The 57,368-nt window shown below is 60.0% G+C and carries 48 protein-coding genes and 9 tRNA genes (1 of these 57 running past the window's edge); 15 read left to right on the top strand and 42 right to left on the bottom strand.

Features of this window, described 5'->3' with window-relative positions:
• Positions 1–177: 177 nt before the first annotated feature.
• Positions 178–254 (bottom strand) — tRNA-Val (locus KGB24_RS27005).
• A 183-nt stretch (positions 255–437) separates the two neighbouring features.
• Between KGB24_RS27005 and KGB24_RS27000 the strand changes: the two genes are divergently transcribed.
• Positions 438–1,721: an NAD(P)/FAD-dependent oxidoreductase gene (locus tag KGB24_RS27000; RefSeq protein WP_223414596.1), complete on the top strand. Its 1,284-nt coding sequence runs from the start codon at positions 438–440 to the stop codon at positions 1,719–1,721.
• Positions 1,722–1,774: 53 nt separating this feature from the next.
• Here the strand turns inward: KGB24_RS27000 and KGB24_RS26995 are convergent, their stop codons facing one another.
• The 15 genes from KGB24_RS26995 to truA all read right to left on the bottom strand — a co-directional run bounded on the left by KGB24_RS26995 (position 1,775) and on the right by truA (position 15,481).
• Positions 1,775–4,177 carry a TonB-dependent receptor gene (locus KGB24_RS26995; RefSeq protein ID WP_223414597.1) on the bottom strand — a complete coding sequence of 801 codons (2,403 nt, stop codon included), beginning with the start codon at positions 4,175–4,177 and terminating at the stop codon, positions 1,775–1,777.
• A gap of 67 nt (positions 4,178–4,244) precedes the next feature.
• Complete coding sequence (locus tag KGB24_RS26990; protein ID WP_223414598.1) at positions 4,245–5,192, bottom strand: FecR domain-containing protein; 948 nt, start codon at positions 5,190–5,192, stop codon at positions 4,245–4,247.
• Positions 5,189–5,698 carry a sigma-70 family RNA polymerase sigma factor gene (locus KGB24_RS26985; protein WP_008037616.1) on the bottom strand — a complete coding sequence of 170 codons (510 nt, stop codon included), beginning with the start codon at positions 5,696–5,698 and terminating at the stop codon, positions 5,189–5,191. The genes KGB24_RS26990 and KGB24_RS26985 overlap by 4 nt, the downstream gene beginning before the upstream one ends.
• Before the next feature lie 247 nt (positions 5,699–5,945).
• Positions 5,946–6,022: transfer RNA gene (locus KGB24_RS26980), tRNA-Asp, on the bottom strand.
• A 102-nt stretch (positions 6,023–6,124) separates the two neighbouring features.
• A tRNA-Asp gene (locus KGB24_RS26975) sits at positions 6,125–6,201 on the bottom strand.
• Between the two features lie 54 nt (positions 6,202–6,255).
• A tRNA-Val gene (locus KGB24_RS26970) sits at positions 6,256–6,331 on the bottom strand.
• Positions 6,332–6,565: 234 nt separating this feature from the next.
• Complete coding sequence (locus KGB24_RS26965) at positions 6,566–7,339, bottom strand: SDR family oxidoreductase (RefSeq protein ID WP_008028269.1); 774 nt, start codon at positions 7,337–7,339, stop codon at positions 6,566–6,568.
• A complete protein-coding gene (locus KGB24_RS26960; protein ID WP_223414599.1) occupies positions 7,336–8,547 on the bottom strand; it encodes an O-succinylhomoserine sulfhydrylase in 1,212 nt (403 codons plus the stop codon). Before KGB24_RS26960 ends, KGB24_RS26965 begins: the two co-directional genes overlap by 4 nt.
• Before the next feature lie 132 nt (positions 8,548–8,679).
• On the bottom strand, positions 8,680–10,185 hold the full coding sequence (gene purF / locus KGB24_RS26955) for an amidophosphoribosyltransferase (protein WP_007935163.1): 1,506 nt from the start codon (positions 10,183–10,185) through the stop codon (positions 8,680–8,682).
• Between the two features lie 41 nt (positions 10,186–10,226).
• On the bottom strand, positions 10,227–10,787 hold the full coding sequence (locus KGB24_RS26950) for a CvpA family protein (RefSeq protein WP_150632465.1): 561 nt from the start codon (positions 10,785–10,787) through the stop codon (positions 10,227–10,229).
• A gap of 99 nt (positions 10,788–10,886) precedes the next feature.
• Positions 10,887–11,552: an SPOR domain-containing protein gene (locus KGB24_RS26945; protein WP_008037624.1), complete on the bottom strand. Its 666-nt coding sequence runs from the start codon at positions 11,550–11,552 to the stop codon at positions 10,887–10,889.
• The gene (gene folC, locus KGB24_RS26940; protein WP_223414600.1) at positions 11,536–12,843 is read right to left on the bottom strand and encodes a bifunctional tetrahydrofolate synthase/dihydrofolate synthase; all 1,308 of its coding nucleotides are present in this window, start codon (positions 12,841–12,843) and stop codon (positions 11,536–11,538) included. The genes KGB24_RS26945 and folC overlap by 17 nt, the downstream gene beginning before the upstream one ends.
• Positions 12,840–13,760, bottom strand: a complete 921-nt coding sequence (gene accD / locus KGB24_RS26935; RefSeq protein WP_008028281.1) for an acetyl-CoA carboxylase, carboxyltransferase subunit beta — start codon at positions 13,758–13,760, stop codon at positions 12,840–12,842. Before accD ends, folC begins: the two co-directional genes overlap by 4 nt.
• 209 nt (positions 13,761–13,969) lie before the next feature.
• A complete protein-coding gene (locus tag KGB24_RS26930; protein WP_223414601.1) occupies positions 13,970–14,593 on the bottom strand; it encodes a phosphoribosylanthranilate isomerase in 624 nt (207 codons plus the stop codon).
• A 63-nt stretch (positions 14,594–14,656) separates the two neighbouring features.
• A complete protein-coding gene (truA, locus tag KGB24_RS26925) occupies positions 14,657–15,481 on the bottom strand; it encodes a tRNA pseudouridine(38-40) synthase TruA (RefSeq protein ID WP_192417003.1) in 825 nt (274 codons plus the stop codon).
• A 191-nt stretch (positions 15,482–15,672) separates the two neighbouring features.
• Between truA and KGB24_RS26920 the strand changes: the two genes are divergently transcribed.
• Positions 15,673–16,332 (top strand): M24 family metallopeptidase, encoded by a 660-nt coding sequence (locus tag KGB24_RS26920; protein ID WP_223414626.1) that lies wholly within the window; start codon positions 15,673–15,675, stop codon positions 16,330–16,332.
• 188 nt (positions 16,333–16,520) lie between these two features.
• Here the strand turns inward: KGB24_RS26920 and KGB24_RS26915 are convergent, their stop codons facing one another.
• The 7 genes from KGB24_RS26915 to leuC form a co-directional block, all read right to left on the bottom strand.
• Positions 16,521–19,154, bottom strand: coding sequence for a FimV/HubP family polar landmark protein (locus tag KGB24_RS26915; RefSeq protein WP_223414602.1), 2,634 nt, complete (start codon positions 19,152–19,154; stop codon positions 16,521–16,523).
• Between the two features lie 208 nt (positions 19,155–19,362).
• Entirely contained in the window at positions 19,363–20,373 is a 1,011-nt protein-coding gene (locus tag KGB24_RS26910; RefSeq protein WP_192226356.1) for an aspartate-semialdehyde dehydrogenase, read from the bottom strand.
• A 244-nt stretch (positions 20,374–20,617) separates the two neighbouring features.
• On the bottom strand, positions 20,618–21,730 hold the full coding sequence (gene asd, locus KGB24_RS26905) for an aspartate-semialdehyde dehydrogenase (protein ID WP_008037636.1): 1,113 nt from the start codon (positions 21,728–21,730) through the stop codon (positions 20,618–20,620).
• A 68-nt stretch (positions 21,731–21,798) separates the two neighbouring features.
• Entirely contained in the window at positions 21,799–22,881 is a 1,083-nt protein-coding gene (gene leuB, locus KGB24_RS26900; RefSeq protein ID WP_223414603.1) for a 3-isopropylmalate dehydrogenase, read from the bottom strand.
• 79 nt (positions 22,882–22,960) lie between these two features.
• Entirely contained in the window at positions 22,961–23,728 is a 768-nt protein-coding gene (locus KGB24_RS26895) for a class I SAM-dependent methyltransferase (protein ID WP_223414605.1), read from the bottom strand.
• A 152-nt stretch (positions 23,729–23,880) separates the two neighbouring features.
• Positions 23,881–24,525, bottom strand: coding sequence for a 3-isopropylmalate dehydratase small subunit (gene leuD, locus KGB24_RS26890; RefSeq protein ID WP_008028298.1), 645 nt, complete (start codon positions 24,523–24,525; stop codon positions 23,881–23,883).
• Positions 24,526–24,535: 10 nt separating this feature from the next.
• Positions 24,536–25,954, bottom strand: coding sequence for a 3-isopropylmalate dehydratase large subunit (leuC, locus tag KGB24_RS26885; RefSeq protein ID WP_008028300.1), 1,419 nt, complete (start codon positions 25,952–25,954; stop codon positions 24,536–24,538).
• 146 nt (positions 25,955–26,100) lie between these two features.
• Here leuC and KGB24_RS26880 point away from each other — a divergent pair, with 146 nt between their 5' ends.
• A complete protein-coding gene (locus tag KGB24_RS26880) occupies positions 26,101–26,991 on the top strand; it encodes a LysR family transcriptional regulator (protein ID WP_008028303.1) in 891 nt (296 codons plus the stop codon).
• Between the two features lie 66 nt (positions 26,992–27,057).
• Positions 27,058–30,336, top strand: coding sequence for a PAS domain S-box protein (locus tag KGB24_RS26875; RefSeq protein ID WP_008028304.1), 3,279 nt, complete (start codon positions 27,058–27,060; stop codon positions 30,334–30,336).
• A gap of 163 nt (positions 30,337–30,499) precedes the next feature.
• Here the strand turns inward: KGB24_RS26875 and KGB24_RS26870 are convergent, their stop codons facing one another.
• The 10 genes from KGB24_RS26870 to gltX form a co-directional block, all read right to left on the bottom strand.
• Entirely contained in the window at positions 30,500–30,946 is a 447-nt protein-coding gene (locus KGB24_RS26870; RefSeq protein ID WP_008028306.1) for an Hsp20 family protein, read from the bottom strand.
• Positions 30,947–31,066: 120 nt separating this feature from the next.
• The gene (locus tag KGB24_RS26865; RefSeq protein WP_223414606.1) at positions 31,067–32,026 is read right to left on the bottom strand and encodes a tRNA dihydrouridine synthase; all 960 of its coding nucleotides are present in this window, start codon (positions 32,024–32,026) and stop codon (positions 31,067–31,069) included.
• A gap of 180 nt (positions 32,027–32,206) precedes the next feature.
• Positions 32,207–32,644 carry an acyl-CoA thioesterase gene (locus KGB24_RS26860; protein ID WP_008037643.1) on the bottom strand — a complete coding sequence of 146 codons (438 nt, stop codon included), beginning with the start codon at positions 32,642–32,644 and terminating at the stop codon, positions 32,207–32,209.
• Positions 32,645–32,692: 48 nt separating this feature from the next.
• Positions 32,693–33,526: an alpha/beta fold hydrolase gene (locus tag KGB24_RS26855; RefSeq protein WP_008028312.1), complete on the bottom strand. Its 834-nt coding sequence runs from the start codon at positions 33,524–33,526 to the stop codon at positions 32,693–32,695.
• A gap of 31 nt (positions 33,527–33,557) precedes the next feature.
• Positions 33,558–34,097: a TetR/AcrR family transcriptional regulator gene (locus KGB24_RS26850; RefSeq protein ID WP_008028313.1), complete on the bottom strand. Its 540-nt coding sequence runs from the start codon at positions 34,095–34,097 to the stop codon at positions 33,558–33,560.
• 183 nt (positions 34,098–34,280) lie between these two features.
• Positions 34,281–34,356: transfer RNA gene (locus KGB24_RS26845), tRNA-Glu, on the bottom strand.
• A gap of 80 nt (positions 34,357–34,436) precedes the next feature.
• Positions 34,437–34,512, bottom strand: a tRNA-Ala gene (locus KGB24_RS26840).
• Positions 34,513–34,565: 53 nt separating this feature from the next.
• Positions 34,566–34,641, bottom strand: a tRNA-Glu gene (locus tag KGB24_RS26835).
• A gap of 79 nt (positions 34,642–34,720) precedes the next feature.
• A tRNA-Ala gene (locus KGB24_RS26830) sits at positions 34,721–34,796 on the bottom strand.
• A 240-nt stretch (positions 34,797–35,036) separates the two neighbouring features.
• Positions 35,037–36,518 (bottom strand): glutamate--tRNA ligase, encoded by a 1,482-nt coding sequence (gene gltX / locus KGB24_RS26825; protein WP_008037650.1) that lies wholly within the window; start codon positions 36,516–36,518, stop codon positions 35,037–35,039.
• A 220-nt stretch (positions 36,519–36,738) separates the two neighbouring features.
• On the opposite strand from gltX, the gene KGB24_RS26820 reads away from it, so the two are divergent.
• Together KGB24_RS26820 and KGB24_RS26815 are read left to right on the top strand one after the other, a co-directional pair.
• Positions 36,739–37,788, top strand: a complete 1,050-nt coding sequence (locus KGB24_RS26820) for an HlyD family secretion protein (protein ID WP_192416862.1) — start codon at positions 36,739–36,741, stop codon at positions 37,786–37,788.
• A 49-nt stretch (positions 37,789–37,837) separates the two neighbouring features.
• The gene (locus KGB24_RS26815) at positions 37,838–39,328 is read left to right on the top strand and encodes an MDR family MFS transporter (protein ID WP_223414628.1); all 1,491 of its coding nucleotides are present in this window, start codon (positions 37,838–37,840) and stop codon (positions 39,326–39,328) included.
• 135 nt (positions 39,329–39,463) lie between these two features.
• Here the strand turns inward: KGB24_RS26815 and uvrB are convergent, their stop codons facing one another.
• Positions 39,464–41,479, bottom strand: coding sequence for an excinuclease ABC subunit UvrB (gene uvrB, locus KGB24_RS26810; RefSeq protein WP_223414607.1), 2,016 nt, complete (start codon positions 41,477–41,479; stop codon positions 39,464–39,466).
• Positions 41,480–41,817: 338 nt separating this feature from the next.
• Between uvrB and KGB24_RS26805 the strand changes: the two genes are divergently transcribed.
• A complete protein-coding gene (locus KGB24_RS26805; RefSeq protein ID WP_008028323.1) occupies positions 41,818–43,014 on the top strand; it encodes an amino acid aminotransferase in 1,197 nt (398 codons plus the stop codon).
• A gap of 236 nt (positions 43,015–43,250) precedes the next feature.
• A complete protein-coding gene (locus KGB24_RS26800; protein WP_008028325.1) occupies positions 43,251–43,460 on the top strand; it encodes a hypothetical protein in 210 nt (69 codons plus the stop codon).
• Here KGB24_RS26800 and KGB24_RS26795 read toward each other — a convergent pair.
• On the bottom strand, positions 43,457–43,687 hold the full coding sequence (locus KGB24_RS26795; protein WP_008007186.1) for a hypothetical protein: 231 nt from the start codon (positions 43,685–43,687) through the stop codon (positions 43,457–43,459). The two genes, KGB24_RS26800 and KGB24_RS26795, sit on opposite strands and share 4 nt — an antisense overlap.
• A gap of 227 nt (positions 43,688–43,914) precedes the next feature.
• On the opposite strand from KGB24_RS26795, the gene KGB24_RS26790 reads away from it, so the two are divergent.
• A tRNA-Asn gene (locus KGB24_RS26790) sits at positions 43,915–43,990 on the top strand.
• Between the two features lie 218 nt (positions 43,991–44,208).
• On the opposite strand, the gene KGB24_RS26785 is transcribed toward KGB24_RS26790, so the two are convergent.
• Entirely contained in the window at positions 44,209–45,726 is a 1,518-nt protein-coding gene (locus KGB24_RS26785) for a nucleobase:cation symporter-2 family protein (RefSeq protein ID WP_008028327.1), read from the bottom strand.
• A 256-nt stretch (positions 45,727–45,982) separates the two neighbouring features.
• Here KGB24_RS26785 and KGB24_RS26780 point away from each other — a divergent pair, with 256 nt between their 5' ends.
• Both KGB24_RS26780 and KGB24_RS26775 read left to right on the top strand, forming a co-directional pair.
• The gene (locus KGB24_RS26780; RefSeq protein ID WP_223414608.1) at positions 45,983–46,264 is read left to right on the top strand and encodes a BrnT family toxin; all 282 of its coding nucleotides are present in this window, start codon (positions 45,983–45,985) and stop codon (positions 46,262–46,264) included.
• 3 nt (positions 46,265–46,267) lie between these two features.
• Positions 46,268–46,600, top strand: a complete 333-nt coding sequence (locus KGB24_RS26775) for a BrnA antitoxin family protein (RefSeq protein WP_223414609.1) — start codon at positions 46,268–46,270, stop codon at positions 46,598–46,600.
• Between the two features lies 1 nt (position 46,601).
• On the opposite strand, the gene KGB24_RS26770 is transcribed toward KGB24_RS26775, so the two are convergent.
• On the bottom strand, positions 46,602–47,429 hold the full coding sequence (locus tag KGB24_RS26770; protein ID WP_008028335.1) for an arylamine N-acetyltransferase family protein: 828 nt from the start codon (positions 47,427–47,429) through the stop codon (positions 46,602–46,604).
• A gap of 192 nt (positions 47,430–47,621) precedes the next feature.
• Here KGB24_RS26770 and KGB24_RS26765 point away from each other — a divergent pair, with 192 nt between their 5' ends.
• A complete protein-coding gene (locus KGB24_RS26765) occupies positions 47,622–48,209 on the top strand; it encodes a GNAT family N-acetyltransferase (protein WP_008028336.1) in 588 nt (195 codons plus the stop codon).
• A gap of 30 nt (positions 48,210–48,239) precedes the next feature.
• On the opposite strand, the gene KGB24_RS26760 is transcribed toward KGB24_RS26765, so the two are convergent.
• The 3 genes from KGB24_RS26760 to KGB24_RS26750 all read right to left on the bottom strand — a co-directional run bounded on the left by KGB24_RS26760 (position 48,240) and on the right by KGB24_RS26750 (position 51,388).
• On the bottom strand, positions 48,240–49,811 hold the full coding sequence (locus KGB24_RS26760) for a GGDEF domain-containing protein (RefSeq protein ID WP_223414610.1): 1,572 nt from the start codon (positions 49,809–49,811) through the stop codon (positions 48,240–48,242).
• Between the two features lie 64 nt (positions 49,812–49,875).
• Positions 49,876–50,667: an aldolase gene (locus KGB24_RS26755; protein ID WP_223414611.1), complete on the bottom strand. Its 792-nt coding sequence runs from the start codon at positions 50,665–50,667 to the stop codon at positions 49,876–49,878.
• A 16-nt stretch (positions 50,668–50,683) separates the two neighbouring features.
• The gene (locus tag KGB24_RS26750; RefSeq protein ID WP_223414612.1) at positions 50,684–51,388 is read right to left on the bottom strand and encodes a haloacid dehalogenase type II; all 705 of its coding nucleotides are present in this window, start codon (positions 51,386–51,388) and stop codon (positions 50,684–50,686) included.
• 107 nt (positions 51,389–51,495) lie between these two features.
• Between KGB24_RS26750 and KGB24_RS26745 the strand changes: the two genes are divergently transcribed.
• Positions 51,496–52,338, top strand: coding sequence for a LysR substrate-binding domain-containing protein (locus KGB24_RS26745; protein WP_008028343.1), 843 nt, complete (start codon positions 51,496–51,498; stop codon positions 52,336–52,338).
• A 90-nt stretch (positions 52,339–52,428) separates the two neighbouring features.
• On the opposite strand, the gene KGB24_RS26740 is transcribed toward KGB24_RS26745, so the two are convergent.
• Positions 52,429–53,220 carry a lipopolysaccharide biosynthesis protein gene (locus KGB24_RS26740; RefSeq protein WP_223414630.1) on the bottom strand — a complete coding sequence of 264 codons (792 nt, stop codon included), beginning with the start codon at positions 53,218–53,220 and terminating at the stop codon, positions 52,429–52,431.
• 135 nt (positions 53,221–53,355) lie between these two features.
• Positions 53,356–55,101, bottom strand: a complete 1,746-nt coding sequence (locus KGB24_RS26735; RefSeq protein ID WP_223414613.1) for a murein L,D-transpeptidase — start codon at positions 55,099–55,101, stop codon at positions 53,356–53,358.
• Positions 55,102–55,182: 81 nt separating this feature from the next.
• On the opposite strand from KGB24_RS26735, the gene KGB24_RS26730 reads away from it, so the two are divergent.
• Both KGB24_RS26730 and KGB24_RS26725 read left to right on the top strand, forming a co-directional pair.
• The gene (locus KGB24_RS26730) at positions 55,183–55,887 is read left to right on the top strand and encodes a murein L,D-transpeptidase catalytic domain family protein (RefSeq protein WP_223414614.1); all 705 of its coding nucleotides are present in this window, start codon (positions 55,183–55,185) and stop codon (positions 55,885–55,887) included.
• Between the two features lie 115 nt (positions 55,888–56,002).
• Positions 56,003–57,368, top strand: the 5' portion of a protein-coding gene (locus KGB24_RS26725) for a copper resistance system multicopper oxidase (RefSeq protein WP_223414615.1). It continues 326 nt past the right edge of the window; only the first 1,366 of its 1,692 coding nucleotides appear in the window; the start codon lies at positions 56,003–56,005; its stop codon lies beyond the right edge, outside the window.

Below are 57,368 nucleotides of genomic sequence, written 5' to 3'. Positions count from 1 at the left end.
CCACCACCACCACCCCAAAGCAGAATCCCACCCGAAAACGAACTGATATCGGCGTTCACATTGCCCAGTGTGAACGAACCCGATATTTTGTGAACGTTCTGAAGAAATCCAAGACAACAAAAAAGGGCTCACCTTTCGGTGAGCCCTTCTAGACCGCCCAGCAGAGCGGATTTTGTTTGGTAGGCGCGATTGGACTCGAACCAACGACCCCCACCATGTCAAGGTGGTGCTCTAACCAACTGAGCTACGTGCCTGCTGTGAGGCGGCATTCTACGGAATTCCGGAGGGGTGTCAACACCTTTTTTCGAGCTAACCCTATGAATATGCAAAATATTTAATTTCTCGGCTGCAAAGAAGATTTTGCGGTGGCTGGCGGTCGATTTTTAACTCGGGTAGGATCGACGCACTCGTAAAATATATTAAACAGAGGCAGCAGGATGGCGAACACTCCCTACCCAGAGTCCTACTACGCCGCATCGGCCAATGCGGTTCCGCCGCGCCCGGCCTTGCAGGGTGACGTAGACACTGATGTCTGTGTGATCGGCGCCGGTTACACCGGCCTGTCCTCTGCCCTGTTTCTGCTGGAGAACGGTTTCAAGGTCACGGTGCTGGAAGCCGCCAAGGTGGGTTTTGGTGCATCGGGTCGTAACGGCGGCCAGATCGTTAACAGTTATAGCCGCGACATCGATGTGATCGAGCGCAGCGTTGGCCCCAAGCAGGCACAGTTGTTGGGGCAGATGGCGTTTGAAGGCGGGCGGATCATTCGTGAGCGGGTCGCCAAATATAATATTCAGTGCGACCTGAAGGACGGCGGCGTGTTCGCTGCAATCACCGCTAAGCAGATGGGCCATCTGGAATCGCAGAAGCGCCTGTGGGAGCGTTTTGGTCATACGCAGCTTGAGCTGCTGGATCAACGCCGCATTCGTGAAGTGGTGAACTGCGAGCAATACGTTGGCGGCATGCTCGACATGAGTGGTGGGCACATTCATCCGCTGAACCTGGTACTCGGCGAAGCCGCGGCGGTCGAGTCGTTGGGGGGTACGATTTATGAGCAATCACCGGCGGTGCGCATCGAACGCGGCGCAATCCCGGTAGTGCACACGCCTCAGGGCAGGGTCAGGGCCAGGTTCATCATCGTGGCGGGCAACGCGTACCTCGGCAATCTGGTGCCGGAATTGGCGGCCAAGTCGATGCCGTGCGGAACCCAGGTGATTACCACCGAGCCATTGGGCGAAGCGTTGGCCAAGAGCCTGCTGCCGCAGGATTACTGTGTCGAAGACTGCAATTACCTGCTCGACTATTACCGCCTGACCGGCGACAAGCGCCTGGTTTTCGGCGGTGGCGTGGTTTACGGCGCGCGAGACCCGGCGAACATTGAAGCGATCATCCGCCCGAAGATGCTCAAGGCCTTCCCGCAGCTCAAGAACGTGAAGATCGATTACGCCTGGACCGGCAATTTCCTGCTGACCCTGTCGCGTCTTCCGCAGGTCGGACGCCTGGGCGACAATATCTACTACTCCCAGGGTTGCAGTGGCCACGGCGTGACGTACACGCACCTGGCAGGCAAGGTGTTGGCCGAAGCGTTGCGCGGCCAGGCTGAGCGTTTTGACGCGTTTGCTGACTTGCCGCACTACCCCTTCCCCGGCGGGCAATTGCTGCGCACGCCGTTTGCGGCGTTGGGCGCCTGGTACTACGGATTGCGAGACAAGTTCGGTTACTAAGCAATACCGCAATATTTTGTGGGAGCGAGCCTGCTCGCTCCCACAGGTCCGACTCAGAAATCGACAGTCGCCGAAAGCAGGTACGTGCGCGGCGTCGACAGCGTCAATCCCGGCTCGCTGTCATCCGAAGCACCGGCCGAACTCCAGTAGCGCTTGCCTGTCACGTTCTCGATGTTGGCGCGCAAGGTGATGTTCTTTTCCTCGACCTTGAACGCGTAGCGGGCGCCTACATCAAAGCGCTCCCACGAATCGATTTCCTTGACGTTGGACTGGTCCAGATACTGCGAGCTGGAATAGATGCCGCGACTGGTCAGCGTCAGCCCCTGCAAGGTCGGCACATCCCACTCGGCGCCGAGGTTGACGTTATATTTCGGCGTCGCCGGCGCGCGGTTACCGTCGAAGGTGCCGTTGGTGGTATCAGTCAACTCGCTGTCGATGTACATGACGCCGCCGAGCAGGCGGAAACCCTTGAGCGGCTCACCGAACACGCTCAGCTCCACACCCTCGTTTTGGCGTTTGCCGTTCGGGCCGAAGACGCGGGTCGTGGCGTTGGCTTCATAGGCCGGCTGCTTGATCCGGAACACCGCGGCGGTCACGGCGAACGCACCTGCGTCATACTTGGCGCCAACCTCGACCTGCCGGCTGATGAACGGCGGGAAGATTTCGTCCTCGTTCACTGAAGTCGATGGCGCGATCTTGCCCTGACTCAAGCCTTCCATGTAGTTGGCGTACAGCGACAGCTTGTCGGTAGCCTTGAACAGGATGCCGCCCGACGGCGAAACCTTTTCCTCATCGTAGGCCGTGTCGCCTTTGACATCGTCCGCCCAGTCGTCAACCTTCACCCGCTGCCAGCGGGCGCCGAGGGTCAGCAACACACGATCATCGAAGAACCCCAGCGTGTCGGACAGCGCCAGACCGCTGAAGCGATTCTCGGTGTAGACCTTCGAATCGAGTCGAGTGGGCCTGACAGGTGTCGGTGTTACCACCGGGTTATAGAGGTTGCTGTTGGCCGTGGCATAACGGGCGCCGCCATTTTCGAAGTCCATGTAGAAATAACTGGCAGCCAGGTTGACCTCGTGGCTCACGGGCCCGGTGTGAAACCAGTTGCGCACCCCGGCAGTAGCTGTCCGGACACTTTCGTCACGGGTGAAGTCACGAGGTTGAACGCTAAAGTCGCCCCGGTTGTTGGTGACCGCAACAGCATGACGGAGGAAGTCATGATTGCTTTCGCGCGCGCCCACACCGCCGTATAGCATCACGTTATCGCTGACATCGAATTCGCCGTTCACTGTGCCGAACGTGTCGTTGGTACTCGCCTTGCTCCAGGGCTGCGCATAGTTGTGGCGGACATCGCTGGCATGCGGAACCTGTGCAGCGGCGCCAACTTGCACGCGCTCCTGCGGGGCGTCGGTATCGCGCTCGGTGCGCCCCAGGTCAGTCGAGAGTCGTAGGTGCTCACCACGAAAATCCAGGCCCAGCACGGCCATCTCGCGGTCGACATTCTGGTGATCCCATTCGGTGTCGCCGGACTGTTTTACGCCGTTGAAACGAATGCCGAACTTGTTGTCTTCACCGAAGCGCCTGCCGATATCCACGGCACCGCCGGTCTGGCTGTCGGACGCGTAGTTGCCGGTAAACGAAGTGATCGGCTTGTCGGTCGCGCGTTTAGGCACCACGTTGATCCCGCCACCCACGGCACCTCGCGGCGAGATGCCGTTGATGAGCTGGCTCGGGCCTTTGAGAATGTCGACGCGGTCGGCCATCTCCATGTCGATCGTATAGGTCGGCAAAACGCCGTAGAGGCCGTTGTAGGCGACATCACTGTTGAACAGGCTGAACCCGCGAATGGTGAATTGCTCATAGCGCCCACCGGCCGGGTTGGTGGCGCGAACGGAAGGATCGCTGGCGATCAGCTCGCCCAGGGTACGCGCCTGCAAGTTCTTGACCGCCTCGCTGGTGTAGGTGGTCATGCTGAACGGCGTTTCCATGAAGTCTTTCGAGCCCAGTAAACCTTGCGAACCGCGACGCGCAACCTGACCGCCGGCATACACCTCGCCGTCCGCCCCGCCAGTAGCACCAAGAATCGAGGTCGGGGCCAGTTGCAGGCTGCTGCCTTCTGGCGCCGGGGTCAGGATGTACGCCTGCTCGCCGACCGCTTGCAACTGCAGACCGGAACCCTGCAACAGTCGCGCAAAGCCCTCCTCGACCGCGTACTCGCCAGACAGGCCGCTGCTGTTGCGACCGCTGACCAGCGCCGGATCAACCGAGAGGTTGACCCCGGACAGCCCGGCAAAACGGGTCAGCGCATCACTCAGGCTGCCGGCAGGCACCTGATAATTGCGTCGGGCACTCTCTTCGGCCCAGCTTGCGGTTATGAACAATGGACTGGCACTCAGGCCAAGCAGCAGACTCAGGTGCAACAACGGACGCAGACGCGGATAACAAGGTGCAGGCATTGAATTTGCTCTCTTGATTCGTTCACATGCCTTAAATGACAAGCGAGTCGAAAAAAGGGGACAGGCTTTACACACTATTTTTGCGCGGCAGCAACGTGACCCAGTAGCGGGTTCGGGAATGCACCTCCAGCGGCAGACTGGCCGCAAGCAGCGCGAGGACGCGATCCGTGTCGTCTAGACGGAAACTGCCGGTGACACGCAGGCTTTCCAGTTCAGGCTCCCAGCGCAGAACGCCCGGTCGGTAAGTGCTGAGTTCGCGCAGGAAATCCCCCAACGGCTGGTTCTTCGCCATCAGCACGCCTTCACGCCAACCCGGTGCAAGTGCATCGAATGGCGTGATCGCCCCGACACCCGCCGCTTCAAGGCTGACCTGCTGCCCCTCGCGCAATGCCAGTGCCGGCCCATGCAGGGGCTGCAACTGCACGCTACCGTTGAACACCGACACCCGACAGCCCCATGCCTCCTGGCGCACGCAGACTTCGCTCTGGCTGAGGATAACGCTGCCGAACTTCGTCTGGATCGTCAGCGGCGCCGTGCCCGGCACCTTCAGCGACAGCTCGCCTTCTATCAGCTTCACGCGGCGGTTCTGCACATCCACATCGACGGCACTGGCGGTATTGAGCTGCAAGGAACTGCCATCGGCGAGTTGCACCTTTTTGCGCTCGCCAGTGGCGGTGTGCAGGTCGGCACGCCAGACGTCCAGAGGCAATTGTCGACTGATCAGCCAAGCCGTCGGCACCAACGCCACGGCGCCCAATGCGCGCTTCAGCACTGCGCGTCGGCCCGGATCAGGACGGTCCAGGCTGCTCAGCGCCAGCGCCGACGGCAGATCGGCGAAACGCTGACGCAAGGCCTGGGCCTTCTGCCAAGCCTGCTCGTGACTGGCGCAGGTGTCGCGCCAACGCTGCAAATTCGCACGATCCTGCTCATTGGCGCCGCCAGATTCGAGCAACGCAAGCCATTGCGCGGCAGCCCGAACAGCCTGACGGGGATCGGAGGAAGACTGACTGTTCACAGTTCCACCAACAGGCAATGCTCGTAGGCTTGCGCCATGTAACGTTTGATCGTGCGCTCCGACACCCGCAGGCGCTCGGCGATTTGCTGGTAGTTCAAGCCTTCGAGCTGACTCCAGAGAAACGCCCGGCGCACCGCCCTTGGCAGTCCGTCGAGCAGCTCATCCAGTGCTTGCAGGGTTTCCAGCAGCAACCAACGCTGTTCGGGTGATGGCGCACAGTCTTCAGGCATCGACGCCAACGCAGCCAGATAGGCTTGCTCAAGGCTGCGACGCTGGTAGAAGTTGCTCAGCAGGCGTTTGCCGACGGTCAGCAGATAGGCACGAGGCTCTTGCAAGTCAGCGATGCGCTGAGAGCTGGCGAGCACACGCAGGAACGTATCCTGGCTCAAATCCGCCGCATCACAGCCGTTGCCCATGCGCCTTCTCAACCAGCCTTCCAGCCAGCCACGGTGGTCGCGGTACAGGTCGTGGAGGGTTTGCTCCTTCGGCATCGCTGCATCACTCATCTCAAGAAGCCCTGTGCCAAGGAGTTATCGTAAATGAGAGTGATTCTAATTAATGTCAGAGCTACGAAGGAAGTCCTTTATGCAACGGACGCGCAGAAAGGTCATATGGGTAAGCGTGAAGTGGCATAAAAGCCAAATTTCAGACACAAAAAACCCCGGTCTTTCGACCAGGGTCTTTGCTATCGACTCGAAGTCACCAGAGGCTTCTTCGTAGCTCCAAGGCGTTCAGTGGGCCTTGAGGCAGATATGGCGCAGCGGACGGGACTCGAACCCGCGACCCCCGGCGTGACAGGCCGGTATTCTAACCGACTGAACTACCGCTGCGTATCGCTTTGGACTTGCGTCCTAACTCGTCTGATTGAAGCTGCGAGACTTTTCAATCTCTCTTTCAATCTCAAATCAGGGATAAACCTGACTCGGAAAATATGGCGCAGCGGACGGGACTCGAACCCGCGACCCCCGGCGTGACAGGCCGGTATTCTAACCGACTGAACTACCGCTGCGCGTCGGTGGAGGCTTTTCAGCTTCCCTCCTGCTTTCGCAAGAGTCTCAAGAAGTGGTGGGTGATGACGGGATCGAACCGCCGACATTCTGCTTGTAAGGCAGACGCTCTCCCAGCTGAGCTAATCACCCTTTGCTTCTCTGAGGCCGCGAAATTTACGCACCTAACGAAGCTAAGTCAATAGCAGGATTGAAGTTTTTCTGAAAAAGACAAAATCGTGTCATCCCTGGGGATGTCCGCAGCCGTCAGACCGCTTCGCGAGCAGGCTCGCTCCCACAGTGGGCCGCGTTTTTAATGTGGGAGCGAGCCTGCTCGCGAAGAGGCCGGCACATTCGGCATCAATGCAGAAGACCGCCTCCGCACTGCTATTCGCTGTAAATCATTTTCTTGGTCATGCCGCCATCGACCACAAACTCCTGGCCCGTGACGAAACCCGCATTCTTCGACAGCAACCAGGCAACCATCGCCGCCACGTCCTCGACCGTCCCTACCCGGCCCGCCGGATGCTGCGCATGGTCGGCTTCGGTGAGGGGTTCGGCACGCCGCACCCCAGGGTCTCGCGCATCGATCCAGCCAGGGCTGACGGCGTTGACGCGAATTTCCGGCCCGAGGCTGATTGCCAAAGCGTGAGTCAAGGCCAGCAGACCGCCCTTGCTCGCCGCATAGGCCTCCGTGTCGGGTTCCGACTGCCCGGCGCGGGTCGAGGCCAGGTTGACGATCGCACCGCTGTGAGCACGCAGGTACGGCGCACAGTGCTTGGCCAGCAGCATCGGCCCACTGAGGTTTACCGCCAGCACCCGATTCCAGTACGCCAGATCGAGGCTTTCCAGGGTGATGTTGTGCGGATCGGCCACTGCCGCGTTGCACACCAGCGCATCCAGACGCCCGAACTGCCCCAGCACTTCGGCGACACCCAACGCCACCTGCCCTTCGTTCGAGACGTCCATGGCGATGAACCAGGCGTTGTCGCCCAGCACCTTCGCCACTTTCGAACCGCGCACCCGATCCAGGTCCGTCAGCACCACCTGCCAGCCTTCGCTGATCAGCCAGGCCGCGATCCCCAGACCAATGCCTCGCGCAGCACCGGTGACCAGTGCAACGCGACCATTGGAAGCGGACGATGTGGACAACTCGATCACAAGGCAGCCAACCCGCGCGCCAGATCAGCCTGCAGGTCGGCCACGTCTTCCAGACCGACCGCAATGCGGATCAGGCTGTCACGAATGCCCGCCGCTTCACGCTCTTGCGGCGCCAGACGACCGTGGGAGGTGGTGCTCGGGTGGGTGATGGTGGTCTTGCTGTCGCCAAGGTTGGCGGTGATCGAAATCAATCGGGTTGCATCGATAAAGCGCCACGCGCCCTCTTTACCGCCCTTGACCTCGAAACTCACCACGGCGCCGAAACCTTTCTGCTGACGCTGCGCCAACGCATGCTGCGGATGGCTTTTCAGGCCGGCGTAATGGACTTTCTCGATACCGTCCTGCTGCTCCAGCCACTCGGCCAGTTGTTGGGCATTGGCGCAGTGCGCCTTCATGCGCAGGTTCAGGGTTTCGAGGCCTTTGAGGAAGATCCACGCGTTGAACGGGCTCAGGGTTGGCCCGGCGGTGCGCAGGAAACCGACCACTTCTTTCATCTGCTCGCTGCGACCAGCCACTACGCCGCCCATGCAACGGCCCTGGCCGTCGATGAACTTGGTCGCCGAGTGCACAACGATGTCCGCGCCCATCTTCAGCGGCTGCTGCAGCGCAGGCGTGCAGAAGCAGTTGTCGACCACCAGCATCGCGCCTTTGGCGTGAGCGATTTTCGACAGTTCGGCGATATCCACCAGCTCGGCCAGCGGATTGGACGGCGACTCGACGAACAGCAATTTGGTGTTGGACTTGATTGCCGCGTCCCAGCCGGACAGATCCGCTAGAGGCACGTAATCGACTTCGATGCCGAAGCGCTTGAAGTACTTCTCGAACAGGCTGATGGTCGAACCGAACACGCTGCGCGAGACCAGCACATGATCGCCGGCGCTGCACAGGCTCATCACCACCGCCATGATCGCGGCCATGCCGGTGGCGGTGGCCACGGCTTGCTCGGCGCTTTCCAGGGCGGCAATGCGCTCTTCGAACGCGCGCACGGTAGGGTTGGTGTAACGCGAGTAAACGTTGCCCGGCACTTCCCCGGCAAAACGTGCGGCCGCGTCGGCGGCGGTACGGAATACATAGCTGGAAGTGAAGAACATCGGATCACCGTGTTCGCCTTCCGGCGTGCGGTGCTGACCGGCGCGTACGGCCAGGGTATCGAACGCTACGCCTTCGAGGTCGCTGTCCAGCCGACCGGCATCCCAATCCTGACTCATGCTGTCACTCCTTGCCCTACTCGCTAATAGATACCAAAGCGGCCTGTAGGAGCATGGCTTGCCAGCGAAGGGGCCTTTGGGAACACCAAAAGCTTCGCGGGCAAGCCTCGCTCCTACAGGCCGCGCGTTTACTCAGTTGTTGTACAGATCAATGATCGCGCTGACCGCCTGCGTCTTGACCTTGGAGGCATCGTTGCGTGCCTGCTCGATCTTGTTCAGGTAAGCCTCGTCGACGTCGCCGGTCACATACTGGCCGTCGAAGACCGCGCAATCGAACTTGTCGATCTTGATCTTGCCGCCACCGACCGCTTCGATCAAGTCAGGCAAGTCCTGATAGATCAGCCAGTCTGCGCCGATCAGATCCGCGACGTCCTGGGTCGAACGGTTATGGGCGATCAGCTCGTGGGCGCTCGGCATGTCGATGCCGTAGACGTTCGGGTAGCGAACGGCCGGTGCCGCGGAGCAGAAGTAGACGTTTTTGGCGCCAGCTTCACGAGCCATCTGGATGATTTGCTTGCAAGTGGTGCCGCGAACGATCGAGTCATCCACCAGCATCACGTTCTTGCCGCGGAATTCCAGTTCGATGGCGTTGAGCTTCTGGCGTACGGATTTTTTCCGTGCAGCCTGGCCCGGCATGATGAAGGTCCGGCCGATATAGCGGTTCTTCACGAAGCCTTCGCGGAACTTGACGCCCAGGTGGTTCGCCAGCTCCAGCGCAGCGGTACGGCTGGTGTCCGGAATAGGGATAACCACGTCGATGTCGTGATCCGGACGCTCGCGCAGGATCTTCTCGGCGAGCTTCTCACCCATGCGCAGACGGGCTTTATAAACCGAGACACCGTCGATGATCGAGTCCGGACGCGCCAGGTAGACGTGTTCGAAGATGCACGGAGTCAGGGACGGGTTGGTCGCGCACTGACGGGTGTGCAGCTTGCCGTCTTCAGTGATGTAGACCGCTTCACCCGGTGCCAGGTCGCGAATCAGGGTGAAACCGAGCACGTCCAGGGACACGCTTTCGGAGGCGATCATGTACTCGACGCCTTCGTCGGTGTGACGCTGACCGAAAACGATCGGGCGGATGCCGTGCGGGTCGCGGAAACCGACGATGCCGTAACCGGTCACCATCGCCACGACGGCGTAACCACCGACGCAACGGTTGTGCACGTCAGTGACGGCAGCGAACACGTCTTCTTCGGTAGGCTGCAACTTGCCACGCTGGGCCAGTTCGTGTGCGAACACGTTGAGCAGCACTTCCGAATCGGAATTGGTGTTGACGTGGCGCAGGTCAGATTCGTAAATCTCCTTGGCCAGCTGTTCAACGTTGGTCAGGTTACCGTTGTGCGCCAGGGTGATGCCGTAAGGCGAGTTGACGTAGAACGGTTGAGCTTCGGCCGAAGTCGAGCTGCCCGCGGTCGGGTAACGCACATGGCCAATGCCCATGTGACCGACCAGACGCTGCATGTGACGCTGATGGAACACGTCACGCACCAGGCCATTGTCCTTGCGCAGGAATAACCGGCCGTCATGGCTGGTCACGATACCGGCAGCGTCCTGGCCGCGGTGCTGGAGGACGGTTAGCGCGTCATACAGCGCCTGATTGACGTTCGACTTACCGACGATACCGACGATGCCACACATGCGACGCAACCCCTACTTAATGGATCTGAACTGAACACAACTCACTGAGGCGTTTTGGCCGTCGGCAAGAGGTGCTCCTTGAACGGTATTTCAGCGGGTACGCTGATACCGCTGGCAAGCCACTGACTGCTCCACCCGAGAATCAGGTTTTTGGACCAGTCTGCAACCAATAGAAATTTTGGCACGAGTTGCGACTGTTGCCACCACCCGTCCTGCTGTACCGGCCCCAGGCTCAACAGCCCGACCGCCACGACCACCAACAACACGCCACGCGCGGCGCCGAAGGCCATGCCGAGGAATCGATCGGTCCCGGACAACCCGGTGACGCGAACCAATTCGCCGATAAGATAATTGATCATTGCGCCTACGATCAGCGTGGCGACAAACATTATTGCGCAGCCCGCGATCACGCGTGCCGATGGCGTTTCGATGTATCCGGCGAGGTATTCGGACAATGCACCACCGAACATCCAGGCGACGACTCCTGCGATGATCCAGGTCACCAGCGATAATGCTTCTTTGACGAAGCCGCGGCTCAGACTGATCAATGCGGAGATGGCGACGATTGCAACGATCGCCCAGTCAACCCAGGTAAATGGCACAGTGCAGCCTACAGACGGATAAGGCGGCGCATTTTAGCAGAGCCCATGCTTATCGGTAAGCTGCGATTGTCAGTGCATTTCAAATCGGGTCGATAGTTTTCAACCGCGCTCAGGCTGGAAGCGCACCACAAAACCCTTGAGGTTCTGTTGGCGGTTCAATAAGTCGCGCAGACGATCGGCTTCCGCACGCTCGATCAGCGGCCCTACGAACACCCGATTCTTGCCGTCAGCCGTGCGAATGTAGGCGTTGTAGCCTTGGCTGCGCAGGGTTTTTTGCAGGTTTTCTGCGCTGGCGCGGCTCGACAGGCTGGCCAGTTGCACCGACCAGCTGACCGACAGGCCATTGGCGTCGACGCGGCTTTGAGTAGTATCCGGTTTACCCGGTGCGGCGGTAATTGGCTGGCTCGGCGCAGTCGTCGGTTTGTTGACCGGAGCCGGTGCCGGAGGCGGCGTTACCGGTTTTGCGGCAGGCGCAGGCGCGACGGGTGCAGTCGGTGCGATCGGCATTACGGGTTCTTCCTGCTGCGCGATGTCGTCATCACTCGGCACAGGCTCCTGCGGCAAGACTTGTGGCTCAGGCACCGCCACCGGCTCAACCTGCACCTGCGGCACCGAAGGCGCTTGCGGGGCGGCTGGCGCTTCGACCGTTACCTGACGCTGCTCATCCTGACGGGAAAACAGCATCGGCAGGAAAATTACCGCCAGCGCCACCAGCACCAGGGCGCCGACCATGCGCTGTTTGTAAGCCTTATCCAGCAATGCCATTTGCCGCTTCCTCCGTGGAGCGCCGGGCCAGCCATTCAAGGGCCTCGGCAACACAATAAAATGATCCGAACAACAGAATTTCGTCGTCGCTCGTCGCCAGCGCGCACTGCCCTTCCAGGGCGGCGGCCACGCTGTCATAGGACGCGACTGAAGCACCGAGGTTGTGCAACACCCCGTGCAAATCGGCGACCGGTCGCGCCCGCGGCGAATCCAGCGGCGCAACAGCCCAGTGCTGGACACTAGCATTCAATTCGCCGACAACACCATCCAGATCCTTGTCTGCCAGCAATCCAAACACCGCCAGACGCTTGCCGGCCGGCGGTCGGCTCGCCAAACGACGGGCCAGGTATTCGGCGGCGTGAGGGTTATGCCCCACATCCAGCAACAGGTTCAGACGCTTGCCCTGCCAGTCGAACTGGCGACGGTCGAGACGACCGACCACCCGCGTGGCTTTCAGCGCATCAACAATCTGCGCATCGACCCAAGGCAAACCAAGCAACAGGTACGCTTGCAACGCCAGCGCAGCGTTTTCCATCGGCAGATCGAGCAACGGCAGATCATGCAACTCGACTACACGCCCTTGAGCGTCAAGACCGCGCCATTGCCAGTTGTGATCGGTGACACCGAGGTCAAAATCGCGTCCCCGCAGGAAAAACGGGCAAGCCAGCTCGCGCGCCTTGTCCAGCAGAGGTTGAGGAGGATTCAGGTCGCCACAGAGCGCAGGCGCACCCTGGCGGAAGATGCCGGCCTTTTCATAGGCCACTGACTCACGGGTGTCGCCCAGATAATCTGCGTGATCCACGCCGATGCTGGTCACCAGCGCCATGTCGGCATCCACCACGTTGACCGTGTCCAGCCGCCCGCCCAGACCGACTTCCAGCACCACGGCATCCAGTGCTGACCGTTGAAACAGCCAGAACGCCGCCAGGGTGCCCATTTCGAAGTAAGTCAGGGAAGTTTCGCCACGCCCCGCCTCCACCGCAGCAAAGGCTTCGCACAGCTCGGCATCCGTCGCTTCGACGCCGTTGACCTGCACCCGCTCGTTGTAACGCAGCAGGTGCGGAGAATTGTAGACACCAACCTTCAGACCCTGCGCTCGCAGCAATGAAGCCACGAATGCACAGGTGGAACCCTTGCCGTTGGTGCCGGTGACCGTGATCACCCGAGGCGCCGGCTTGCCCAGCCCCATGCGGGACGCTACCTGTTGCGAGCGCTCAAGGCCCATGTCGATGGCCGAAGGGTGCAACTGCTCAAGGTAGGCGAGCCACTCGCCAAGGGTGCGTTGGGTCATATGTTTGCAGGCACCGGCGGAACGACGATCGGCTCGATTGGCGCGGCGACGAATTTCGGCGTCGGCTTGCCGGTCAGTTGCGCCAGCAGGTTACCCAGGCGTGGACGCAGTTCCTGACGGTGAATGATCATGTCGATCGCACCGTGCTCCAGCAGGAATTCGCTGCGCTGGAAGCCTTCCGGCAGTTTTTCGCGAACGGTTTGCTCGATCACGCGTGGACCGGCGAAGCCGATCAGGGCTTTCGGCTCGCCAACGATCACGTCGCCAAGCATCGCCAGGCTGGCGGAGACGCCGCCGTAGACCGGATCGGTCAGCACGGAGATGAACGGAATGCCTTCTTCACGCAGACGCGCCAGTACCGCAGAGGTCTTGGCCATTTGCATCAGGGAAATCAGCGCTTCCTGCATCCGCGCACCACCGGAAGCGGCGAAGCAGATCATCGGGCATTTGTTTTCCAGGGCGTAGTTGGCGGCGCGTACGAAGCGCTCACCGACGATCGCACCCATGGAACCGCCCATGAAGGAGAATTCGAAGGCCGAAACCACCACCGGCATGCCCAGCAGGGTGCCGCTCATGGAGATCAGTGCGTCTTTCTCGCCGGTCTGCTTTTGCGCAGCGGTCAGGCGGTCCTTGTACTTCTTGCCGTCGCGGAATTTCAGACGGTCGACTGGCTCCAGGTCCGCACCCAGCTCGCTGCGGCCTTCGGCGTCGAGGAAAATGTCGATACGGGCGCGGGCGCCGATACGCATGTGGTGGTTGCACTTCGGGCAAACATCCAGGGTCTTTTCCAGCTCCGGACGATACAGCACAGCCTCGCAAGACGGGCATTTGTGCCACAGACCTTCAGGCACCGAGCTCTTCTTGACCTCGGAACGCATGATCGAAGGGATCAGTTTGTCTACTAACCAGTTGCTCATGCTTTCTTTCTCCAGTACCGGCGGCCCGAACGCTCTGGTTCGCAGCCCCGCGTATGCCCTTGAGCTAAATTCATGTGTGTGGCGATGATCGGTGGGTGGCCGGGTCAGTGAAGCGTGACCTGCGTACAACCCATCAATCCTCAGCCGTGCCTGCTTTGTGCAGCGCAGTGCATTTTGGGACGGCGGCAGTCTGCCAGCCGTCACATCAACTACTTGCTGCTGCGTACCGCGTTAATGAATGCCTGAATCTTTGCGTGATCCTTAATGCCCTTGCTCGCCTCTACTCCCCCACTGACGTCCACGGCGTAAGGCCGAACCCGGGCAATCGCTTCTGCGACGTTGTCCGGCGTCAAACCGCCCGCCAGGATGATCGGCTTGCTCAAGCCTTGCGGTATCAGAGACCAGTCGAACGCTTCGCCGGTTCCGCCAGGGACGCCTTCAACGTAGGCGTCGAGCAGGATACCGCTGGCACTTGGAAACGCATTGCATGCCGCCGCGATATCGTCGCCGGCCTTGACCCGCAGCGCCTTGATGTACGGCCGATGCCAGCCTTCACAGTCGGCAGCGGTTTCATCACCATGGAACTGCAACAGGTCCAGCGGCACGGCGTCGAGCAACTCTCCCAACTCGCAACGGCTGGCGTTGACGAACAAACCCACAGTCGTCACAAACGGCGGCAGCGCCTTGATGATGTCGCGCGCTTGCTGGAACGTCACAGCCCGCGGGCTCTTGGCGTAAAACACAAACCCGATGGCATCAGCCCCGGCCTCGATCGCCGCCAACGCATCTTCTATGCGGGTAATCCCGCAAATCTTGCTGCGAACGGCTGACATGTCGATAAAACCTCAGGGTAAATCCGAGAAAGTCCCGGATGGTAACAAATGCGTTCGAGGGCGTCAGCCGTCAAGTTCGGTGAAACCGGTCAGGAAGTGTGGGCCAATGTAACGTTCAGGCAATTCGAACTCGTCGCGGTACTCGACCTGCACCAGATACAGGCCGAATGGATGCGCCGTTACCCCGCCAGAACGGCGAATACGGCTCTCTAGCACTTCCTTCATCCACTCCACCGGACGCTCGCCGGCGCCGATGGTCATCAATACACCGGCAATGTTACGCACCATGTGGTGCAGGAAGGCGCTGGCGCGGATATCCAGCACGATCATCTTGCCGTGACGCGTGACGCGCAGGTGATGCAGCTCCTTGACCGGCGATTTGGCCTGGCACTGGCCGGCGCGAAAAGCGCTGAAATCGTGGGTGCCGACCAGGTACTGCGCAGCCTCGGCCATACGCTCGACGTCGAGCGGACGGTGATTCCAGGTAATTTCTTCGTTCAGGTGCGCCGGGCGGATCTGATCGTTGTAGATCACGTAGCGATAGCGCCGGGCGATGGCCTTGAACCGCGCATGGAAATGCGCCGGCATGACCTTGGCCCAACTGACGCTGACGTCGTGGGGCAAGTTGATGTTGGCGCCCATGACCCAGGCTTTCATCGACCGCTCGACCGTCGTGTCGAAATGCACCACCTGCCCGCACGCATGCACACCGGCGTCCGTGCGCCCGGCGCACAGCAGCGACACGGGTGAGTCGGCAACTTTGGACAAGGCGTTTTCCAGGGTTTCCTGCACCGTGAGCACGCCGGAGGCCTGACGCTGCCAGCCGCGATAGCGCGAGCCTTTGTATTCAACGCCCAACGCGATGCGGAAAAAGCCGTCGGCCGCCATTTCGGCGGCCGGGTTATCTATATTTGCCAAGGAGTGACAGCCTGCTGATCTACGCAAAGGCGGGCATTATAAGGCCGCCGGACCGGGACGCCAGAGGCGTGTGTCGTTTGTGCCGTTGCAGTGTCCATACAGACTTCGCTATATAGATAACTACACAACGAAAAAAAACAGAACACCACCGAGACCTGATGATGAATGCACCTCTCAAAGAAGCCGTCGGCCTGGCGTACAGCCTGGAAGGCATGCTGCACGCCAAACGCAAGACGTGGGAAGCCATCGACGAAATGGCCCGACGCATCAAACCCGGCATGCGTGAATCCGAGGCGCTGGCCATGAGCCTTGAGGTATTAAACGAGCTGGGAATGGACCGCATCTGGCACCCGTCAAAGATCCGCTTTGGCGAAAACACCCTGAAAACCTTCAAGCAACGCTCCGAAGGCGATCCGGTACTGGCCGAGAACGACATTTTCTTTATCGACCTCGGCGTGGTCTGGGATCGCCATGAAGGCGACTCCGGCGCAACGTTCATCGTCGGTGATGATTCCGAGATGAAGGCCTGCGCGACGGCCGCGAAGACTTTGTTCGATCAGGTTCACGATTACTGGCGTACACAGCAGGTGGCCGGTCCTGAGCTGTATCGCTATGCCGACGAACAGGCGACGGCGATGGGCTGGAAGCTGAACCTGGAAATCAAGGGGCACCGGGTCAGTGATTTCCCCCATGCGATTTATCGTGCCGGGGATCTGGGGAATTTCGAGGAATGTCCGAATGTGGGGTTATGGATTCTGGAAATCCAGATCGCCCACCCTACCCGGCCGCTTGGTGCGTTTTATGAGGATTTGCTGGCCTGACAGTTTTAGCCATTTGTGTTGTTTGATATGACCCCATCGCGAGCAGGCTCGCTCCCACAGGGTCCGCTGATTTCCTTGTGGGAGTGAGCCTGCTCGCGATGGCTATGCCACTGCGACTATCAATAGATTGCTGAAACCAAAACGGCAGCCTCAATGGGCTGCCGTTTTGTTTATGCCTTATCGGTCATTCAAGCCAGACGCGAAAGCATTTCCTTGGCTTCGCTCTTCTGACCCGCGTCACCTTCGCTGACCACCTCATTGAGGATGTCCCGCGCGCCGTCGGCGTCGCCCATGTCGATGTAGGCCTGGGCCAGATCGAGCTTGGTGGCGACTTCGTCGGTGCCGGAGAGGAAATCGAATTCCGGCTCGTCAGCGGCGGAAGCCAATGCATCTTCGGCAGTGAAAGTCGGCTCGCCGATGCTCTGCGACAGACGATCCAGCTCGGCGTTGACGTCATCCAGCTCAGCGGCAAATGCATCCGGAGCGTCCATTTCATCGGCCAGCGACAGATCGAAATCCGCCGGCAGCTCCAGATCATCCAGCGCGACCTCAGGAGCGGCGGCTGGCACTTCCACGGCAGGCAAGTCCTTGACGTCGTCATCCAGGCTCAACAGGAAATCGTCTTCATCGAGGATCCCTGGCGACGGATCGGCACCGAGGTCCATGTCCAGATCGAAGTCCGACAGGTCGTCGAGGTTTTCCTTGATTTCAGTCTGTTGCTGCAACACCGACTCAAAGCTCAGGTCGTCGTCCAGCGGGAATTCATCCAGTTCGGCCAAAGCCTCTGGTTCTGGCTCAGGCGTCGGCTCAGGCGCGACCACCACAGGAACGACGTTTTCCAGATCATCCAGACTCAGATCAAACGCGCTGTCGAAGTCGTCATCGGCCAGTGCCGGCACCGGCTCTTCGGACTCGTCCATCAACAGCTCTTTGACGTATTCGGCGTCCAGTTCGGCAGCGACGGCCGCAGCAGCCAGACCACCCGCAACGACGACCGCCATGGCCGGGAAGCGGCTTTTCAGCTCTTCGACACGGGCGAAGTTTTCGCCGTTGGCCACGAGCTGACGCTCCTGCGCCACGAACGCATCGCGGTCGCCCTGCTGGCCATAGACTTCCATCAGCTTCAGACGCAGGTCACTGCGCTGAGGCTCTTGTTTGATGCCCTCTTCCAGCAACGCAGCCGCCTGATTCAGGCGACCGGCGGCCATGTGCGACTGCGCCTTGGCCAGCACGTCGTCATCACGTTCAGCAGCAGGCGCGACCAGTGGCGCGGCAATCGGCGGCATGACCACCACTGGCTCAATGACCGGAGCAGGAGCCGGGGCCGGGGTTGGCGCGGGTGCAGGAGCTGGCGCGGTCGCGAGCTTCACGCTTGGCGGCGGCACTTCCAGACCTTCGAAGCTGCTTTCAGGCAAATCCAGATCAGCGGAGAAATCCTGCTCCTCGGACAAGGCACGGGCCATCCGCAGGTGTTTCTCGGCTTCCTGCTGGGCTTTGCGGCGACGGGCCAGCAACAGCAGCAACAGCAGCAGAACCACTGCCCCGCCGCCGACCAGACCCAGCAGCACCGGATTGGTCAGCAGGTCATTGAATTTTTGATCGTCAGACGCGGCCGGCGCTGGCTCGACAGGCGTTTCAGCCGGAGCCGACGCTGCCTCTGGAGCGGCCGCCACCGGGGCTGGCGTTGCGGGCGCAGGGCTCGGCGTCAATTCGGCCGAGATCGCCGGGGCCGCCGCGACAGCAGCAGCCGGGGCACCCGCAGCACCTTCGGCCTGCATCTTGGCCAGCTGATTGTTCTTCAGCTCGATCAGGCGTTGCAGCTTGTCCAGCTGACTTTGCAGATCGGTCATGCGGCTTTTCAGTTCAGCGTTGTCACGACGGGTCGTGTCGAGGCTTTCCTGGGCCAGGGCCAGTTTGTTGCTCAAGGCCTTCGCATCACCTGCAGCACCTTTGCCACCGGCCTTGCCGGACTCGGCAGACACCAGGCTCAGTTTGTCCTTGGCAGGCTGCACTGGAGCGCCTTCAGCGCGAGGGCGCTTGGTCGCGTCAAGTTGCTGCTGCCCTGCTCCAGGCTTCGCCACATAGCGACGCCCCTGACGCCACGCCGTGTTCTGCGCAGCGACTTCGGCAATGGCTTTGGGTTGCGGCACGCTGGCGACTTGCGTCTGATCCGGCAGGCGCAGCACCTGACCGGTTTTCAGCAGGTTGATGTTGCCGTTGATGAAGGCATCCGGGTTCAGCGCCTGGATGGCCAGCATGGTTTGCTGAACCGAGCCGCCATTGCGCGCCTTCGCAGCGATTTCCCAGAGGGTATCGCGCGGCGTGGTGGTGTATTGGGTCGGCTTGGTAGCGCCGGTCACCGGTGCAGCGACAGTCTGAGTCGGTGCCGGCTGCGCAGCCGCTTCAGCGGTTTGCGGCGAGAATTTGGACGGATCGAGCAGCACGCTGTAATCGCGCAGCAGGCGACCGTTGGGCCACATCACCTGAACCAGGAATTTCACCATCGGTTCGGACAGCGGCTTGCTGGAGGTCACGCGCAAGATGCTTTTGCCACTGGCGTTGAGCACCGGGGTGAAGCTCAGGTCATTGAGGAATGCCTGACGGTCGACACCGGCCTTGGCGAAATCTTCGGGCGACGCCAGGCTCGGCACCAATTCGGCAGCCGTGAGTTCCTTGACGTCGAGCAATTCGATTTCCGCCACCAGCGGCTGGTTCAGCGACGACTTCAGGGTCAATTCCCCGAGCCCGAGCGCATGCGCCATACCGGAGGACAGCGCCGAGGCGGCCGCTATTGCTAACACCAGTTTGCGAACTTGAACCATAGCCTCATCCTTTGTTTGAACATTCCTCGGCCAGCGAGAAGGTGTTGATAGTCGCTGCCGTAAGGCATTGCGCGCGGCGGCGAAGGGTCGTCGCGCGCGATCATTTCTTTCATGCCCCGGAAAGCCTCGCAGGGTGGCTTGCCTTCAGCAATCTGGTCGAGCATGACGCCCGACCAGAATCATTCTGCAAATTGTTGCCAAGTATCTTTTACAGCAGGTCTTTTATCAACAATTCAGCCACCTGCACAGCATTGAGCGCCGCGCCTTTGCGTACGTTATCTGACGTCAGCCACACATTAAGTTCCGACGGGTCGTCGATTCCAGCGCGAACCCGACCGACGTAGACCACATCCTGCCCTACCGCATCGCCGACCGGCGTCGGGTAATCGCCGGCTTCCACCAGCTCGATACCCGGAGCGTCTTCCAGCGCCGCGTTGACTTTTACCAGGTCCACAGCGCTTGCAGACTGCAGGGTCACGTTAAAGCTATCGCCAAAAAACACCGGGGCTTGAATGCAAGTGACGGAAATCTTTAATGAAGGCAAGGCCATGACCTGACGCAGCTCACGCACCAGACGCTTTTCCAGCAGCGTATGGCCGTTTTCATCCGGCTTGCCGACTTGCGCCAGCAGGTTGAAGGCCATCTGCCGATCGAAAAAACTCGGCTCCAGCGGACGCACATTGAGCAGCTCGGCGGTTTGCCGGGCCAGTTCCGTGACGGCTTCGCGGCCCTGGGCAGAAACGGCCAGGCTGGCGGTCACATTGACGCGCTGCAGATCGAGCAGACCGAGCAAGGGTGCGAGCACCACGGCCAAGGTGGTGGCCGACGGGCTTGGGCTGCTGACCTGGAATGGCTTTTTCAGACCGGCCAGAACCTGAGCATTGGCTTCCGGCACCACCTGCGGCGCCTGATCGGCAGGCAAGGCGCCGGACAGATCGATCAGCGAGCAACCGGCCGCCGTGGCCCGCGAGGCGAAACTCAAGGTCACCGCCGGACCTGCGGCGAAGAACACCAGCTGTACTTTGCTGAAGTCGAACTCATCGACCTCCCGCACCCGCACGTTCTTGCCGCGAAACGGCACAGAATGACCGGCGGACTCGCTGCTGGCCAGCAGGTGCAGGTTACCGACCGGAAAGTCGCGCTCTTCGAGAATCTGCACGAGCGTTTCGCCGACAGTACCGGTGGCGCCGATCACGGCAATATCAAAGGACTGGCTCATGGGTGTACCTCTGGCGAAACGGGGGGAGCGGCACTTTACCGGGTGGGTGGCGTGCAGGCAATTCTGCCAAGGGTTTGCGGTGGCTGTACCGGCCTCTTCGCAGGCAAGCCTCGCTCCTACATGGGATCGCGCCGCAACTGTAGGAGCGAGGCTTGCCCGCGAAGAGGCCCTTGCTGGCGACACAACTTCCATAAAAAAACCCGCGCCCCTTTCAAGGCACGGGTTCTTTCATTGCTTCAATCGATCAACGCTCAAGCAGAATCCGCAGCATGCGACGCAGCGGCTCGGCCGCGCCCCACAGCAGCTGGTCGCCGACGGTGAACGCGCCGACGAACTGCGAACCCATGTTCAGCTTGCGCAGACGGCCAACCGGAACATTCAGGGTGCCGGTAACCTTGGTCGGGCTCAGCTCCTGCATGCTGATGTCGCGGTTGTTCGGCACCAGTTTGACCCAAGGGTTGTGCTGGCTGATCAGCCCTTCGATGTCGGCGATCGGCACGTCTTTGTTCAGCTTGATGGTCAGTGCCTGGCTGTGGCAGCGCATGGCGCCGACGCGCACGCAGATGCCATCGACCGGGATCGGGCTCTTGAAGCGACCGAGGATCTTGTTGGTCTCGGCCTGGGCCTTCCACTCTTCACGGCTCTGACCGTTCGGCAGTTCCTTGTCGATCCACGGGATCAGGCTGCCGGCCAGCGGTACGCCGAAGTTCTCGGTCGGGTACGCGTCGCTGCGCATGGCTTCGGCCACACGGCGGTCGATGTCGAGGATGGCGCTGGCCGGGTCGGCCAGTTGATCGGCGACAGCGCCGTGGGTCACGCCCATTTGCTTGATCAGTTCACGCATGTGCTGCGCGCCGCCACCGGAGGCTGCCTGATAAGTCATGGCGCTCATCCACTCGACCAGACCGGCTTCGAACAGACCGCCCAGGCCCATCAGCATCAGGCTGACGGTGCAGTTGCCGCCGATGTAGTTCTTGGTGCCGGCGTCGAGCTGCTGGTCGATGACCTTGCGGTTGACCGGGTCCAGCACGATGACCGCGTCATCCTGCATGCGCAGGCTGGAAGCGGCGTCGATCCAGTAACCCTGCCAGCCGGCTTCGCGCAGCTTCGGGAAGACTTCGCTGGTGTAGTCGCCACCCTGGCAGGTCAGAATCACGTCGAGGGTTTTCAGCTCTTCAATGCTGTAAGCGTCCTTGAGCGGAGCAATGTCCTTGCCCACGGACGGGCCTTGGCCACCGACATTGGAAGTGGTGAAAAACACCGGCTCGATAAGATCGAAATCCTGCTCTTCCAGCATCCGCTGCATGAGCACGGAACCGACCATACCGCGCCAACCGATCAGACCTACACGTTTCATCGCAACTACACCTTCTTGAAAAGTGGGCCGCTGCTTTCGAAGTGGAAAGTGGCAGCGGGCCCGAGAGATTACAGATTCCGCAGCGCGGCGACTACTGCGTCACCCATTTCCTGCGTACCGACTTTAGTGCAACCGGTCGACCAGATGTCGCCCGTCCGCAGGCCCTGATCCAGCACCAGGCTCACGGCTTTCTCGATGGCATCCGCTGCGCCCGACTGGTTGAAGCTGTAACGCAACATCATCGACACCGACAAAATGGTCGCCAGCGGGTTGGCGATGCCCTTGCCCGCGATGTCCGGCGCCGAACCGTGGCAAGGCTCGTACATGCCCTTATTGTGGGTATCCAGCGATGCCGACGGCAGCATGCCGATGGAACCGGTGAGCATCGATGCCTGGTCGGACAGGATATCGCCGAACATGTTGTCGGTGACGATCACGTCGAACTGCTTCGGTGCGCGCACCAGTTGCATGGCCGCGTTGTCGACGTACATGTGGCTCAGTTCAACTTGCGGGTAATCCTTGGCCACTTCTTCGACGATTTCACGCCACAGCTGGCTGGAAGCCAACACGTTGGCCTTGTCCACCGAGCACAGCTTCTTGCCGCGCACCATGGCCATGTCGAAACCGACACGGGCGATGCGGCGGATTTCGCTTTCACTGTACGGCAGCGTGTCATAGGACTGACGCTCGCCATTTTCCAGGGTGCGGGTGCCACGCGGCGCGCCGAAGTAGATGCCGCCGGTCAGCTCGCGAACGATCAGGATGTCCAGGCCGGAAACGATTTCGGCTTTCAGGCTGGAAGCTTCGGCCAGTTGCGGGTACAGGATCGCCGGACGCAGGTTGCCGAACAGGCCCAGTTGCGCACGAATCTTCAGCAGACCGCGCTCAGGACGGATGTCACGCTCGATGGTGTCCCATTTCGGGCCGCCCACTGCGCCCAGCAAAACAGCATCGGCGGCGCGAGCACGCTCCAGGGTTTCGTCGGCCAGAGGCACGCCGTGCTTGTCGATGGCTGCGCCACCGATCACGTCGTGGCTCAGCTCGAAGCCCAGGTTGTACTTGTCATTGGCCAGTTCCAGCACCTTGACTGCTTCGGCCATGATTTCCGGGCCAATACCGTCACCTGGGAGAATCAGAATCTGCTTGCTCATGCTTTCCTCATGTCATCAGTCGGTGTGCCCTTGGGCACGCCCGGAAAAATTCTATCGCTCGGTGCTTATGTTTCCGAGCTTATCGTTCTGCCATCAGCACCAGTACATCGGTACTGAACGAACCATCGGCCTCAATCTCAAAATATTCGCGTACTTCGTTGCCCATCGACTGCTGCAATTCGAGGATCGCGGCGCGCATCACTTGTGGTGTGCGCATGCGCTCGACCCAGCTGGTGTACTCCAGACGCAGGCGTTGACGCGTGGTGCTGCGAGTGTACAACCCTGCCTCGCTGACCTGACGCAGCCACTCGCCGGCGGAATAATCGCGCACATGGCTGGTGTCGCGCAGCACTTCGACACTTTGCAGGTAAGTGTCGAACAACGGGCTGCCCGGTGACAACACGTCGATGAACGCCGCCACGCCGCCCGGCTTCAACACCCGCCGGACTTCACGCAGGGCCAGGCCGAGATCGCTCCAATGGTGCGCCGAATAACGGCTGAAGACGAAGTCGAATTCGCCATCGGCGAATGGCAACCGCTCAGCGGCACCCAGGACCGTGGACACGTTGCCCAACCCACGATCAGCGGCAGCACCGGCGACCACGTCGAGCATTTGCTGCGACAGATCGTAAGCCACCACTTCCTTGACCAGCGACGCCACGTGAAAACTCACGTGACCGGCACCGCAACCGAGGTCCAGCACGCGGGCATCGCCCTGCCCGGCCAGCTCAGCCTGTAGCAGCGCAAACTCAGTGCCTTGAGCGTGGACGGCGCTGCTCAGGTAGGCCGAGGCCTGTTCACCGAATTGCTTTTGGACTACCTGGCTGTGCTGGGCGGTGCTGGTCATGTGGACTTCCTTTTTCGGGTGAGTCTTGGGGTGTTTTTACGGGCCTCTTCGCGGGCAAGCCTCGCTCCTACAGGTATTGCGCTGTCCTTGTAGGAGCGAGCGGTGCGGCGATCCGACTTGCCCGCGAAGACGTCATCACGCCTTACGCAAAATCAAGCGTCGCGAAACAACCAAGGCTGGCTCGCACGGTGCTTGGCTTCAAACGATGCAATCGCCTCGTGATCCTGCAAAGTCAGGCCGATGTCATCGAGACCGTTGACCAGGCAATGCTTGCGGAACTCGTCAAGCTCGAAGCTGTAGACCTTGCCGTCCGGCCGGGTCACGGTCTGGGCTTGCAGGTCAATCTTCAACTCGTAGCCAGGATTCGCCTCGACCTGCTGGAACAGTTCATCCACTTCAGCGTCGCTCAAGATGATCGGCAGCAAGCCGTTCTTGAAGCTGTTGTTGTAGAAGATGTCGGCATAGCTCGGCGCAATGATGCTGCGGAAACCGTACTCTTCCAGCGCCCACGGCGCGTGCTCGCGGCTGGAGCCGCAACCGAAGTTCTCGCGAGCCAACAATACGCTGGCGCCCTGGTAGCGCTCGGCGTTGAGGACGAAATCCTTGTTCAGCGGACGCTTGGAGTTGTCCTGGTAGGCATAACCCACGTCCAGGTAGCGCCATTCGTCAAACAGGTTCGGGCCAAAACCGGTGCGCTTGATCGACTTCAAGAACTGCTTCGGAATGATCTGGTCGGTGTCGACGTTGGCACGATCCAATGGCGCGACCAAACCGGTGTGTTGGGTAAAAGCTCTCATGTGCGGTTCCTCAGATCAGTTCGCGAACGTCGATGAAACGACCGTTGACGGCAGCCGCCGCGGCCATGGCCGGGCTGACCAGGTGCGTACGGCCACCGGCGCCCTGACGCCCTTCGAAGTTGCGGTTGGAGGTCGATGCGCAATGCTCGCCCGACTCCAAACGGTCCGGGTTCATCGCCAGGCACATCGAGCAACCCGGTTCACGCCACTCGAAACCGGCTTCGAGGAAAATCTTGTCCAGGCCTTCGGCTTCGGCTTGCGCCTTCACCAGGCCCGAGCCCGGCACCACGATGGCTTGCTTGATGGTCGAAGCCACTTTGCGGCCCTTGGCGATCACTGCCGCAGCGCGCAGGTCTTCGATCCGCGAGTTGGTGCAGGAGCCAATGAATACGCGGTCCAGCTGAATGTCGGTGATCGCCTGATTGGCGGTCAAACCCATGTACTTCAAGGCGCGCTCGATGGAACCGCGTTTGACCAGGTCCATTTCTTTCGCCGGGTCCGGCACGTTCTGATCGACCGCCAACACCATCTCGGGCGAAGTGCCCCAGCTGACTTGAGGCTTGATCTGAGTGGCGTCCAGCTCGACGACGGTGTCGAACACCGCATCAGCGTCGGAAACCAGGTCTTTCCAGGCTTCGACAGCGAGGTCCCATTCCGCGCCTTTCGGGGCAAACGGACGGCCTTTCACGTACGCCACGGTTTTTTCATCCGCCGCCACCAGACCTACGCGAGCGCCGGCCTCGATGGACATGTTGCAGATGGTCATGCGGCCTTCGATAGACAAGTCGCGAATGGCGCTGCCGGCGAACTCGATGGCGTGGCCATTACCGCCGGCGGTGCCGATCTTGCCGATGACCGCGAGCACGATGTCCTTGGCGGTCACGCCGAACGGCAGTTTGCCTTCGACCGACACCAGCATATTCTTCATTTTCTTGGCGACCAGGCACTGCGTGGCGAACACGTGCTCGACCTCGGAAGTGCCGATGCCATGGGCCAGGGCGCCAAACGCGCCGTGAGTCGAGGTGTGCGAGTCGCCGCAGACCACGGTCATGCCCGGCAAGGTGGCACCCTGCTCCGGACCGATCACATGAACGATGCCCTGGCGCACGTCATTCATTTTGAATTCGGTGATGCCATATTCATCGCAGTAGTCGTCGAGGGTCTGAACCTGCAAACGCGAGACCTGATCGGTAATCGCTTCGATGCCGCCCTTGCGATCCGGAGTGGTCGGTACGTTGTGGTCCGGCGTGGCGATGATCGAGTCGACGCGCCAAGGCTTGCGCCCGGCCAGGCGCAGGCCTTCGAAAGCTTGGGGCGAAGTCACTTCATGGATGATGTGGCGGTCGATATAGATCAGCGACGACCCATCGTCGCGCCGTTTCACTTCATGGGAATCCCAAAGCTTGTCGTAAAGCGTTTTGCCGGCCATCAGACGGTCCTCATCAGCGTGTTTCTATGCCCTGGGTCTTGAGAGATTCAATAACCCTTTGGCTTGTGAGGTCGATCCTAGGGGGTTACATTAAATAACTCAAATTCATATTTTTTATGCTTTGGATAACCAACTGGAATACGACGATGGATCTGGCCAACCTTAATGCCTTTATTGCCATTGCCGAGACAGGAAGCTTCTCCGGTGCCGGCGAACGGCTGCACCTGACGCAGCCCGCGATCAGCAAACGGATTGCCGGGCTGGAGCAGCAATTGAAGGTGCGACTGTTTGATCGACTGGGCCGCGAAGTCGGCCTGACCGAAGCCGGACGCGCCCTGCTGCCACGGGCTTATCAGATTCTGAACGTGCTGGACGACACCCGCCGCGCCCTGACTAACCTGACTGGCGAGGTGACCGGCCGCCTGACGCTGGCCACCAGTCACCACATCGGCCTGCACCGTTTGCCGCCCTTGTTAAGGGAATTCACCCGCCGCTACCCACAAGTCGCGCTGGATATTCAGTTCCTCGATTCGGAAGTGGCCTACGAAGAAATCCTCCACGGTCGCGCCGAGCTGGCCGTCATCACCCTCGCGCCCGAGCCTCACGCCCTGGTCAAGGCCACGCCGGTGTGGGACGACCCGCTGGATTTCGTGGCCGCGCCGGAGCATTCACTGATCAGCAATGGCGCGGTCAGCCTGGCGGACATCGCCCTGCATCCGGCGGTGTTTCCCGGCGGCAACACCTTTACTCACCATATCGTCCGGCGCCTGTTCGAAGCACAAGGCTTGACGCCGAACATCGCCATGAGCACGAATTATCTGGAAACCATCAAGATGATGGTGTCGATCGGCCTGGCCTGGAGCGTATTGCCGCGCACAATGCTTGACGATCAGGTTGCGCGAATACCTTTACCCGGCATACAACTGACTCGCCAGCTAGGCTATATCTTGCACACCGAACGGACGCTGTCGAACGCAGCACGGGCTTTTATGGCCTTGCTGGATGCACAACTCGATCTGCCAGGGACTCAAGGCTAATTTGTGCTACTCCTATAGAGCCTCAAATACCTGCGCCTAACGCCCCATTCAGCCCAAGGCCTGACAATGCCGAAATCTGTTGACCGTATTCCGCCGATGCCACGTATTCAGGCGCTTGACCCGAAACGATCCGAGCAGAGCTGGGAGAGTGCGCCGCAGCTGCTGGCCGCCCTCAACGGCGCACGTTTGGGCGCTTGGTATTGGGACATCGAACGCGGGCAGATCAGTTGGTCGCGGGGTACGCAGGCGCTGTTCGGCTTCGACCCCCGGCAACCCTTGCCGGCGGATCTGGAATACCTCGACTTGCTGCCCCCGGAGGATCGAGCGAAAACCCTCCGTGCCTTCCACGCGGTGATCGCCGGCGCGCCACTGGAACAAGCGATGCATCACCGCATCCGCTGGCCCGATGGCAGCCTGCACTGGCTGGAAATCAACGGCAGCCTGCTGCCGGACAAACACGGGCGACCACGCATGATCGGGGTGATCCGCGAGATCACCCACCAGCGTCAGCGCGAACAGGCGCTGAGCAGCTCGGAAAAACGCTTCGCGACGCTGTTTCACCTGTGCCCGAACATGGTGCTGCTGACTCGCCAGGAAGACGGCCTGATCACCGAAGCCAACCAGTATTTCGAAAGCCTGTTCGGCTGGCCGGTGCAAAACGCGATTGGCCGCACCACGCTGGAACTGGGCCTGTGGGTACACCCGGAGCAACGGGAGAAACTGGTCAAGGCGACCAAGGCCAAAGGTGAGCTGGTCAGCATGGAGGTGCAGTTCCGCGCCAGTAATGGCCAGGTCCACGATGGCATTCTCAGCGCGCAAAAGGTCGAACTCGAGGGCCAACCCTACCTGCTCAGCACCTTTCTCGACACCACCGAACGCAAGGCTGCCGAACTCGCCTTGAAAGACAGCCAGGAGCGCCTCGATCTGGCGCTGGACTCGGCGCAACTCGGCACCTGGGACTGGCACATTCCCAGCGGCATGTTGTATGGCTCGGCCCGCGCCGCGCAGTTGCACGGACTGGACCCCATACCGTTCCATGAGTCCTTCGACGAGTTTTTCGAAGGCGTGCCAGGCGAGGAGCGCGACAGCATGCGCGATGCCTATCGCAGCCTGCGCGAAGGTCCGGCCGGCAACTATCAGTTGACCTACCGCGTACAGCTGGAGGACGGCACTTCGCGTTACCTGGAAAGCCGCGCCCGCCTCTACCGCGATGAAAACGGCGCACCGCTACGCATGGCGGGGACCTTGCTGGACATTACAGATCAGGTCGAACGCGAACAGAAGCTGGTCGCCTCCGAAGAGAAATTTGCCACCCTGTTCCAGGTCAGCCCGGACCCGATCTGCGTTACCCGCCAGGACACCGGCCAGTTCATCGAGATCAACTCCAGTTTCACCCAGACCTTCGGCTGGAGCACCGCCGAGGTGATTGGTCGCAGCGCCGACGAAATCGGCCTGTGGGACGCCTCGGCGAAAAGCCTGCGCCGGATCGAACAAGTCATCCGCGAACAAGGCCTGAACAACGTCGCCATCATCGTCCAGCACAAGGACGGCCAGTCGCTGACCTGCGTGATTTCCAGCCGCCAGATCAGTGTCGGCGACCAGCCGTGCATCGTTACCACTTTGCGTGATATCACCCAGCAACAACGCTCGGAAGCGGCGCTCAAGGCCAGCGAGGAGAAGTTCGCCAAGGCCTTCCACTCCAGCCCCGACGCCATCACCATCACCGAACGCGACACCGGGCGCTATCTGGAGGTCAACGACGGTTTCTGCCGCCTGACCGGCTACCGCGCCGATGAAGTCGTCGGCCGCACGGTGTACCAGGTCGGCATCTGGGCCGAAGAAAAACAACGCTCGGCGCTGCTGGCCGAGCTGCAGATCAAGGGCCGCGTGCATCACCAGGAAATGCTTGGGCGCAACAAGCATGGCGACTTGCTGACCGTCGAAGTCTCGGTAGAACCGATCACCCTCAATGAAACCGCGTGCCTGCTGCTGACCGCGCGGGACGTCAGCCTGTTGAAAAACGCCGAAGCGCAGATCCGCCACCTGGCCTACCACGACCCGCTGACCAACTTGCCCAACCGCGCACTGCTGATGGATCGCCTGAGCCAGCAGATCGCCCTGCTCAAACGCCACAACCTGCGCGGCGCCCTGATGTTTCTGGACCTCGACCACTTCAAGCACATCAACGATTCGCTCGGCCATCCGGTGGGTGACACGGTGCTGAAGATCATCACTGCGCGCCTCGAAGCCAGCGTACGCATGGAGGACACCGTGGCACGGTTGGGCGGTGACGAATTCGTGGTGCTGCTCAGCGGCCTGGAAGGCTCGCGCAATGAAGTCAGCGAGCAGGTCCGCGAGCTGGCGGACACCTTGCGCGAACTGCTATCGGAACCGATGTTCCTCGACGGCCAGCGCCTGCAAGTGACACCGAGTATTGGTATTGCGCTGATTCCCGATCATGGCTCGACCCCGACCGACCTGCTCAAACGCGCCGACATCGCGCTGTATCGGGCCAAGGATTCGGGACGCAACACCACCCAGATGTATCACAACACCATGCAGAAGGCCGCCAGTGAACGCCTGCGCATGGAAACCGACCTGCGCCTGGCCCTTTCCCGGGGCGAATTTGACGTGCATTACCAGCCGCAGGTGGACGCGCGCGACAATCGTATCGTCGGCGCCGAAGCGCTGGTGCGCTGGAACCATCCGGAATTGGGCGCGCAATCGCCGACTGAATTCATCAAGGTCCTGGAAGACAGCGGACTGATTCTGGAAGTCGGCACCTGGATCGTCGACGAAGCCTGCGACGCCTTTAAACAGTTGATCGCCAAGGGCCTGATCGACCCGCTCGACTTCAGCCTGTGCGTGAACATCAGCCCACGACAATTCCGCCAGAACGACTTCGTCGAGCGCATCGAGCTCAGCCTCGCCACCCACGGTCTGCCCTGCTCGCTGCTGAAACTGGAGATCACCGAAGGCATCGTCATCCAGAATCTGGAAGACACCATCAGCAAAATGCGCCGCCTGAAAAAACTCGGCATCAGCTTCGCCATGGACGACTTCGGCACCGGTTATTCCTCGCTGACTTACCTCAAGCGACTGCCGGTAGACACCCTGAAAATCGACCAGTCGTTCATTCGCGATGCGACTACCGACCCGAACGACGCCGAAATCATCCGCGCCATCGTCGCCATGGCCCGCAGTCTGGAGTTGAAAGTGATTGCCGAAGGGGTGGAGACGCCGGAGCAGTTGGAGTTTTTGCAGGGGCTGGGCTGCCATTTTTATCAGGGCTATCTGCACAGCCAGCCGTTGCCGGTGGAGGCGTTCCAGAAACTCCTGAAATAACCCGCACTTCCTGTAGGAGCGAGCCCGCTCGCGATGGACGTCAACGATGACGCGCACTGTCTGGATAAACGCGTCGCCCAGAAGTCCATCGCGAGCAGGCTCGCTCCTACAGATAGCGGGCACAAAAAAGGGCGCCATTGGCGCCCTTTTTCATTGCCCCGCCTTAGTGCTGCAAAGCGGGTTTTTGCGTCCCGTTGATTGGGATGCGTTTGGCTTTCGCCTCTTCCGGAATGACACGCAGCAGGTCGATGCTCAACAGACCGTTGCTCAGGTCGGCGGCCTTGATCTCGATGTGATCGGCCAGGCGGAACGACAGTTTGAACGCGCGCTGGGCGATGCCTTGGTGCAGGAAGGTCACGCCTTCAGTTGCGTCGCGTTTGCCGCCACTGATGGTCAGCACACCTTTCTCGACTTGCAGGTCCAGGTCTTCTTCCTGGAAACCGGCTGCTGCCACAACGATGCGGTATTGGTCGTCACCGTGTTTTTCCACGTTGTAAGGTGGATAGGTGCTGCCTGGCTCGTTGCGCAGGGCGGTTTCGAACAGGTCGTTGAAACGGTCGAAGCCTACCGAGGAACGGAACAGTGGGGCTAGGGAAAATGCTGTAGTCATGGTTCAAATCTCCTGAAAACAATCAGCAAGTTTTTTGTCTCCGCGACCCGAATTCGGCATCGCGTAATCCTTAGATAGGGACCGCTGATTGCATTTCAAGAGATTATTTCGAGATTTTTTTCAGGCCGCTTCGGCTACCTGCAACCCCAGCAAACGCGAAACCTGATCCAGTTCGGTTTCACGGCGAAGCAGGGTGAACAGCTCAACCGCCTCGGGATAATTGCGGGTCAGCATCGCCAGCCACTGCTTCAGGCGACCGGGCGATTGGCGTGGCGTCATCTGGGCTTTGGCTTGCAGCCAGAATTCCTGAATCAGCGGCAACAGCTCGGCCCAGGTCATCTCGACCACCTCTTCACCGGCACGGGCGGCGGCGATCTGCCGGGCCAGATCCGGACGCGACACCAGCCCGCGACCGAGCATGATGTCTTCCACGCCGCTGATTTCGCGGCAGCGGCGCCAGTCTTCGACGCTCCAGATATCACCGTTGGCGAATACCGGCACCTTGACCACTTCCTGCACGCGAGGGATCCACTCCCAATGCGCCGGCGGCTTGTAGCCGTCCATCTTGGTCCGCGCATGCACCACGATGTGCTCCGCGCCGCCTTCGGCCAGGGCCGTGGCGCAGACCAGCGAACCGTCAGGACTGTCGAAGCCGAGACGCATTTTCGCGGTGACCGGAATGTGCGCCGGAACGGCGCGACGGACATGCTCGACGATCTGGTTCAGCAGCTCGGGCTCTTTGAGCAGTACCGCACCGCCACGGGATTTATTGACGGTCTTGGCCGGGCAGCCGAAGTTCAGGTCGATGACTTCGGAACCCAGCTCACAGGCCAGCGCGGCGTTTTCCGCCAGGCACACCGGGTCGGAACCCAACAGCTGCACGCGCAATGGCACGCCGGACGCGGTGCGCGCATCCGTCAGCAGTTCAGGACCGAACTTGTGGAAATAGGCAGGGGTGAGCAGTTGGTCGTTGATCCGGATGAACTCGGTCACGCACCAATCGATACCGCCCACACGGGTCAGCACGTCCCGCAGGATGTTGTCGACCAACCCCTCCATGGGCGCCAAAGCAATTTGCATGAAAAACACACTCGACGAAAAACGTGCGGCAGTTTACTGGTTTCGGCGGTTAGAAGGTATTTCGTCAGACCGGACGGTGTTGATTGTGCGGACGCCTTCGCGGGCAAGCCTCGCTCCTACAAGAGATCGCTCCACACCTGTAGGAGCGAGGCTTGCCCGCGAAGAGACCCGCAAAAACACTCAAATCGCGACTTGCAACGCCGGGCCGTAACCTTCGATGAATTCCGCCGGCATGCGCTTGGGTTTGCCCGTGGACAGCTCAATGCAGACAAACGTGGTTTGCGCGCGCAGCAACGTGGTGTTGTCGCTCGGGCGCTTGAGCTGGAAGTGTCGGGTCATTTTCAGGCGCTGGTCCCAATCGACGATCCAGGTCGCCAATTGCAACTCATCGCCTTCATAGGCTGCCGCCAGGTAATCGATTTCGTGCCGCACCACCGCCATCGCCCGATCCAGCCGCCGGTACTCGACCAGATCGAGGCCGAGCCGCTGCGAGTGGCGCCAGGCGCAGCGTTCGAGCCAGGTCACGTACACCGCGTTATTCGCGTGGCCCAACCCGTCGATGTCCTCGGCGTCCACCGCAAGATCAATGATAAATGGCGTTGCCCGATCCCAGCCCATGCCCCACTCCCGGTCAGATAATGTCGACCGGGGCAGTGTAACGGATGCTCAGGCCGATTGGCGCGATTGCAGGCTGCGACCGGCCAGCAGTGATAACACGCCATCAATCACCCGCGGGTCGGCAAGCACCCGTTGATGACCGCCGTCCTCCAGCCGCAGCAAACGGCTGTCGAACCAGGCCTCGTGGATCAGCTGGGACTCCTTGACCGGGACGAAGTTGTCGTCTTCGGCATGAACGATCAGGCCAGGCATGTCGAGCTGATAGCGCGAGACATCCAATGCAGCCGCACGCATGCCGACGTCTTTTTCGACTTGGCGAATGAACGCCGAACGGGCTTTTGGCGGTAATCGCACGTAGCGGGCAAATCCTCTGAGAACCCCGAGAATCCGCGCCGGAGCGCCGATGGTCACCAGGGTTTCGGTGCGCAAGCCCAACTGAACGGCGAGCATGGCGCTGGCACCGCCCATCGAGTGACCGATGACCGCTTGCAGCGGCGGCAACTCGGCAGCGGCCTCAAGCATGGCCCGGGCGAACAGCACGACGTTGGCTTCGTTGCCCGGCGAGCGACCGTGAGCCGGACCGTCCAGGGCGACTACGGTGTAGCCGGCGTCAACCAGCGCGGTGATCAGGCTGGCAAACTGCGTTGGCCGACCTTCCCAACCGTGCATCAGCAATACCGCCGGGCCTTGCCCCCAGCGCAACGCCGAGAGGCCAAAACGGAGCGTGATGCGCTCGGATTTCGCCAATAACGGCAATTCCCAATCACGCGGCGGCAGATCCCGCGGCGTCATGAACGCCAGTCGCATTTTGCTCGCGACCAGTTTCGGTGCAAACCAGCCCAAGGTGCCATTAACGCCACGAACCCACTTTAACGTGCTCATCGCTCTCACTCCTCAGGCCATTGCCTTCAGGTCATAGCACCGCCGACTTGGCGGCACGCAGCAATCGATCAGACAACTCTCCCGGCCCCAGCGCCCGTGCCAGAGCCAATCCACCGACCATCAAAGCCATGTCGGCCAAGGCTTTGTCGGTGTCTTCCGGGCTGGCCGCCAACTGCGCGACCATCATTTCCACGTGCTCATTCAACGCCACCCGAAATGCGTCCGGCAGGCGTCCCAGCTCGCCGACGGAGGCCGGGATCGGGCACGCGGATTCAGAGGAATCCCGGTGTTTGCGTGACAGGTAAAACGCCGCCACCAACGCGCGACGCTCTTCGCCGGTCAACTCGGCGTCCATGTCGGCGATCAAGCCACGGCGGTGACCGAGCAGTTGCTTGAACGCTTCCAGCATCATCGCGTCCTTGCTTTCGAAGTGCGCATAGAAGCCGCCAACCGTCAGGCCAGCTGCGCCCATCACTTCGCCCACGCTCGGTTCGGCCGGGCCACGCTGAATCAGCGCTGCGCTGGCGGCCTTGAGAATGCGTTCGCGGGTTTGAGCTTTTTTATCGTTCATCGTTGCCTCCGAATATTACGACTAGAATATTATTCTCATAATAATTTTCCGCAAGTCGTAGATGTGACCGCTGGTCTGAAGAACAGTTTGAGAGAAATGGGGGATTTGGCCAAACGCCAGACAAACAAAAGGGCCATTCAATAATTGAATGACCCTTATAAAATCCCGCAGAGCGGGTAATCGTGGCGTCCCCTAGGGGACTCGAACCCCTGTTACCGCCGTGAAAGGGCGGTGTCCTAGGCCACTAGACGAAGGGGACGCAAAACCTTCTATACAACTGATCAGTGCTGAGAGCTGATCGATTCAAGGCCGGTGTGGCCAGACCTTGAACTGTAAAATTGGTGGAGCTAGACGGGATCGAACCGTCGACCTCTTGCATGCCATGCAAGCGCTCTCCCAGCTGAGCTATAGCCCCGGATTTTTCGCCTCGCGGCGGAGCGGCATCTTGCGACATCGCTTCTGTAAAACTGGCGTCCCCTAGGGGACTCGAACCCCTGTTACCGCCGTGAAAGGGCGGTGTCCTAGGCCACTAGACGAAGGGGACGCAAACCCTTCTATACAACAGATCAACGCTGAGTGTTGATCGCTTCAAGGCCGGTGTGGCCAGACCTTGAAGTGTAAATTGGTGGAGCTAGACGGGATCGAACCGTCGACCTCTTGCATGCCATGCAAGCGCTCTCCCAGCTGAGCTATAGCCCCTCATCGCTGAGGACGGGGCGAATCTTAATGGCGCTTCGGAAACGTGTCAAATTTATTTTTAACAATTTCCAAAGTTTTTTGCCGACATAACAATCACTTACCGCCCTCCCCCCGTAAATCCGGGGGTATACATGGATCCGTAGGAGCCAGGCTTGCCGGCGAACGGGACGCCTGGGTGTATCTGACACACCGCGTCATCGTTCTTCGCGGGCTAGCCTCGCTCCTACAGGACCGTGGGAATCAGGCGATGTTGCCCAGGAGTTTTTCCCACTCCTTGTTTTCCTTCTTCGACACGCCACCGAGCAGGTCGATGGCCTGGCGCAGACGGAAACGCGTCAGGTCCGGGCCGAGGATTTCCATCGCATCGAGCACCGACACCGAACTCGCCTGACCAGTGATCGCAGCGAACATCAGCGGCATGGCGTCACGCAGCTTCAACTCCAGGGACTCGACCACCGCTTGAATGGTCGCGGTGATGCTGTCCTTCTCCCACTGACGCAGGCTTTCCAGCTTCCACAGAATCAACTGCATCAACTGACGAACCTGATCACCCGACAATTTCTTCGATTCAAACAGCTTGGCATCCGGGTTGACGCCACCGGCGAAGAAGAAACCGGCCAGCGGTGCGACCTGGCTGAAGGTTTCAACGCGGCCCTGCACGTGCGGCGCGATCTTCATCATGTACTCGGGGTTCAGCGCCCAGGTCTGCAAGCGGCTGGCGAACTCTTCCACCGGCAGGTCACGCAGCCACTGGCCGTTGAGCCACGACAGTTTCTCGATGTCGAAAATCGGCCCGCCGAGGGAGACACGGCTCAGGTCGAAGTTGTCGACCATTTCCTGCAGCGAGAACTTCTCACGCTCGTCCGGCATCGACCAGCCCATGCGCCCCAGGTAGTTGAGCATCGCTTCCGGCATGAAGCCCATGCGCTCGTAGAACGTCACCGAGGTCGGGTTCTTGCGCTTGGACAGCTTGCTCTTGTCCGGGTTACGCAGCAGCGGCATGTAGCACAGCTCCGGTTGTTCCCAGCCGAAGTATTCGTACAGAAGAATCAGTTTCGGTGCCGAAGGCAGCCATTCTTCGCCACGCAGCACGTGTGTGATGCCCATCAGGTGGTCATCGACCACGTTGGCCAGGAAGTACGTCGGCAGGCCGTCGGTCTTCATCAGGACTTGCATGTCCATACGATCCCACGGGATCTCGACGTCGCCACGCAGCATGTCCGGTACCACGCAAACGCCTTCGCTCGGCACTTTCATGCGGATCACGTGCGGCTCGCCAGCGGCCAGGCGACGCGCAACTTCTTCCTTGGACAGCAGCAGCGCACGACCGTCGTACCGCGGAGTTTCGCCGCGAGCCATTTGCTCGGCGCGCATCTGGTCCAGCTCTTCAGCGGTGCAGAAGCACGGGAACGCATGGCCCATCTCGACCAATTGCTGGCAATACTTCTGATAGATGTCGCCGCGCTCGCTTTGACGGTAAGGACCGTGCGGGCCGCCGACGTCCGGGCCTTCGCTCCAGTCGATGCCCAACCAGCGCAGGGCGTCGAAAATCTGCTGTTCGGACTCGCGGGTCGAACGCAACTGATCGGTGTCTTCGATCCGCAGGATGAACTCACCGCCGTGCTGCTTGGCAAAGCAGTAGTTGAACAAAGCGATGTAAGCGGTACCTACGTGGGGGTCCCCGGTAGGCGATGGCGCGATGCGCGTGCGGACGGTGGTCATGGCAAGTCTCGAAATGAAGATAAAACAAAGGGCGAATGGTAACAGGCGTTGCCCGCCCGGCTCCAGTGAGCAGGGCATTTAAGCCAAGTTTGCGTCTACAACGGGCCTGGGCCGGGATGAATGGTGGATTATCAGCCGATGGCATTTACCCACTATCGACTGTATGCCAAATTCGCCTGCTGATAACTTTCCTTACAATTTCTCGACTACAGTTTGCCCCATGCCTGCCCAACTCAAGCGTCGCCTGTCTTTTTTCCTGCTGATCGTCCTGCTGATTGCCGGGGCCTTGTTTGCCCAGTGGTTCTTCAAGGGACGGTTTTATGAAAGCACCGATAACGCCTATGTCCAGGGCGAGATCACCCGTGTGTCGAGCCAGTTGGGCGCACGCATCGATCAGGTGCTGGTGCAGGACAACCAGCACGTCGAAAAGGGCCAGTTGCTGATCAAGCTCGAAGGCGATGACTTCCACCTCGCTGTCGACCGCGCCAACGCCGCCCTCGCCACCCGCCAGGCCGAACGCCTGCAAGCCCAGAGCAAACTGACGCAGCAAGCCAGCCTGATCGCCTCCAGCGAAGCGCAAGTCGCATCCAGCCAGGCCAGCCTCGGTCGCTCGCAGATTGACCTGTCCCGCGCGCAAACCCTGCGCAAACCCGGCTACGTGTCGGAAGAGCGCGTGACCACCCTTTCCGCCGATACCCACATCGCCCGCTCGCAGGTGACCAAGGCCCAGGCAGACGCACAAAGTCAGCGCCAGCAAGTCAACTCCCTCAGCGCCGAGATCAAGCGCCTCGACGCGATGATCGCCAACGCCAAGACCGATCTGGCCCAGGCAGAATTGAACCTGACCCGCAGCGAAATCCACGCGCCCATCAGCGGCATGATCGGCCAGCGTGCCGCCCGCGAAGGCCAATACGTGCAGGCCGGCGCTTATTTGCTGTCGATCGTCCCGGATCAGGACATCTGGATTCAGGCCAACTTCAAGGAAACCCAGATCGGCCACATGCAGCCTGGCCAGAAAGCCGAACTGACCTTCGACGCCTACGGCGATACGCCAATAGAAGCGCGGGTCGACAGCCTGTTCGCCGCCTCGGGCGCACAGTTCAGCCTGCTGCCGCCGGACAATGCCACGGGCAACTTCACCAAAGTCGTACAACGGATTCCGGTAAAACTGACCTTCGCCGCGGACAACCCGCTGCACGGCAAGATTCGTCCGGGCATGTCGGTCACCGCAAAAGTGAACATCAAAGACACCCCTGACGATGGCCGGTGATCAACTGATCCGCCCGGCCGGCGAACCGACCCGGCGGGACTGGATCGCCGTGATGAGCGTGATGCTCGGCGCCTTCATGGCGGTGCTCGATATCCAGATCACCAACTCGTCGCTCAAGGACATTCAGGGCGCGCTGTCGGCGACGCTGGAAGAAGGCTCATGGATTTCCACGTCGTACCTGGTCGCGGAAATCATCATGATTCCGCTGACGGCGTGGCTGGTGCAGCTGCTGTCCGCACGCCGTCTGGCGGTGTGGGTTTCGCTTGGATTTCTTGCCTCGTCCCTGCTCTGCTCGATGGCGTGGAGCCTGGAAAGCATGATCATTTTCCGCGCGCTGCAAGGCTTCACCGGCGGCGCGCTGATCCCGCTGGCGTTCACCCTGACGCTGATCAAGCTTCCCGAACACCATCGCGCCAAAGGCATGGCCATGTTCGCCATGACCGCAACGTTCGCGCCCTCCATCGGCCCGACGCTCGGCGGCTGGCTGACGGAAAACTGGGGCTGGGAATACATCTTCTACATCAACATTCCGCCTGGCCTGATCATGATCGCCGGCCTGATGTATGGCTTGGAGAAAAAAGAAGCGCACTGGGAACTGCTGAAAAGCACCGACTACATGGGGATTCTTACGCTCGGTATCGGCCTCGGTTGTTTGCAGGTTTTTCTGGAGGAAGGCCATCGCAAGGACTGGCTGGAATCAAACCTGATCGTGACCCTGGGCAGCATTGCGCTGATCAGCCTGATCACCTTTGTGATCGTGCAGTTTTCCAAACCCAATCCGCTGATCAACCTCGGGATCCTGGGCAATCGCAACTTCGGCTTATCGAGTATTTCCAGCCTGGGAATGGGGGTCGGGTTGTACGGTTCGATCTTTCTGTTGCCTCTGTACCTGGCGCAGATCCAGAACTACAACGCCCTGCAGATCGGCGAAGTGATCATGTGGATGGGCGTGCCGCAGCTGTTCCTGATTCCGCTGGTGCCGAAGTTGATGAAGGTCATCTCGCCGAAATGGCTGTGCACCCTGGGCTTCGGCTTGTTCGGCCTGGCGAGTTTTTCCTCGGGGGTGCTGAACCCGGATTTCGCCGGGCCGCAGTTCAATCAGATCCAGATCATCCGCGCACTCGGCCAGCCCCTGATCATGGTGACCATCTCACTGATCGCCACCGCGTATATCCTGCCGCAGGACGCGGGCTCGGCGTCGAGCCTGTTCAACATCCTGCGCAACCTCGGCGGTGCCATTGGCATCGCCCTCCTCGCCACGTTGCTGGATGCGCGAACCAAGACCTACTTTGATTATTTGCGTGAATCGATTGTGCCGAGCAACCCGCAAGTGGCCGAGCGCATGGCGTCGCTGACGGACCGGTTAGGCAGTGAAGCGGCGGCGCTGGGCAAGCTCAGTGAGATTGCGCATCAACAGGCGTCGATCATGGCTTACAACGATGCGTTTCACTTTGTCGGGATTGCGCTGGGGGTCAGCATGATTGCTGTGCTGTTGACCAAGCAGTTACCAGCGGGGTTGAAGGCTGGCGAAGCACATTAAATTGGTGTTGACCCAATCGCGAGCAGGCTCACTCCCACAGGGTTTGTGGGCGGACACAAATTATGTGAACACCCTCAAATAACTGTGGGAGTGAGACCGGCTTGCCGGCGATAAGGCCAGTACAAGCACCGCAAATCAAACCGCGATCAACCGCTCCCGCAACTTGGCAATCTCGTCGCGCATCTGCGCCGCCGCCTCGAATTCCAGGTCGCGAGCCAGCTGGTACATCTTCTCTTCCAGCGCCTTGATCCGCTTGGCGACTTCCCCCGGCGAACGCAATTCCGCTTCGTACTTGGCGTTTTCCTCGGCAGCCTTGGCCATGCCTTTGCGCTTCTTGCTGCGTGAGCCCGGCACGGTGGCGCCTTCCATGATGTCGGCGACGTCCTTGAACACACCCTTCGGCGTAATGCCGTTGGCCAGGTTGAAGGCGATCTGCTTGTCGCGACGACGCTCGGTTTCACCGATCGCCCGCTCCATGGAACCGGTGATGCGATCCGCATACAGAATCGCCCGACCGTTGAGGTTACGCGCCGCGCGACCGATGGTCTGAATCAGCGAGCGCTCGGAACGCAGGAAGCCTTCCTTGTCCGCATCGAGAATCGCCACCAAGGACACTTCCGGCATGTCCAGGCCTTCACGCAACAGGTTGATCCCCACCAGCACATCAAACGTGCCGAGGCGCAAATCGCGGATGATTTCCACGCGCTCCACGGTGTCGATGTCCGAGTGCAGATAACGTACGCGCACGCCATGGTCAGCCAGGTAATCGGTCAAGTCTTCGGCCATGCGCTTGGTCAGCGTCGTGACCAATACCCGCTCATCCACTGCAGCGCGCTTGGTGATTTCCGAAAGCAGATCGTCGACCTGGGTCAACGCCGGACGGATTTCGATTTGCGGGTCCACCAGGCCGGTCGGACGCACCACCATATCAATGACACGACCGGCGTGTTCCGCCTCGTAGTTGCCCGGCGTGGCCGAGACAAAAATCGTTTGCGGGCTGATGCCTTCGAACTCGTCGAAGCGCATTGGCCGGTTGTCCAGCGCCGACGGCAGGCGGAAACCGTATTCCACCAGCGTTTCCTTGCGTGAGCGGTCGCCCTTATACATGGCGCCGACTTGCGGCACGCTGACGTGGGATTCGTCGATCACCAGCAAGGCGTCGGCCGGCAGGTAATCGAACAAGGTCGGCGGCGCTTGACCTGGATCGCGCCCCGAGAGGTAGCGGGAATAGTTTTCGATGCCGTTGCAGTAGCCCAGCTCGAGGATCATCTCCAGGTCGAAACGGGTACGTTGTTCGAGGCGCTGCGCTTCCACCAGTTTGTTGTTGGAACGCAGGTATTCCAGGCGCTCCTGCAATTCGACCTTGATCCCCTCCATGGCATCGAGCAGGGTTTCTCGCGGCGTCACGTAGTGGCTTTTCGGGTAGAAGGTGAAACGCGGCAGTTTGCGAATCACCTCCCCCGTCAGCGGATCGAAGGCCGACAGGCTCTCGACTTCGTCGTCGAACAGCTCGATACGGATCGCTTCGAAATCGGATTCAGCCGGGTGGATATCGATCACATCACCGCGCACGCGGAAGGTCGCACGGGCGAAATCCATGTCGTTGCGGGTGTATTGCAGATCGGCGAGACGGCGCAGCAAGGCCCGCTGATCGAGCTTGTCGCCACGATCTACGTGCAACACCATTTTCAAATAGGTTTCCGGACTGCCCAGACCGTAGATGCACGACACCGTGGTGACGATGATCGCGTCCTTGCGCTCCAGCAGCGCTTTGGTCGCCGAGAGTCGCATTTGCTCGATGTGATCGTTGATCGAGGCGTCTTTCTCGATGAAGGTGTCCGAGGACGGCACATACGCTTCAGGCTGGTAGTAGTCGTAGTAGGAAACGAAGTACTCGACAGCGTTGTTCGGGAAAAACGCCTTGAATTCGCCGTACAACTGCGCGGCCAGCGTCTTGTTTGGCGCCAGCACCAGCGTCGGGCGCTGAACCTGAGAGATGACATTGGCGATGCTGAACGTCTTGCCCGAACCGGTCACACCGAGCAACGTCTGGTGCGCCAGCCCGGCTTCGATGCCCTCGACCATCAGGCGGATGGCTTCCGGCTGGTCGCCGGCGGGCTCGAAGCGGGTGACTAGCTGGAATTCAGACATGAAATACCTCTGGGTTCACCCGTACGCGGTCAAACCGGACAGGAACGAGAAAGACCGCAAACGACCGACGTCGCCCGAGGAAAAAACTGGATTGTGCTCAATGTGGAGTCGATTGCCCTCTCTTTCAAGGCAAACGTCCTACATCCCTTGAAGCCTCTGACGCGATCAATCGACTAACGGTCGAAAAATAATCGGAAAAACTTACGGTAAAAGCCGAATCGACTGTCGCCATCAATCGCGGATGACCTCTATACTAGCTCCCCGTTTGTGCACCGCTCTAGTGCATTCGGCTGGAGCGCGACACGTCCCTCCACACTCCATTCAGAGCCGCCGCAAAAATGAGCCTGTTCTCCGCTGTCGAAATGGCACCACGCGATCCAATCCTGGGCCTCAACGAAGCATTCAACGCCGATACCCGTACCAACAAGGTCAACCTGGGGGTCGGTGTTTACTGCAACGAGGAGGGGCGAATTCCACTCCTGCGCGCCGTTGTCGAAGCCGAGACGATTCGCGTCGCTCAACACGCTTCCCGTGGCTACTTGCCGATCGACGGCATCGCTGCCTACGACCAGGCCGTGCAAAAACTGCTGTTTGGCAATGACTCGCCGCTGATCGCTGCTGGCCGCGTCATCACCACTCAGGCCGTTGGCGGTACCGGCGCGCTGAAAATCGGTGCCGACTTCCTCAAGCAACTGCTGCCGAACGCCGTCGTGGCGATCAGCGACCCGAGCTGGGAAAACCACCGCGCGCTGTTCGAAACCGCCGGTTTCCCGGTGCAGAACTATCGCTACTACGACGCCGCGACCCACGACGTTAACCGTACCGGCCTGCTGGAAGACCTGAACGCCCTGCCGTCCGGCTCGATCGTTGTGCTGCACGCCTGCTGCCACAACCCGACCGGTGTTGACCTGAGCCCGGCGGACTGGAAAAACGTTCTGGAGGTGGTGAAAGCCAAAGGTCACGTGCCGTTCCTCGACATGGCCTACCAGGGCTTTGGCGATGGCATCGACGAAGACGCCGCAGCCGTGCGTCTGTTCGCTGAGTCGGGCCTGACTTTCTTCGTTTCCAGCTCGTTCTCCAAATCGTTCTCGCTGTACGGCGAGCGCGTTGGCGCCCTGTCGATCGTCAGCGAATCGAAAGAAGAAAGCGCGCGCGTGCTGTCGCAGGTCAAACGCGTGATCCGCACCAACTACTCCAACCCGCCGACCCACGGTGCAAGCATCGTTGCCGCTGTATTGAACAGCCCGGAACTGCGCGCCCAGTGGGAAGAAGAACTGGCCGAAATGCGCCTGCGGATTCGCGGCATGCGCACCCAGATGGTTGACCTGCTGGCGAAACAGGCTCCTCAGCGCGATTTCAGCTTTGTCGGTCGTCAGCGCGGCATGTTCTCCTACTCCGGCCTGACGGTTGAGCAAGTGACCCGTCTGCGCAGCGAGTTCGGCATCTACGCCCTGGACACCGGCCGCATCTGCGTGGCGGCGTTGAACCAGAGCAACATCGACGTGGTGACCAAGGCCATCGTTGCGGTGATCTGAGTCCTCAAGCGCCAAACAAAACGGGAAGCCCTTGGGCTTCCCGTTTTTTATTGGCCGCAGATAATTCTCAACCCGCCAACCAAGCCCTCTAGACTGCACACATCTACTTTGTAGGAGCCAGCTTGCTGGCGATAGCGTCCGTCCAGCCAATAGATAAGTTGACTGATCCACCGATATCGCCGGCAAGCCGGCTCCTACAGTGTTTGTGTACACCACCGAATTCGATGTGAGCCGATATGAAAAACGATGACCTGCGCGCTGAGCGCGATGACCTGGATGACCTGAATGACTTCATCCCCCGCACCCCGGCCAAACGCGGCAACAACCTGGTGCTGCAAGTGGCTGCGGGGGTCTTTCTTGGCGGCCTGGCGCTGTGGCTGGTTCAACTGGGCGCGACACTGCTGTACGCCAAGCTGATGCTCGCCACCATTACGTTCGGCGGTTAAGCCAGTTCGGTCGCGCGTTGGCTGGCTGCATCGTCATAAGCGACGTACAGCGACTCGGCGACCTGGCTTTTGATGGCCTTGGTACTTTCCAGGCCCAGGACAAAACCTTCGGCCTTGCCGCCAGCGCGATTCAATTCGTCAGCGGTGCTGGCCTGAGTGATTGCGTCGAACAGTTTTTCGGCGTGCGGACCGACCCCTTTGGGCAGGCTGATCTGAGCGATGCTCATGCGAACACCTCGTTATGGCGAAGTGTGAGGGTTGGGTGATTCATGGCGCGTACCTTTTCGGCGAATGGCCGGCAGCGCGTGTCACCACTTCCGGGCGGCCATGGTAGACCTCTGGTGCGATTCTGGTAACCGCCAATCGCCGATAAACCGCCGTCCGTCCCGACGAATCGCTCAAATTGCCAACAGGTGCTTGACTTCTCTTTTTGAATCAGTAACATACACGCCATTCCGCGATAGCTCAGTTGGTAGAGCAAGTGACTGTTAATCACTGGGTCCCTGGTTCGAGTCCAGGTCGTGGAGCCAGACAGCAAGATCGAAAAGCCCCTGAATCGAAAGGTTCAGGGGCTTTTTTGTGGGCGCTGGAAAAGATGACTTCAGACCTGTAGGAGCCGGCTTGCCGGCGATGAGGGCCTTGAAGAATGCATCGTTCTTAAGGTCGCCATCGCCGGCAAGCCGGCTCCTACAAGGGTTGCGTGTTAGTCCATCCATGTAAAAGGCGCCCCTGGGGGCGCCTTTTTTATTCAGACATGTTCACTGCTTTTGACATGCACCGCCTTCGGCTCGCCATGCCCATGATCCGTCTCTATCACCGGGATCTCCTTTCCGTCGCAGTCATGCAACTTGCCTTCGCTGAAGTAATCCCCTTCGCGCAACGCTGCCAGATCCTGATAGCGCAGGACTCGCTCAGTACCGGCAGCAAACACCGACTGCTGATCCGAGTTACCGGCAGTGAGGTGGTTGAAGGCCAGGTTCAGCACGATGGCCATGATTGCCGAGGAGCTGATGCCCGAGTGGAAGATCGTGGCGAACCAGCTTGGGAAGTGGTCGTAAAAGTTCGGCGCAGCAATGGGGATCATGCCGAAACCGATGGACGTGGCGACGATGATCAGATTGACGTTGTTGCGGTAGTCGACCTTGGACAGCGTGCGAATTCCGCTGGCCGCCACGGTGCCGAACAGCACGATCCCTGCGCCGCCGAGCACGGAGGTCGGTACCGCGGCGATAACCCGCCCCATGAAGGGCAGCAAGCCGAGGATCACCAGAAACAAGCCGCCGGTGGCCACCACGTAACGGCTCTTGATCCCGGTCACCGCCACCAGCCCGACGTTCTGGGCGAACGCACTCTGGGTGAAAGAACCGAAGATCGGCGCGATCATGCTCGACAGCATGTCGGCGCGCAGACCGTTGCCCAGGCGCTTGGAGTCGACTTTGGTGTCGATGATTTCACCGACCGCGAGGATGTCCGCCGAGGTTTCGACCAGCGTCACCATGACCACGATGCACATCGACAGGATCGCAGCGAAGTGGAAGGTCGGCATGCCGAAGTGAAATGGCGTGGGGAAGCCGAACATCGGGCCCTGGGTGACGGACGAGAAGTCCGCCATGCCGAGGAATACCGCGATGAGCGTGCCGATGACCATGGCCAGCAGAATCGACAGCCGGGAGATGGTCGCGCTGCCGATCTTGCTCAGCAACAACACCAGCACCAGCGTTACCGCCGCCAGGCCGATGTTCGCCATGCTGCCGAAATCCGGCGCATGACTGTTGCCACCCATGGCCCAGCGCGCGGCCACCGGCATCAGCGTCAGGCCGATGGTGGTGATCACAATACCCGTCACCAGCGGCGGGAAGAACTTGGTGATTCGCGAGAACACCGGCGTGATCAGCAAACCGATCAACGACGCGGCAATCACCGCCCCCAGAATCGACTGAAACCCGCCCTCCCCGCCACTGCTGACAATCGCCACCATCGTCGCGACGCCCGAGAAAGACACGCCCTGCACCAGCGGCAACTGACAACCGAAAAACGGTAAACCGAGGGTCTGCAGCAATGTTGCCAAGCCCCCCGCAAACAATGAAGCAGCAATCAACAAACCGATGTCCGCCGGCGAGAGCCCGGCCGCCTGGCCGATGATCAAAGGCACCGCGACGATGCCGCCGTACATGGTCAGAACGTGTTGCAGGCCGTAAGCCATATTCGCGCCGACACCGAGGTTTTCGTCCTCAGGCCGTTGGTGTGAAACATGGGGCGTTTTCATGGTTGGGGGGTTCCCTGGTTTTTGTTATGCGCACACTGTATGCAAGACTCAGGACAAATGTCTATAGAGTTGTATACAAGTCATCAGTCAGATTATGGACATGTGTCCATGCAGTCCTTTCCCTGCGCTGTTTCCCCCTCCAAAAAAACATTTGAAATACATCCTTCCTGCGCCATCTCCCCCGCCCGCTAGTCTTTGGCATTCCAAGCGACCGCCGGCACGGACGCCTCTCGCTTATACATATAAAGTATGCATAATGAAGTCATTCGAGATTCAGTTTCACAAGGCAAAGAACGCAGCTAACAAATTAAAGCACCAAGGGATCAGCCTCGCGGAGACCGAGGCGGTGTTTTATGACGAGAGAGCCCTCTCGCTGGAGGACAACCATCACGATGAACAGCGGTGGATCATCATGGGGCTGGATGCCAAAGGTCGATTGTTGGTCGTTGCGTACACCTGGCGCGAGCCGAATTTCGTTCGAATCATTTCCGCGCGAGCCGCTACCAAAAATGAGCGGCGCCGATATCTGGAGGCTTGAACCATGAAAGACGAATACGATTTCAGTAACGCCAAACGCGGAGCGGTAGCTTCGAACAAAGGCAAAACCCGCATCACCATCATGCTCGACGATGTCGTGTTAGACGCGGCGCGCCTCGCCGCCGAGAGCGAAGGTTTCGGTTATCAGACGGTGATCAACAACACCTTGCGCAAGGCCTTGCTCGGCGATGGAAGCAAGAGCGCAGCGGCCATCCCGAACACCGCTGTTGTAAATGCCGGACATTTCAAAGAAGGGATAACGGCCGCCGAGCTAAAAAGCCTGGAGAAAAAACTATCGGAGGTGCTCAGTGAAATTCATCGTGTGATGAAGCCTTGAGCTACGCCGCCACGATCAACCGCGCAAGCACTTGTTTGAGCGTTGCATGCTCCGGCACCCGAATCCCGAACTCGCGCCCCAGCAATCCGACCAGCTCATCCACATCCGTCACCTGCAGGCGTTCGCTCTCGCCGCCCATCCGGTGAATCGCAAAACTGCCGTTGTTGAGCGTGCGCCGCCAGCCTTCTCCCGTTCGCGCCACCATCAGTTGCCTGGCAAAAGACGATTCAGGGTGGGTCGAGACGTACCAGTTGCCGACGGCGAAATCGATGTCTTCCTGCCGTTGCAGGTCGAAGATGTACATCGCCCGCCACTCACCGGCAACGTTGGCGCGCAAGGTGTAGCCATCGGCATGTTGCTCGATGCGATAGGGTTCGTGGGGCGTGCGCTGTTCGGCCGGGGTATCGAGCAGCAGCGGTGTCGTAGGCACCATGCCACCGAAGCCGACATCGGTGATGTAGCGCACGTCATCCAGGGTGACCAGGCTCAAGCGATGTGTCCGCGCTGTCCACGCACCCTCGGGTTGGCCCATGACCACTCGGCCGGAGATACCACGAGCGTTGAAGCCCAGCGCCTGAAGCAGCGCCAGAAACAGATTGTTGAGTTCGTAGCAGTAACCACCACGACCATCGTGCAGGACTTTTTGCTCGATGGACGGCAGATCGATGAGCACTGGCTCGCCTGACAGCGTGGTGAGGTTTTCAAACGGGAACGCGCCGGTGTGACGCAGTTGCAGTTGACGCAGGGTGTCCAGGGTCGGTGCCGGTGGTGCATCGAAACCCAGGCGTTGCAGGTACAACGCAAGATTGCTCAGGCGTGGCTCGCTCATTGCTCGGTCCTTATGCAGTGGCCGCAGATCTCTGTGCCGATGGCCGCCATGTATAAGGGATAAAACGGTACGACCGACAATTGATTTCGCCAATCGCCACACGACGATTAGCCCTGCCAGTTGCGTCGGCAGTCGGAACTACGGCGTAATAGGCGCTCGACGCCTGCCTGATCTGCCGAGAAAACCGACGCCATGGAAACACCGCTGGAAGGCAACAGAATCTGCCTGCGCCCACTGCAATACGCCGATGCCGATGCGCTGGTACACGCTGCCGAAGATGGCGAACTGTGGAACCTGACTGTCACCGTCGTGCCCTCCCCGATCACGGTGCACAGCTACCTGAAAAAAGCCCTCGACGGCCGGGATGCAGGCACTGTTCTGCCCTACGTCATCGTGCTCAAGGACACCGGCGAGGTCATCGGTTCGACGCGCTTCTGGAAAATCGACCGGCTCAATCGCAAGCTCGAAATCGGCAGCAGCTGGATCTCGGCCCGCTGGCAAAAAACCTTCGTCAACACCGAAGCCAAATACCTGATGCTGCGCCACGCATTCGACGTGCTGGACTGCGTGCGGGTGCAATTCACCACCGACGAGAACAATCAGAAGTCGCGCAACGCAATCCTCAGGCTCGGCGCACAACAGGAAGGCATCGTGCGTCACGAACGGATCATGCCGGACGGACGCAAGCGCAACTCGGTGCGGTTCAGCATCATCGATGATGAATGGCCGATGGTGCGTCAGCGGCTCGAACAAAAACTTGCCGATTACAGCCTTCGCTAATCCGCACAGACCGCTCGCGCCTGAGTCGTCTCAACGATCCGAGCGCATCAACTCCTCGATCCCGCCGTCGATGGACAGCACCGCCGAACGGTTTCGCCCTGAATGCTTGGCCTGATACAAGGCGGCGTCCGCACGCCCGATGAACACTTCGGTGCTGTCCAGCCGCGTGGGTACAAACGAATAGCAGCCCAGGCTGACCGTGACGAAACCGTTGGGCGAACCGCTGTGGCTGATGTTTTTGGCCATGACGGCGCGACGGATATGCTCGGCAATGACCATCGCACCGTGAATATCGGTATCCGGCAGCAACACTGCGAACTCCTCACCACCGTAGCGCACCGCCAGATCGGCTTTTCGATGGCAGCAACTCTTCACTGCCCGCGCCACTTGCGCCAGGCAATGGTCCCCCGCCACGTGGCCATAAGCGTCGTTGTAGCGCTTGAAGTAATCGATATCGAGCATGATCAGGCTCAATGAGCTCGACTGACGGATGCCACGGCCGAACTCAATGTCCAGCGCCTGCTCGAACAGTCGGCGATTGGCCAGGCCGGTCAGGCTGTCGTGGGTCGCGATGAGCTTCAGCGCCTCCTTGGCCTTGCGCAAATCCGCCTCGACCTGCTCGCCGAGGCGAACCTGCCGCACGAACACCCAGCCGAACAACCCAATGCCCAGCACGACAAGGGCAACGATGACGCTGGATCGAAACGCGGTGTCGTACCAACCCTTGAGAATCGAATCCCTGGACGATGCCGCCGACACCACCAGCGGATAAGCGTCGAGCTGTCGGTAGCCATACAACCGCACGGTGCCGTCGACCATCGAACGGAACGTTGCATTGCCGGAGGGCGCGTTGGGCAGCAACGTCTGAAAGATCTCGCCATTGGCCAACGACGAGCCAATCTGCGCTTCGACAAACGGCCGGCGCGCCAGCAATGTCCCGTCGGTCAGCCCCAAAAACATCGAGCCATTGTCATCAAGGCTGAAGCTTTTGAAGAACTGGTCGAAGTAGGACATCTTGATGCCGGCCAGCAACACGCCCTGGAAATGGCCGTTTTTATCGTTGATGCGCTTGGAGACCGGAATGATCCACTCGCCATTCTCACGACTGCGAATGGCCGGCCCGATGTGCGCCACGGACGATACGTTCTGCTGGTGATACATAAAGTATTCGCGGTCCGCCACGCCTCGACCACGAGGCAGATCCGCAAAAGAAGTCACGATCCACTGGCCCTTCTGGTCAAACAGCAAGATCCCGTGCAATTGACTCAGCGTCTGCACCCGCTGGGCGAACGTTTTCTGAAGACGTGGGCGCTGCGGCGGACCGAAGCCGTCGGCCTGAATCCAGTCAACCAGACTGGTCAACACCAGGTCGGCTTTCATGAAGGTGTCTTCGGCCTGCTGCGCCATGGCTCGCGTCAGGTTCGATGACGCCACTTCGGCCACGGCCAGATCGTGCCGGCGCGATTGCTCCAGTTGCAGGTAAAGCAAACCGCACAGGCACAGGCACACCACAGCAATGAACAGCATCGCTGCCTTGCGCAGCGGTAACCGTTTCAAAGCAACGCCAGTGGCGATGTGCGGGTCGTTTTGGAGATTAGGCAAAGCTCATCCTGCAAGGGTAAGGCATGGACGAAGGCCCAAAACCCTTATTTTTTGCGAGCTTAGTCTACGCCGTAGTGAGGGGCAATCGTCCTTTGGACAGTCTGCGCATCGCACTGTGCAAATGCGCCCGCGCGCTTTCGGCATCCCCCAGGCGCATTTGTTCGTAGGCGCGCCGGGCAATCGGCTCGGGCACAGGCTTGAGATCGCGCTGGGTCGCCATCGCCATCAGTTGCACCTGGGCGGCACGCTCGAGGTAATACAGATCATCCCACGCCTCGGCAATGGTCGGTCCGGCGACAATCACACCGTGGTTTTTCAGAAACAGAATGTCGGCATTGCCCATGATACTGGCGATCCGGTCGCCTTCGGATTCATCGAGGGCCAGGCCGTTGTAGTCCTCGTCCACCGCCGTGCGGCCGTAAAATTTCAATGCCGTCTGCCCCAGCCACAACAACGGCGGGCCTTGCAGCAAACATAACGCCGTGGCGTGAGGCATGTGCGTATGGAACGCCACTTTCACCCTTGGCAGCTGTTGGTGCAGGCGGGCGTGAATGTAAAACGCGGTCGCTTCAGGCTGCCCTTCGCCGGCCACGACATTGCCGTGAAAATCGCAAACCAGAAGATTTTCAGCGCTGACTTCTTCGAAGGCATAACCATAGGGGTTCACAAAAAACAGATCATCCCGGCCCGGCACCATCGCGGAAAAGTGGTTGCAGATCCCCTCCTCCAGACCGTGCAGGGCCGCAAGCTGGAAGCACGCTGCCAGTTCCGTACGCGCGGTGATGGCCGCCTGCGAATCCAGATTCAGCTCGGTGTAACGGGTGGGACGGGAACTGCCTGCAAGGGTGTGTGCCATGGCAATGACTCCGGGTTTACCAGCCAAGGGATTTGAACAAGGGCACGACTTGATCCAGCGTGTTTACTGTCGCATCGGGCTGGTAGTCCGGCAGCAATTGCCGACCGGTGCCGCGATCGACCCACACGCAGCGAAAGTGCATGTCCCGCGCGGCGGTGTGGTCCAGCGTAGGGCTGGCGCAGATGTGCACCACTTGTTCACGTGTCACGCCGAGTTGCTCGTGAGCGTAGTCGAACAGTCGCGGATCCGGTTTGTAAGCGCCGGCCTGCTGCGCCGTGATGACCCGATCGATGTGCCCGCCCAGTTGCGCAACGTTGCCGGCGATGATGTCGTCATCGGTGTTGGACACAATGCACAGCTTGAAACCCATCGCCTTGAGCCGGGCGAGGGTCTCGATCACTTCCGGAAACGGCGGCATCCGCGGGATCGCCGCGGCCAGGCGCAGACTGTCTTCGGGGGCACTCGCCAACGCCAGTTCTTCCAGGGCGAGATGCAACCCGCTAGTGCTCAACTCGCGGAACGAGCGATGCGGCGGCATCTGTTCCAGCCGGTGCTCATACCGGTCGTACACCTCGATCAGACGATCGACATCAACGCTGTGATCCCCCTTGTCGCGCAAGATGTCCACCACCACGGCTTTCAAGCCCTCATCCCACTGAATCAACGTGCCGTAGCAATCGAAGGTCAGCCACTCGGGGCGCGGGGTGATTGTGAGTGTCATGTTCGTTTCCTCTGAAGGGTGATCTTCATGTTAAGAGCGATCAGTGATAGTGTGAAATTAAATTAATAACGATCTGTCAGTGACAAATCGAATATCAAGAGGCCGCCATGCTCGATCTCGAATTGCTCAAGACCTTCGTTTGTGTGGCGGACGAAGGCAGCTTCACCCGCGCCGCCGAACGCGTGCACCGGACCCAATCCACCGTAAGCCAACAGGTGCGCAAACTCGAAGAACTGGTCGGGCATGCGCTGCTGTTGCGTGACCGAACCGGGCAGAACATCAGCGTGACCGAGCATGGCGAGATGCTGATTCACTACGCACGGCGCTTGCTGGCCCTGTCCTCGGAGGCGGTGGAAGCCTTGGCCAGCGACCTCGACCTGGAAATCCTGCGCATCGGCGTACCGGAAGATTTCGATGCCCGGCGCATGGCCGTGATCCTTGCCGGCTTCAACCGGGCCAGACCTGAAGCGCGCCTGGAAACCGTCAGCGGCATGAGCACCGATCTCAAGCAAAAACTCGCGGCGGGCACCCTCGATATTGCCCTGGTCAAACGCGAACCGGACAGCGGCCCCTGCTGGGCGGCGTGGCCGGAAACGCTGGTGTGGGTCAAGGGTGTGGGAGTCGACTCCGCCAATGGAGTATTGCCCTTGGCTTTGTTCCCACAGGGCTGCATTTATCGGCAACGGGCGATCCGTCTGCTGGATGTGGCGCAGCGGCCCTGGCGCGTTGCGTTCGGCAGCCACAGCCTGACGGGTATTCAGGCGGCGGTGGCCTCCGGGCTGGGCGTGTCGGTGCTGCCCGCTTCGGCGGTGCTGCCCGAGCACCGCGTGTGCAGCGATCTGCCCGAACTGCCGCCGACCGAGTTGGCGCTGATCAGCCGCGAGGGCGCGTTGACCGGGTTGCAGCGAGCCTTGGTGGCGTTTTTGCAGGAAGAGCTGGGCAAGGCATGAGCATGAGGAATGGGCGCGCAATGAACGCCCATTCGTGCGCGAAACCCGGCCTCAAGGCGTAAGCCTCATTCATGAATGCATGGACAATCCTCAGAGCATCCTGTCGACTTCATCCAACGTCACCCGAGGAATAAGTTCGACAGGAATCCTGGAGGAACCGGACAAGTTGTAAACCTGAAAATCATCATTCACGACGTACTTCGACAGGATCTTGAACGAGGGCAGAATTCTCGTAAAAAAATGCTGATCGAGCATGCACGGTGACGCGTCGGCATCGTCTTCTTCATAAAAACGCCGCACTGACTGATTCAAGTCGACACCCACCAGAAACACCTTGTTAAAACCTGCGTGGTAGGCAATTTGCAGCGCCAGATAGGCCACCGTGCGCGCATCAAAAAAGCCGCGCTTGAGGTTCTTGCTGAACCCCAGGGTTCTGTTGCGACCGTTTCCAAGCCTGCGACTTCTGATGAGTTCCTTATCACCCCTGAAGACCAGGTCACTCCAGGAAAGCTTGGGCGCCTTGGTCAGCAGGTACAGGTCCCCTTCGGGCATGACGGCCGAACGCCGGATGTGCTCTTCCCACACGGCAACCCGCTCACTGAGGTGCATCCCCGCCGCCAGCAATTCAGGCTGCTCCCGGTAAAAGGCAATGTCGGTGCAAGCATAAAAGAACGGCTTGATAGCGGTACCGATGAACTTCGAGATGGCCCCGTTCATCGTGATCATCGGAATGTCTGCGTAGTTCTCCAGCGGAAAATCCTTGGCGGTTGCCCCCGAGGCAATGATGAACACCGACCCTTTTTGAATGTTGCGGCACTCATCGAGGTCATGCACATGAGGCAAACCTGCAATGGGTACCGAATTTTCTGGCGCAACATCCATCTTCACTGTCCCTGTTCCTTTGGGTCTTTTTCATTGTGGTAGTTTTCAACCATGGCGCAAACCGCGTCGCTGCAGCCGCTGCGGATTGGCCTCGCCGAATGAACAGGAACCGCCCTCTACAACTGTCGCGCCCTGCTACTCGCCAGTGCTTTTTTGCCCGGCCGCCAGCGCAGGCGGTCCTGCCTGCTGCCATTGCGGAGCAGGCAGTTCCGAACGCAGATTCAATCCCCGCAGAACCGCAGAGTCGTACCCGTAGACATCGGGCTTGAACATCACACGACCATCATTACTCAGGTCCACCGTCCAGTAAGCCAACAGCACCGGCACCTTGACGGGAAGCCGGATGTTTTCGGTCTTGCCGTTGGCCAACTGCGCCTGGATCCCGGCGCTGTTCCAATGCACTGGATCGTTGAACAACAGCTCCACCAACTGCAGCGGGTTCTCGACCCTGATGCAGCCTGAGCTGGTGGCGCGGCGAGATTGAGCAAACAACTCGCGATGCGGCGTGTCGTGCAGATAAATCGCGTATTCATTGGGAAACCGGATCACGACCTGGCCCAGCGAGTTGTCCGGCCCGGCATCCTGTCGCAGCGTAACGCCGCGCGGGTTGGACCAATCGACCGTCGATGGGTCGAGCAAGTTCCCTTCACGGTCAATGGGCTTGATTCGGTTGGCAGCAAGGTAGCCGGGATTTTTCTGAATCTTGGGCAGCATGTCCTTGACCAGAATGGTCGGGGGCACGGTCCAGGTAGGGTTGAACGTGACGTAGGTAATCTCTGACTGGAACACCGGCGTACTGCGAAACGGTTTGCCGACTTGCACACGAGAACGCCAAATCGGCTTGCCGTCGCGGTAGAGCGCAACTTTGTAACCAGCTATGTCAACGATGACAAAAGTGCCCTGAAGTTTGTACAGCAACCAACGCGCACGCTCCATGTTCACCCGAACCTGGTCGATCCGCGCCTCAACCGACACATTCAACGCTGCGAGCGTCGCCGCCCCGGCCACACCGTCCGCGCCCAGGTATTGTTCGGCTTGATACTTTTTGACCGCCGCAGTGACGACAGCGTCGTAGTCGCTACGTGGTTTCAACTGTGGGGCCAGATAACCACCGGCCGCCAAACGGGCTCGCAGCTGCGCGACCGCAGGTTCGTCCATACCTGGCTTGAGCGACTTGTCTTCGGCAACCTTCGGCCAGCCACCTGCATCCCGGACCTTGCGCAGTTGCGCCAAACCCATGCGCAAGCTGCCATAAACCGCTTCTTGCGGTGGCGCTTGAGCAAATGCCCGGGCGACGTCATGGCTGTCGAGGGCGGCGAAGAAGGTGTTCACGTCTTCACGCGGATCGACGCCGACCGGGTCGAAATTCCAATGAATGTCCAGGCGCGAAGGGTCGACCTTGCCGCGCCGCAATTGCAGGAGTGCGGCGATGAACGTCCGGGTGGCGACGATATCGAAACTCGCCCGCTGCGCCGGGGTTTGCATCGACGCTCGTGCCTTGGCCAATTCATCAATATGAAAATCTGCCGGTTCCAGACCATCCGCTTGCGTGTTGCCCAGGCTTTCCAGCAACTGGGTGATATCACTGTCTTGTGTCCACGCTGCGCGATAGCTGCGATGCATATAAAAATCCATGACCACACGGTTAACGTCTACCCGTTGATGCCTGGGGGATGTGAGCAACGGCGGAAACGCCGAGGCCAACGGCGCCAGCATGCTCTGAATCGCCTGACCGACGATGTCATCCGCTGCAGCCTCACTGACGTTGATAGCTGGAGATGACTGCTCGATCGGCGAAGTTTGCGCAATCGCTGCACCGCTGATCAGAAAGCCCATAAAAAACACACGGCTTATGACGAATAACCTTGTTAACTGCCCCATGGATAATCCTTAATCTCCCGCATTCACCGGCTAGCCGCGCTCTCGCTGCTAGACTCGAAACAATCATGATGAGACACGCATATGGCGCTAGACCGCTTCGGCTTCCTAATTACGGCCCTGCTGCTGAGTTCAACGTCAGTCACGGCAGCCTACGCCGACTCACTTGAAGCCGCTTTGGTCAAAGCCGCTCCAGACGCTAACGCCAAGGTGATTGCACTGGCCGTACGTGCCTCTCAATGCAGCTTGGCCCAAGGTGCCGCGCCTGTCCAAAGACTTGCCGTCATCGATTACTCCCTGCCCTCCACCGAACAACGCCTTTGGGTGTTTGACCTTAAACAGCGCAAGTTGCTGTTTCACGAACTGGTTGCCCACGGTCGCAACAGCGGCGAGAACATGGCGGTCAAGTTTTCCAATCAAAACGAAAGCTTCGCCACCAGCCTGGGCTTGTATCGCACGCAGTCAAGTTATGTCGGGCAAAACGGCTATTCGTTGCGCATGGAAGGACTCGAACCGGGCTTCAACGACAACGCCTTTGACCGGGCGATCGTCATTCATGGCGCGCCTTATGTCAGCCCGGTGCTTGCACGGGCAAACGGGCGGATTGGCCGCAGCCTCGGTTGCCCGGCGGTACGGCCGGCGATTGCGCACAAGCTGATTGACTCGATGAAAGACGGGCAACTGTTGTTTTCGTACTACCCGGATCAGCGCTGGCTTAAAAAGTCTTTGTATATCAATTGCGGTAGCGGGACGGTGGCATCGACCTCCAAGCCTTCCACCAACCGTTGAACACCACGTTGAAACTGTCAAAACTGTAATCCCCGCTTCAGTCTGCTGAAAGGCATCGCCCGTTAGCCTCGTCGTCAAGTTGTCTCCCAACTGACGGACCGGGAATAAAAACGGCATGCACTCCAACACTTCAAGACGCACCTTCGTAAAGGGGCTGGCCGCGGGCGGATTGCTCGGCGGCCTCGGGTTATGGCGCACGCCTGTGTGGGCGCTCACCCGCCCTGGCGAACCGCAGATGCTCACGGGCAGCGATTTCGAGCTGTTCATCGGCGAAACCCCGGTCAACATCACCGGCAATCCGCGCACCGCGATGACCATCAACGGTGGCATTCCCGGCCCGCTGCTGCGCTGGCGTGAAGGCGACACGGTCACGCTGCGGGTGAAGAACCGACTCAAGGAAACCACCTCCATTCACTGGCACGGCATTTTGCTGCCGGCCAACATGGACGGCGTGCCGGGCCTGAGTTTTCACGGCATCGAACCGGGCGGCGTGTACGTCTATCAATTTCAGGTCCGGCAGAACGGCACTTACTGGTATCACAGCCATTCGGGCCTTCAGGAGCAGTCCGGCGTTTACGGTCCGCTGGTGATCGACGCCAAGGAGCCGGAGCCCTTTGAGTACGACCGCGATCACGTGGTGATGCTGACCGACTGGACCGACGAAGACGCGGCCAGCCTGATGAGTACCCTGAAAAAGCAATCCGATTACTACAACTACAACAAGCGCACCGTGGGCGATTTCATCGACGACGTCAGCAAAAACGGTTGGGCCTCCACGGTCGCCGATCGAAAGATGTGGGCCGAAATGAAGATGAATCCCACAGACCTCGCCGACGTCAGCGGCGCCACTTACACCTATTTAATGAACGGCCAGGCGCCGGACTCGAACTGGACGGGTGTGTTCCGGCCAGGTGAAAAACTGCGACTGCGGTTTATCAACGGTTCGGCCATGACCTATTTCGACGTGCGCATTCCCGGCCTGAAAATGACGGTGGTCGCGGCGGACGGGCTGCATGTCAAACCGGTGAGCGTCGATGAATTCCGCATTGCGGTGGCGGAGACGTTTGATGTGATTGTCGAGCCGACGCAGGACGCTTACACCGTGTTCGCCCAGTCGATGGATCGCACCGGTTATGCGCGCGGCACGCTGGCGATGAAGGCGGGTTTGTCCGCGCCTGTGCCTGCACTCGATCCGCGACCGTTGGTGACCATGGATGACATGGGCATGGGCGGGATGGATCACGGCAGCATGGCTGGCATGGACCACAGCGCGATGGGTGGCATGCAAGCGCATCCCGCGACGGAAAACGACAACCCGCTGGTGGACATGCAAGCCATGAGCACCTCGCCGAAACTCGACGATCCCGGCCTTGGCTTGCGCAACAACGGCCGCCGTGTCCTGACCTATTCCGACCTGCGCAGCATCTTCGAAGACCCGGACGGCCGCGACCCGGGCCGCACCCTCGAACTGCACCTCACCG

This window comes from Pseudomonas sp. BF-RE-25 (genome assembly GCF_019956105.1).
GTDB lineage: Bacteria > Pseudomonadota > Gammaproteobacteria > Pseudomonadales > Pseudomonadaceae > Aquipseudomonas > Aquipseudomonas migulae.
The sequence above is the reverse complement of the archived record's forward strand: the minus strand, read 5'-3'. Positions and strand labels throughout refer to the sequence as shown.

Coding starts and splice junctions, on each gene's coding strand:
- KGB24_RS27000 (WP_223414596.1), top strand. CDS start 438: ATGGCGAACACTCCCTACCCAGAGTCCTACTACGCCGCATCGGCCAAT.
- KGB24_RS26995 (WP_223414597.1), bottom strand. CDS start 4,177: ATGCCTGCACCTTGTTATCCGCGTCTGCGTCCGTTGTTGCACCTGAGT.
- KGB24_RS26985 (WP_008037616.1), bottom strand. CDS start 5,698: ATGAGTGATGCAGCGATGCCGAAGGAGCAAACCCTCCACGACCTGTAC.
- KGB24_RS26960 (WP_223414599.1), bottom strand. CDS start 8,547: ATGAGTCAGGATTGGGATGCCGGTCGGCTGGACAGCGACCTCGAAGGC.
- purF (WP_007935163.1), bottom strand. CDS start 10,185: ATGTGTGGCATCGTCGGTATCGTCGGTAAGTCGAACGTCAATCAGGCG.
- KGB24_RS26945 (WP_008037624.1), bottom strand. CDS start 11,552: ATGGCATTGCTGGATAAGGCTTACAAACAGCGCATGGTCGGCGCCCTG.
- folC (WP_223414600.1), bottom strand. CDS start 12,843: ATGACCCAACGCACCCTTGGCGAGTGGCTCGCCTACCTTGAGCAGTTG.
- accD (WP_008028281.1), bottom strand. CDS start 13,760: ATGAGCAACTGGTTAGTAGACAAACTGATCCCTTCGATCATGCGTTCC.
- KGB24_RS26930 (WP_223414601.1), bottom strand. CDS start 14,593: ATGTCAGCCGTTCGCAGCAAGATTTGCGGGATTACCCGCATAGAAGAT.
- truA (WP_192417003.1), bottom strand. CDS start 15,481: ATGGCGGCCGACGGCTTTTTCCGCATCGCGTTGGGCGTTGAATACAAA.
- KGB24_RS26920 (WP_223414626.1), top strand. CDS start 15,673: ATGAATGCACCTCTCAAAGAAGCCGTCGGCCTGGCGTACAGCCTGGAA.
- KGB24_RS26915 (WP_223414602.1), bottom strand. CDS start 19,154: ATGGTTCAAGTTCGCAAACTGGTGTTAGCAATAGCGGCCGCCTCGGCG.
- KGB24_RS26910 (WP_192226356.1), bottom strand. CDS start 20,373: ATGAGCCAGTCCTTTGATATTGCCGTGATCGGCGCCACCGGTACTGTC.
- asd (WP_008037636.1), bottom strand. CDS start 21,730: ATGAAACGTGTAGGTCTGATCGGTTGGCGCGGTATGGTCGGTTCCGTG.
- leuB (WP_223414603.1), bottom strand. CDS start 22,881: ATGAGCAAGCAGATTCTGATTCTCCCAGGTGACGGTATTGGCCCGGAA.
- KGB24_RS26895 (WP_223414605.1), bottom strand. CDS start 23,728: ATGACCAGCACCGCCCAGCACAGCCAGGTAGTCCAAAAGCAATTCGGT.
- leuD (WP_008028298.1), bottom strand. CDS start 24,525: ATGAGAGCTTTTACCCAACACACCGGTTTGGTCGCGCCATTGGATCGT.
- leuC (WP_008028300.1), bottom strand. CDS start 25,954: ATGGCCGGCAAAACGCTTTACGACAAGCTTTGGGATTCCCATGAAGTG.
- KGB24_RS26880 (WP_008028303.1), top strand. CDS start 26,101: ATGGATCTGGCCAACCTTAATGCCTTTATTGCCATTGCCGAGACAGGA.
- KGB24_RS26875 (WP_008028304.1), top strand. CDS start 27,058: ATGCCGAAATCTGTTGACCGTATTCCGCCGATGCCACGTATTCAGGCG.
- KGB24_RS26870 (WP_008028306.1), bottom strand. CDS start 30,946: ATGACTACAGCATTTTCCCTAGCCCCACTGTTCCGTTCCTCGGTAGGC.
- KGB24_RS26865 (WP_223414606.1), bottom strand. CDS start 32,026: ATGCAAATTGCTTTGGCGCCCATGGAGGGGTTGGTCGACAACATCCTG.
- KGB24_RS26860 (WP_008037643.1), bottom strand. CDS start 32,644: ATGGGCTGGGATCGGGCAACGCCATTTATCATTGATCTTGCGGTGGAC.
- KGB24_RS26855 (WP_008028312.1), bottom strand. CDS start 33,526: ATGAGCACGTTAAAGTGGGTTCGTGGCGTTAATGGCACCTTGGGCTGG.
- KGB24_RS26850 (WP_008028313.1), bottom strand. CDS start 34,097: ATGAACGATAAAAAAGCTCAAACCCGCGAACGCATTCTCAAGGCCGCC.
- gltX (WP_008037650.1), bottom strand. CDS start 36,518: ATGACCACCGTCCGCACGCGCATCGCGCCATCGCCTACCGGGGACCCC.
- KGB24_RS26820 (WP_192416862.1), top strand. CDS start 36,739: ATGCCTGCCCAACTCAAGCGTCGCCTGTCTTTTTTCCTGCTGATCGTC.
- uvrB (WP_223414607.1), bottom strand. CDS start 41,479: ATGTCTGAATTCCAGCTAGTCACCCGCTTCGAGCCCGCCGGCGACCAG.
- KGB24_RS26805 (WP_008028323.1), top strand. CDS start 41,818: ATGAGCCTGTTCTCCGCTGTCGAAATGGCACCACGCGATCCAATCCTG.
- KGB24_RS26800 (WP_008028325.1), top strand. CDS start 43,251: ATGAAAAACGATGACCTGCGCGCTGAGCGCGATGACCTGGATGACCTG.
- KGB24_RS26795 (WP_008007186.1), bottom strand. CDS start 43,687: ATGAGCATCGCTCAGATCAGCCTGCCCAAAGGGGTCGGTCCGCACGCC.
- KGB24_RS26785 (WP_008028327.1), bottom strand. CDS start 45,726: ATGAAAACGCCCCATGTTTCACACCAACGGCCTGAGGACGAAAACCTC.
- KGB24_RS26780 (WP_223414608.1), top strand. CDS start 45,983: ATGAAGTCATTCGAGATTCAGTTTCACAAGGCAAAGAACGCAGCTAAC.
- KGB24_RS26775 (WP_223414609.1), top strand. CDS start 46,268: ATGAAAGACGAATACGATTTCAGTAACGCCAAACGCGGAGCGGTAGCT.
- KGB24_RS26770 (WP_008028335.1), bottom strand. CDS start 47,429: ATGAGCGAGCCACGCCTGAGCAATCTTGCGTTGTACCTGCAACGCCTG.
- KGB24_RS26765 (WP_008028336.1), top strand. CDS start 47,622: ATGGAAACACCGCTGGAAGGCAACAGAATCTGCCTGCGCCCACTGCAA.
- KGB24_RS26755 (WP_223414611.1), bottom strand. CDS start 50,667: ATGGCACACACCCTTGCAGGCAGTTCCCGTCCCACCCGTTACACCGAG.
- KGB24_RS26750 (WP_223414612.1), bottom strand. CDS start 51,388: ATGACACTCACAATCACCCCGCGCCCCGAGTGGCTGACCTTCGATTGC.
- KGB24_RS26745 (WP_008028343.1), top strand. CDS start 51,496: ATGCTCGATCTCGAATTGCTCAAGACCTTCGTTTGTGTGGCGGACGAA.
- KGB24_RS26740 (WP_223414630.1), bottom strand. CDS start 53,220: ATGGATGTTGCGCCAGAAAATTCGGTACCCATTGCAGGTTTGCCTCAT.
- KGB24_RS26735 (WP_223414613.1), bottom strand. CDS start 55,101: ATGGGGCAGTTAACAAGGTTATTCGTCATAAGCCGTGTGTTTTTTATG.
- KGB24_RS26730 (WP_223414614.1), top strand. CDS start 55,183: ATGGCGCTAGACCGCTTCGGCTTCCTAATTACGGCCCTGCTGCTGAGT.